Genomic DNA, 51,458 nt, shown 5'->3' with positions numbered 1-51,458 from the left:
TCATGAAGGCGAAGAAGAAGCCGCTGGACGAGAAATCGCCTGCCGATTTCGGCGCCGATATTGCGCCGCGCCTCAAGGTTCTGAAGACCGAAGAGCCGGGTGGCCGCAAGGCTGGCGTCAAGGTTGGTTCAGTCTCTGAACTGGTCGAGAAGCTCAAGGCTGACGGCATCATTTAAAGGCAAACCCGTGAGGCCCGTCTGCAAATGGCGTGTCGCTGCGCTTCCGGTGCTCACGTACCAAAAGTACGCTCCGCTCCGGTTCTCGTGCCCCACCATTTTCGCCAGAGCCTGACAGGTTTCCGACCGGATGAATTAAGGACAGAAACAATGGCTATTCTTCTTATTGCCGAACACGACAATGCAACCCTTTCGGACCAGACGGCAAAGGCGCTGTCCCGCTCGACGTCGTCCTCGCGCGAAACGAGCTTGTGAGCGATGGTCACGTCACCAAATAATGGCGCTCACCAAGGCGTCGTACCATCCGGTTCGGAAGCTGCCGCGGTTGTTTGGGAGGGGACGAGTTGCTCAAGAAAACCAGATTCTGACTCCCATTCAGATACCTGGAATCTGTGAGGCATTGAATCAGTTGAACCAATCCATGGCTTCATCACGCTCGTGAAGTGAGGCGGTGGAAACTTGGAGACGTGCCAATTATTCTCTTATATGCACGGCTGAAGGAGGCCTCGGAATCATAACCAAGTTTGTTGGCGATGGAGGCTACACGCTGTCCTTCACGTAGCCACTGATGGGCCTGCTGCATTCGCGTGCGTGCCACATAACGGGCTGGGGTTTCGCCTACGATATCGAGAAATCGCTGAGCAAAGCTTGATCGTGAAGCCCCCATAATGCGTGCCAATTCTTCTACCGACCATTGGCGAGCGGGGTCTAGATGAACAGCCGCAAGCACCCGACCAACTTCATGATTGCGTAACGCGGCCAGCCAGCCCGTTGCCTCACCGCATCCATGCTCGACCCAACTGCGTATCATCGTTGCGGTGAGAACGTCGGCCAACCGCGCTACGATCCCACACGCTCCAACGCGGTTCATTTCAGCCTCCCGCGCCATGCTTTCGAGTAGTGACGGAATAGAAGGTTCTTTGCTTGCAAAGTCGTTTGCGCGAATGAAGCCCGGCATTAGTTGAAGAAGCGGATGGAATCTGTTCAGATTGAATTTCATAACGGCAAAGAAAAGCAGATTCTGGCCGTCAGCGTTTGGGCATTCGACATTGACGATACCATCCACGCTTTTACTTGGGAAATCGCTGATAGGTACGGGTTTGATGCCGGGAGTACTGGCAATCACATGTGCATCTCCGCGCGGGAGGAGGACAGCGTCGCCAGGCTTCAGTTCATGCCAGTCTCCATCCGGCGATTGAATCCAGGCGGAACCCGATGCAAGAAAGTGAAATCGCGCCGGCTCTCCAGATGGAAACAGGGTAGCCCATGGAGCACATGGCTGGCAGCGGCCATATTCAACGCCGTCCAGTCTTATGCCACGCAAAATCTCCGTCAATGGATCCATCATAGCTCCGGCAGATTTGGACGAATTGTCATATAATTCGGATTTACTATCATAGAAACAACGAAGCGTCACTCCTATTTTCTGCCCAACATAGGAAATGGAGTTCGCCATGGACGTGAAGATCAACACGCGGGATGAATCCCAGGATGGGAGGAAGGAGGCGGCGTGGCCTGCTATTTTTTCGCTCTCTCTTGGCGTTTTCGGTCTCGTAACCGCCGAGTTCTTACCGGTTAGTCTGCTCACGCCGATCTCTGCCGATCTTGGTGTGAGTGTTGGAGCGGCGGGGCAGTCTATGACGATGACGGCGATTATCGCCGCATTTGCTGGGCCGGGCATCGTTATTGGGACGAAGCGCTTCGACAGACGCTATGTTCTTCTGAGCCTCACTTTCGCGCTGATCCTGTCCAGTCTTTTGTCGGCTTTCGCAAACAGTTTGACTGCACTTTATGTTGCAAGAATTCTGCTGGGCGTGGGGCTGGGTGGTTTCTGGGCAATGTCCCTTGCATTGGCGATGAGGCTAGCACCCAGTCAAATTCTGCCTCGAGCTATGGCTGTTATCATGACAGGCGTGTCTGTGGCTACGGTGTGCGCAGCGCCTTTGGGCGCTTGGATCGGAGCGACATTGGGGTGGCGCTATGCCTTTTTTGTTGCAGCAGCTATTGGCACGGTAACTTTCATCGTGCAGCTTTTGACAGTGCCGTCCCTGCCATCCTCCGGCAATGCCAGCATTCGTACACTCGTGGCGGTATTACGCCGTCCTATTATTCGGGTCGGCTTGATCACCATCCTTTTCGTCGTTGCCGGTCATTTTGCGAGTTTTACCTATATCCGGCCATTTTTGGAGAATGTGCCGCAATTCGGTATAGACTCCATTTCAGGGATATTGCTGGCATTTGGAATTGGTGGTTTCTTTGGAAATCTGCTGGGTGGTTTCATGTCTGAACGAAGCACCCGAATGTCTTTGGCTATTGCGGCTGCCAGCTTGTCACTGGCAACGATTGTGCTTTTCGTTTTTGGCTCCGTGCCCATTGTAGCCATTGTTGCAACGGTGATCTGGGGTATAGCATTTGGAGCGATACCGGTAAGTGCACAAAGTTTCACGACACGCGCCGCCGGTGATGAAGCGGAAAGCGCGGGCGCAATAATGCTGACGACATTTCAGATTGCGATATCGAGCGGTGCGGTTCTCGGCGGGTTGCTCGTCGATCTGCAAGGAGCCGCCGGAACTCTGCTATTCTCTGCTGTTGCAGCAATAGCTGGCGCAACTCTCATAGCCACAAGTGCCACCGCGAGGGTACAGATGGCCCGATAACTTTGTATACAAACAGGGTGGCTCATAAGTTTCGCAGCCACCCCTTCCATCTTGACCAACAATCTAATGGAAGGATTGGCAGTCAGCTGTAACCGCCTCCAACTCTTTCGACCTCGCCAAACCACCAGAATGCTCTATCCGAGAACGGAGTTGATGGCTGCTGCAATCGCAGAATCGCTTATGGGCTTTCGCACGATGGTTATGTCGCGGAGCTTTTCTGGAATGAGTACTCTGTCGCTATAGCCCGTGGTGAAAAGAAAAGGAATCTTCAGCTCGAGAAGTAATTCGGCGATATTCTCCGAAGTGCGGTCTCCCAGATTAAAATCAAGGATTGCAAGATTGGGCTTCGATCTTTCAATCATCGCCAAGGCCTCCGGAGCGCTAGAAGCAAGATTAATATGTTCTGCGCCGAATCTTCGTAAGGTGTTTTCCATATCAAGAGCGATCAGGCTCTGATCTTCGACAACCAAAATCTTAATTCCTTTTATTTGGACTTCCTCAACAAACCCTTTTTGAAGTTCGGGCTTTATCAACGCATCGTTCAATTGCGTCACATACACAGATGGAACAGAAAACTGTGCCTGAAGTCCATCCCGGTGGTACTCGATCTTGGCTTTCCCCCGGAGGTCGTACTCGAAAGAATTTCGAATTAGCTTGCTACCGAATCCCGTCTGTGAAGGCCAAGTAACGGATGGCCCTTCGGTCTCGCTCCAGAAAATCTCGCAGTCGCCGGAGGCTTGCAGTTTCCATTGGATCGTCAGGCGCCCCTCCGGAACTGAAAGCGCGCCATACTTCGCCGCATTTGTCATCATCTCGTGAAAGACCATGGCGATAACACCAAATGCGCGTTGATCGAGATGAATCGGTGGACCTTCTAGCGTTATGCGACCGGTAGCATCACCGTAAAGATTGACCTCCGTTTCGAGCAAATCTGCTAGCGAACCGCCATTTTTGCCGTCCAAAGACTGGTCGTGTGCCGATGCGAGCGCACGTAGCCGTCCTTCAAGTGTTTGAGCGTAGTCCGCAACATTTGCCGCGTTGGCCCCTGTCTGCAGCGCTATTGATTTCACAAGGGAAAGAATATTTTTCACACGGTGATTGAGTTCGGCGTTTAACACCCGGCGTCGTTGTTCGGTTTTCGCTCTTTCCTGTTCAGACAACTCATTTTGCCGAAGGATAACGTCGCGCAAATAGGTGCCAATCGACTGCGCTACCGAAAGGTCTGTCGCTGTCCAGGGTGTTGAACGTCCGCGAACTTCTTCTCGCCAGGTGTCGAAACTGCCTCGGGGAGTCAATCTTGGGCCGAAAGGCATTTCGACAGTGGTTTTCACCGGTTCGCCCGCCCATTCAATAGCGTGAGCCTCCTCGTTGCGGAACAAAACAAGATAATCATTAAACGCCATGGAAAGAGGTATTGCCAGCATGCCTGCAACGCTTCCGGCATAGTCGGTCAAATGGGCCCTGATTTCCTGGCTTGACCAAAGCTCGCGTGGCGATTCACGGCTCGCGATCTTGAGCAATTGGCGAGTTTGATGTTCGTTGAGTACGTCGCCACTTTGAAGCCACTGGCCATTCATCCATAATGCAGCACCGTTGCCCGCAACCAACTCGGAAAACCGGCTGAGTTGTTCCCCCAGACTGTCGCGAATTTCGTCACTGATGCTTAATTGGGATACGATCGCGTCGAGCTTTGTTCGTGCGTCCGCGGTGATCTGCAATGTTTTGCGTCTTTCACAATCGGCAATATGGAGCGAAAAATATTGTCCGAACAATTCGGCGCCTATTCGCAAGGGAAGTGGTGTGACTTTCGGACTGTCGTGATGGCAGGAAATCAGCCCCCATAATTCGCCATCGACGATAATCGAAATCGATAACGAAGCAGAGACGCCCATATTCCGCAGGTACTGGCAGTGGATTTGGGAAACGCTACGTAACTGTGCAAAGGACATATCGACCGCAGGTTCGTCCGCTTCGAGCGAAGGAATAAGCTCAATGGGCTGATAGGATGTGTCCGAAATCATCCTTATGGTGTTCATAACATAAAGACGGCGAGCCTGGACTGGTATATCCGACGCTGGAAAATGCTGCCCCATGAAGCTGCCAAGCGTAGGTGACTTTGCTTCTGCGATGACGCGACCAGCTCCGTTATGGAGAAATCGATACACCATCACGCGATCATAACCCAGCATGGCTCGCACGAGGCGCACGCCCGTTGCGGCAACTTTGTCGACCGTTTCCTCGCGACCAATGCGATGAATAACGCCGCGTGTGAGATCAAGCGCCTGACGAGCACTTTGCCCACGATCCGCGCAGGGCTCGATTTCGACGAAAGTTCTTCCCTTGTGCGTATGGATCACAGCGTCGAACAGCAGGGACTTGCCTGGAAAGCGCAGCCCAAGCACCACAGACGACAAGCCCGGTTCTTGAGCCTTGGCGGCTGCATTACGGAAATCATGGGCATTTTTCTCGCCAACAATAAAAGAAATGGCGGTACCAGGGATCAAATCTCCTCGATAGCCCGTTATGCTGGGAATATTAGCTGAAGCAAAAAGGAGTTTTTGGCCAGACTGATCCATGACAAGCATTGCGCCATGAGGCTGAATGGAACCCGGAATGTGAATTGGTTCGCGATCGCAATTGGTGAGATTGACGGGGTGGGACATATTCATTTCGGCAGAACTTTCCCGGACTTAACCGTTCGTGAGCGCACCTTCGGCAGGATTGCTCAATTACTTGAGAGCTGAAAACGGCAAGACGTAAAGACCGCTGACAAAAGAGAATATTTGTTGAGATGTAGTATCAACGATGAAGCATATAAACCAACCCATCATTTTCAATGGGTTACGTTAATTACGTCTAAAAGTAACATAGAGCGAAACGAACGTCCGTCCACTATTGGACACAACGGCCGGGAAAAGAGGAAATCGACTGTATGAATTTAACATCGACCCAAGAGATGTCGGGCAATTTACTGCTAATGATGCTCAGCGAGGAGGACCGACAAAAACTGCTGCCGCATACTGTCCTATATGAACTTGAAGCGGAGGCTGTTTTGCAGAAGGCGGGAGATGACGTTGTTCATACATGGTTTCCGTGCGGGTCTGCGCTGGCGAGTTTTCAGCGCTGGGTCGATGAAGACAATAGTGCCGTCGAAATCGCGCTGATCGGAAGGGAAGGGGCTGTGGGCGGTATTGTCTCGAACGGAAGTCTACCCGCCTATGCCACCGCCATCGTTCGTAACTCGGGAAGTTTTGTCAGGATCAAAACGGCTGCACTCGAACAGTTGAAGCTGGATTCCATTTCGCTTCGGCACTGGTTTGCGCGCTATTCTGATTGCCTGATGGCACAGGTATTTCAAACGGCTGCTTGTAACGCGACCCATACAATAACACAGCGAACTGCAAAATGGCTGCTAGCAGCAGCAGAACGGACCGGCACAGATCAATTTGAGATGACGCACGATCAGTTGTCAGAAATGCTAGGAGTTGGCAGGACTTTTGTAACGCGCATTATCGGTCAATTGCGTAATGAGGGCATTATTGCCACCAGACGCGGATTATTCATCATAAATGATAAGAGCGCTTTGAAGCGTAAATCCTGCAAATGTACGCAGGAAATCGAGGAGCATTACGACGCCGTCATGCACGGAATTTATTCATGACGATTTCCTCGTTCACCGCTTGAACTGCCCACCATCGAGAAAGCCCATCTGGCAATGTGAGCAAATCGATATTACGTAGTCTTTACGAGCGTAACGAACGATGGAAAACTTTTCTCATGACCCAGCACACTGTCCCGCAACGTCGTTGGGATTTGAAGGCCGCTACCGCTCCCCACCATGACCGAATTGACCGACTTGGTTCGTTATACGGCATGTTCGATTCATTGAACGCCTACAGGAAATATCTAAAAGCAACCTGGCACAGCAGGTTGATTCTTGAAACATCGCTGGATGACAGTGGATTGAAAGGAATATTCTCAGATTGGGATAAACATAAAATTCAATCTGAACTTCAACAGGATTATGCGGATCTGTCAGACGGGGAAGAACTGAAGAGACCGGAATTGAAGTGCGCCGCTGGAATGCCTGTTGATTTGCCTGCCGCGATTGGTACGCTGTACGTGCTCGAAGGTTCCGCATTGGGAGCCACACTTCTCATCCAAAAAGCTCGATTGCTTGGTCTTGGCGACGCGTATGGCGCGCGTCATTTAGCAAAACAGGTTGGAAATTTGGCTGGTTGGAAGAAGACGGTTTCTTTGCTGGAATCTGTGGCGCTCGACAATAAGGATGAAAAGCGGTGCATCGAGGCGGCGATTTACAGCTTTCGTACGTTTGAGATCAATTACGAGAAAGCGTTTGGTGAACGATAAGATTACCCTCAGGATTGGAGCGTTCATCGGCGTAGTGGATGCCTATTCGATTGCCAGAAACAATATTCTCACCACAATAGGGTCGCTACTGGTCACCACCCATTTGAAATCTGCGTGATCCAAACTAAATTTGTCTGCGTATAATGCTGCTGAAAACAGAAGTTTCTTTCCTCTCGCAACAGTGGCACATGAAAGCTCAGCATAATTTCCAGGTTCTGGCTTCGCTCCATCTGAGCGTACGAGGTTTAATGCGGATGAATGAACAGACGGCATCTGAAAATCAGCCCTCGATGGAGGAATTGATGCTGGCGGTCAGTTCCCGACGCGACGTAGACGCATTCGAGGTAATTTTCAAGCATTTCGCACCTCGGGTGAAGGCCTATATGGCCAAACTGTCTGCCGATACGCAAACAGCGGAAGAATTGATGCAAGAGACAATGATTGTGGTCTGGAACAAGGCAGATCAGTTCGATTTTTCCAAGGGTGCCTTGTCGACATGGATTTTTACCATCGCGCGTAACCAGCGCATTGATGCTGTGCGTCGGGCCCGTCGCCCGGAATTCGACCCAAACGATCCGGCGTTTGTGCCCGATGAGGAACAGCCAGCCGATGTCCGGATTGCCGAGCGGCAATCCGCCAGCCAGTTGCGCGCGGCAATGGCTGACTTACCGAAAGAACAATGCACCCTGCTTGAACTTGCTTATTTCGAGGAAAGCACCCATAGCGCCATTGCAAAGAAGCTTAATCTGCCGCTTGGCACGGTTAAATCCCGCCTGCGTCTGGCATTCAGCAAATTGCGCGCAGCGCTCGATAATGCGGGGGCGCACTGATGGAAATGGATATCAAACATCATCTGAGCGACGAACTCCTTTCGAACTATGCCGCTGGAGCACTGGCAGAAGGTTGGAGCATCGCTGTCGCCACGCATCTTGCGCTCTGCCCGGCCTGTCGTTCAAGGCTCAAACAGTTTGAACACATAGGCGGGCAGCTTCTTGAAATGGTTGAGCCGCAGAAGCTCGATGCAGGCACGTGGGACAGTTTCAAAGACAAGCTGCAGAAAGTGCCGCAATCTGGTGCACGTTCGGTACCGCACACCGAGGCAGAACTGCCTGTTGTGATACCGGAACCTCTGCGATCCTATGTCGGTGGAGACCTGCCGGATCTGAAATGGAAATCGCTTGGTCGGGGTGCCTATCAGGTGCCAATCGAAACGCGCGATAGCGAAACCCGAGTTCGTCTTTTGCGAATTCCAGCGGGTAAGCCAGTGCCCGAGCATGGGCACGGCGGTCGTGAACTGACATTGGTGTTGAGCGGCAGTTTCCATGATGGAACCGGGCTCTTTGCGCGCGGTGACATTGAGGAAGCGGATGCTGATCTCGTGCATCAGCCGATTGCCTCATCGGGTGGCGACTGCATCTGTCTTGCGGTGACTGACGCCCCGCTCAAATTCCAGAGCTGGCTTATGAGGCTCGTGCAACCATTGATTGGCATCTAAAGGAAAGGCGGCAAATATGCCGCCTTTCTAGTTCAAAACGACGATAGCCGCATTCAACGCGGTCGCAAGCGATAGCCATATCAGATAAGGCATAAATAGCAGTGCCGACATGCGATCTGGTTGCCATGCGCGAATGATAAACAGAAGCACGCAAAGCCAGACGCCGATGATGACGACTAGCCCCAATAGGGTCATGTGAGCGCCAAAGAAAATCGGCGTCCACATGAAATTCAATATCATCTGACCAAACCATGGTCCGCGCCGGTGCCACCCACTATCACTTACCCATGTGCGCCAGCCTGCGATAGCAATGAAGATATAAAGTATCGTCCAGATGGGGCCGAAGGCTGCATTCGGTGGGGTAAACCACGGCTTTTGAAGTGATGCATACCATTCGCCCGGCGGGAAACCGATACCGATTGCCATTCCTACAACAATGATGACGAGGACGAACACGGCCAGAAGACCCAGTTTTTGCATAGGTTTATTCCAGTCTATCCAGTAATCCGCGACGTAACCCAATAGCCAATATAGGCTGACACTGCAGACAGGACAGTGCCCCACATGAGGTCTGTAATCGTCAGCGTCCACGACCAGTTTTTCAACGTGGCCTGATTGGTCAGGTCATAAGTCGCATAGGCGACAAACCCCAGCAGCGCCCCGTGAATGAGCGTGACTGTGCCACTGCCAGCCAGAAGTGCTGGCTTGACCGCAAAGAAAACCAGCCCGAACACGAAGATCAAATAGAAAATTATAGCCGGTGCGAGTCGAAAATTCGGGGCAAGCATGTCGCCCATGACAGGACGGTAAAACCCGTTCGCCATATTGGATAGCCACACGGAGTCGATTGCCAGGAATGCAACCGCTGTCACCACATAGGCTATGAGATAATCTTTCATCGATAGCTCACTCTCTTATTTGATGCGGGTCCAGCCCACATTGCGACAAAGAAGGCCAGCCAGAACGCAGCCACTGCTCGACATAGTATCACCGTCGACTTTCACGCGGATCTTGTAGGTCAGGTTGCGTTGCGGGTCGAAAGCTGTGCCTGAATATTGTCCGTCCGCAGTTTCGTTGATGCTCATCACCAGCCGGTCGCCGGTTTTCTCTTTTGGTGTTCCGGGCTTGATCCAGATATTGGTGGCACAGATATCCTTGCCGCATTCGGCAATTTTTACACGCGCGTTGCCATCCCCACGCGCCCAGTTGCCATTGATCTCAGTCGACAGCGCCGAGAACGGAAACATCACCGTCATCATGCTGATTGTCAGTATCCATTTCATCGACGCCTCCTCGGTCCGTTGAGTCTAAGCGTGTTCAATCGTGTAAAGCCCGACATTGATCGCACCTTCGTCAAACCCACCTTCGCAATAGCAAAGGTAATATTCCCAAAGCCGCCGGAATTTATCGTCAAAGCCAAGCTGTTCGATCTCGGGCCAGTTGGAGATGAAGCGCTGACGCCATTCGGCAAGCGTGAGCGCGTAGGAATGGCCGAAATGCTCGGTTTCCTTTAAAACGAGACCGGCTTTTAAAACTTCGCGTTCCAGCACCTTGTCGGATGGCAAAAAGCCGCCTGGAAAGACGAACTTCTGAATGAAATCCGCTTTGCGGCGATAGTTTTCGTAGCGCGTTTCTTCTATCGAAATGACTTGTAGGACAGCTCGACCGCCGGGCTTGAGACAGCGCTTCAGGGTTGCGAAATAATCCGGCCAATAGGCTTCGCCGACTGCCTCAAACATTTCGATTGATACAATGCGGTCGAACTGGCCCTGAACATCGCGGTAGTCCTGCAAGTGGAGATCGACGACTCCGCTTTGGTCTGCGTTTTCAACGGCGGCTTTTGCCCAGGTCAGCTGCGACGGCGACAGGGTTATTCCTGTCACATGCGTGTCACGATATGCTGCAAGATAGCCCGCCAGAGCGCCCCAGCCGCAACCGATTTCGAGAATTTTTTCGCCGCCTTCAAGCGCCAGTTTTTCTGCAATCCACTGCAATTTCTGCTCCTGCGCACTCTCAAGGCTATGTGTCGTCTCATTCCAGAGCGCAGAGGAATAAAGCATCGAAGCGTCAAGCCACTGGGCATAGAAATCATTGCCGAGATCGTAATGGGCTTCGATGTTGCGCCGGCTGCCGCGGCGCGTATTCGCGTTGAGCAGATGGCTGATCCGGTTCAGCGTTCGCATCCAGCCCGACCCGCGCAATGTAGAGGTCAGCGTCTCGCGATTGCGCACCGCAAAACGGATGACCGATGTGAGATGGGGCGATGTCCATTCGCCTTCGATATAGGATTGCGCAAAGCCTATATCTCCGCCCGTCAGCAGGCGACGCAGGCTGTTCCACTTGGCAATCGTGACTCTGGCCTCCGGTCCAGGCAATGGACCATTAACAGCAATGACCTCACCGCCGGGCAGCGAAAGCACCAATCGCCCATGCTGAACCTGCTTCAGCAGTCGTTTCAACACGATAGCCGAAGGGCTGAAAGCTGGTCGTTCAGTCCGGCTTGATGCCGATAGTTGATGATATTCGTCGAGCTGGCTCATGCGGCCTTGTTCCTCTGCTGGGCGGTCTCGTTACGAACAGATGTGATGGAAATCTCTGGCGCTGCGGGTCGTTTGCGTAAACCAATGCCCTTCAACCAGATTTTCAGCGCCTCCCAGTGAATGCCGCCAATCACTTTCAAGGTGAGAAACGGAATCGAAAAAAAGGCGCGCAGCAAGGCGGCGTCGCTCAACTCGACCCGGCGCGCCAGATGGCGGGCCGTCATAAGCAGGCCTTCGTCATCAAAGCTCTTGATGCAGATGGAAAGCCTGTCCGCAGATGGCGTGACTTCAAACTCGTATCGCAACTTCATATCCATGAAGGGTGAAACGTAGAAAGCCTTGTCGCAGCTTTGCACGATGCGTCGGTTCTCGCAGTTCTCGACCGGGATCATGTAGCCATGGCGTTGGCGGAAAGTGTTATCAACTTCCCAGAGGATCGCCACAAGTTCGCCGTCGCGCTTATAGCAGAAGAAAACACTGAGCGGATTGAAAGCCCAGCCCAGAATACGCGGCATTGTGAGCATGCGGATCGCACCGCCATCAGGTACTATTCCGGCAGCCTCCATGGCACGTTCTAGCTGTTCGCGCAGCGGCACGGCCGATCCATCTCCTCTATCTTTCCTGTAGAAAGAAAACAGATTAAAACGGTCGATCGAAAACAGCTTCAGTTTGCGATCAAGCGCGTCCAGCTCGTCGAGATCGAGCAGGAGCGAGTAGATTCTATAGGCCAGCTTGTGCACCTTCGGTCGCAAACGCGCATGGGTAACATGACCGGGAAAAAGTGCCGAATGGAAGCTGTCTGTCATGCCAGCGCCCCTTCGCGGATGGGCAAAGTCTGGCGAACGATGCGACCACTTTCCTGCTCGACCTGCCATGGACGGCGCACACCACCCAGATCTTCTGCGACTGCGAGACCTGCCTGAAGCCCGTCCTCATGAAAGCCGGAGCCGAAATGCGCGCCACAAAACCATGTCCGGCGCTGCCCTTGCAGTGACCAGATTTCCTTCTGCGCACGTTCCGTTGCCATATCGAAGATCGGGTGTTCATAGATCTCGCGACGGATCACCAACTCCTCGCGCGGCGCGCGACACGGATTGAGCGTCACAAAAGTGTCAGGCGCGTGGCCCAACCGTTGCAGGCGGTTCATCCAATAAGTAATGGATGGCTGCGTCGGACCTGTGGTTGTATTGGTGAGGTAGTTCCAGCTCGACCACGCCGTACGGCGTTTGGGCATGAGCGACACATCGCCATGCAACACCGCTTCATTACGCGAATAGTGAAAAGCGCTGAGAATGCGGCTTTCATCCGCGCTTGGGTCGGCTAACATTCGCAAGGCCTGATCAGCATGAGTAGCGATCACAACATCGTCGAAGGTATGGGAAATGCCGTTGTTATCCGTCAACTCGACAGAATTTTTGGTGCGTTGCACGGATTTGATCGGAGTCGAAAGCCGGATACGGTCTGCATAATGTTTGGTAATACGTCTTATATATTCCCGACTACCGCCGGATACCGTACGCCAGATTGGTCTGTCACGAAGAGCCAAAAGGCCGTGATTACTGCAGAAGCGAACGAAGCTTGCAGCGGGATAGCGGCCCACTTCCAAGGCAGGTGTGGACCAGATCGCCGCCGCCATCGGATAAAGATGATCTTCCCGGAAGGCCTGACTATAACCATGGCGTGCAAGATAATCATCAAGCGAAATACCACCCATGATGCTCAAATCTCTCGGCGCATTACGATAAAAACGCAAGAGGTCGCGGATCATCGTCCAGAAACGCGGACTGACGAGATTGGAGCGCTGGGCAAACAGACCGAGACTGGTTCCGCCTGAATATTCATAAGCGCCGTTTCCGATTGAAACGGCAAACGACATGTTTGACGACACAGTCGGAACTTCAAGCGTACGAAACAACGCAGTCAGATTGGGGTAGGTCACTTCATTATAGACAATGAACCCGGTATCTACCGCCACTGGATCGCGGCTGCTCTCAAACTCCACGGTATTGCTATGCCCGCCGATGCGATCCGACGCTTCAAACACAGTTACATCATGGCGTTGCGAAAGCAGCCATGCGGCGGACAGTCCGGAAATGCCGCTACCGATAATCGCGATCCGTTTCGTTCTTCCCGGTTGGTTCGTGATATCCATAATCCCTCACTCTGCAGCTTCTATGCTGCATTTCAGTGTCTTACGTGGAGAAAGGGAAGTTGGATCTATACGCTTATGAACTTTTTACATTTTTTGATCTCTTACGAAACCAGACGGCAGGACCGAACGTATTGCTTGAAGAAAACGTGAACTTTCGGCTAAAGGTCCATTATGCAACCCGGTCTGTTTTTTATTGTTGCCGTCAGTCTGTCTGCCATCATGGCATTTGCCTGGGCGCTTGAACGAGGCACGGGCCGAAGCGGCTGGATCGACGCCATCTGGTCGTATTCGGTGGGCGTGGGCTCGGTCATAGCCGTGGTATTTGCAGACGCGACGTGGCAACGACGTTCAGCGATCCTGATCCTAATTCTGGTGTGGTCGCTGCGCCTTGGCTTTCACATCGCCAAGCGAAGCGCGAGACATGGTGAAGATCCGCGTTATGCAACGCTGATAAAAGAATGGGGTGAGAACGCTGCCTCGCGCCTTTTCTGGTTTTTGCAGATACAGGCGCTCGCTGCCTTCATTCTGGTTCTGGCAGTCTATCTCGCAACTGTAAGTCGCCCCGGTTTTCTATATTCGTGGGATATAATCGCGATTGGAGTCATCGTAATAGCGCTCGCAGGTGAAGCGTTGTCAGACGCCCAGCTTGCGCAGTTTCGTAAAAGGCCCGAAGCCAAAACTGAAATTTGCGAAACCGGCCTTTGGGCTTATTCCAGACATCCAAACTATTTCTTCGAGTGGCTGTTCTGGTGTGTGTGGCCCTTATTGGGGATCACCACATCGCCGTGGAGCTGGTTATCGCTGCTCGCTCCTATCCAGATGTACTGGCTGCTGGTTCACGTCTCCGGTATCCCGCCGCTTGAAGAACACATGCTGAAATCGCGCGGCGAAAAATTCCGCGCCCTGCAACGTCGCGTAAATGCATTTTTCCCTGGGGTGGGGAAAAGTCCCGGAAGATCAAGGGCCTCAACGTGATTAAGCCGGCATATGCAGGTCAATGTAGAAGAGATCGCTCCTCTGAGCGACACGTTCACGAAACATGTTGCATTTGAATGTCAAAGAATACGTCCTGCACCTGTTAGATAAGGATCACTGAATGACCGCGAAAGCGCTTGTCTGGTTACGTAACGATTTGCGCATTGCCGACAATCCCGCCCTTTATGCAGCCATTAGGCTCGGCGGCACGATCACGGCCCTTTTTGTGCATGAAACCAATCCGCATTTACGTGTTTCCGGCAGTGCTAGCCGTTGGTGGCTGGAACAGAGCCTGAACGTGCTCGAAAGAAGCTTGAATGATTGCAATGTGGAATTGATTGTTGCCGATGGCGAAGCGCACAGTATCATCGGACAACTTGTTGATGAGAACAGCTTTGATACCGTTTTCTGGAACCGGCGTTATGCTCCTCAGGAGCGGGAAGTCGATGCGCTCATCAAATCCTCCTTAAAGGACAAGGGACTGCACGTAGAGTCTTTTGCGGGCAATCTACTGGCGGAGCCATGGGAGATAAAAACTGGCAACGGTGGCCCCTATCAAGTTTTCACACCATATGCCAAATCTCTGCGCCAGCACGGGGTTAGCAGACCGCTACCGTCACCACAGGGAAGGGTCGAGACATCGACTGTCAAACACAAGCCCAAAAGGGAGGCTTACAAGGAAGCCTTGTGGGCAAGAAAGATGAACGGTCTTTGGAAGATAGGCGAAGCGGCTGCCATCGACCAGCTATATCATTTCCTGGATGTGACTATTCGCAACTATGCCGGGGATCGTGATCGTCCCGACGTTGAAGGCACATCAAAACTGTCGCCCCATTTTCGTTTTGGCGAAATCAGTCCAAGGCAAGCATGGCATACGACGCTATCGCGTATGGATCAAGATCAGACTGCCCGCGCTGGTGGTGAGAAATTTCTTTCTGAGCTAATCTGGCGCGATTTCCATTATCATCAGCTTTATTATCGTCCGGATATTGCAGAAAACGACATGCGCGACACGCTGGCCGATATCCGATGGCATTGCGATCCCGAAGCGATTGACTCTTGGAAGAAAGGCAAAACCGGTATTCCGTTGATTGATGCCGGTATGCGCCAGCTTTGGGCGACGGGTTGGATGCACAATCGCGTAAGAATGCTGGTGGCATCGGTCTTAAGCAAGAACATGCAGATCAATTGGCGTGTAGGCGAGAAATGGTTCTGGGATACGTTGGTGGACGCAGATATAGCCAGCAATCCGGGGAGCTGGCAGTGGGTGGCTGGTTGTGGCATGGATGCCGCGCCTTACTTTCGTGTGTTTAACCCTGTCTTGCAAGGCGACAAGTTCGATACGAATGGCGCCTATGTACGCAAATGGGTGCCCGAGATTGCAGCACTACCGGATCGTTGGATCCATAAACCGTTTGCAGCTCCAGAGGCGGTTCTGCGAGAGGCAGGGATTGTTCTTGGGAAAACCTATCCGCTCCCCATCTTCTCCGCACCTAAAGCTTGCTAGCACTTTAACTTCTGCCCAAAATTGACGATACTTTGAACTGTACAATACGTATCGCTTCGTTGCCCAAGTCTGCTACGGAGCGACGAAAAGCTTTAACCAAAAGCAGTTTGTCCGGGCATGACTGCCGCATAAATACGACACCTGCCGTATATCATTCTGTTTTAGCAATGACTAATCCTCTCTGCGATTGGAACATGGGGAGGAACCGTCATGTTGTCGCTGGAATTATTGGTACCGTTCGCTGTCGCGACGCTGACATTTGCTTGTATACCGGGACCCGCAATACTCTATATGACCGCCCAAACCCTTGCACACGGTCGCAATGCCGGTCTGATGGCTGCCCTCGGCGTTCACCTCGGGTGCTATGTGCATATCGTAGCAGCCACGATCGGGCTTGCCTCATTGATAGTGCATGCGCCTGGGGTTTACATGATTATAAGATTTGCAGGTGCCACTTATCTCATCTGGCTGGGGCTTGCCATATTCTTTGATTGGAACAAGGCAAATGATCAAACCCGCAATCCAGCGACGAAGACGTTTCGTGACAGTATTGTGGTTGAGGTTCTCAATCCCAAGACAGCGCTATTCTTCGTGACCTTTCTGCCGCAATTTGTACAACCTGATGCCGAATTCCCGCTCTGGCTCCAGTTTCTGGTTCTGGGCATTGGGGTGAACCTGATTTTCTCGATAGCTGATGTTGCGGCGGTCGCTTTAGCCTCATTCGCTTTTGGGCGGTTCAGCACTGGAGAGCCGAATTGGCTGGTGCCAAAGACTTGCGGTACAATCCTTGTCGGGTTGGGTGCAGCCCTTCTCAGCTATCACTTCTGACGGGGTTGCGTCGCGACACAAGAAGGTCCGGGGCACCCGATATGCGAAATTTTCTGACTGACAGTCTGGAACGAGGATGGTGGTTATTGAGCAATCGCTGTAAGGCAGCAAGTGGCATTGACTCCTCTTCAAAATCAGCTATAAGCACAAATGCAGACTGAAGATTTAAGACCATCTGCAAGGGTGGTCTTATTGCGTCTGGAATCCGGATAAGTCCTCTTGCAGATGTCATAACGACGTTGGGAGGACGCCGTAATGCACGGAAGCAAAATAGCCCTTAGGGGCGTACCGGATATCATTTCCTACATAGATGCGAATGACGGCATTCGAGGCCGCGCCGGTGTCATCTGGTGGCTTGCCCTCGGTGGCCTGTTCCTGGATGCCTTCGCCAATTCGGCGCTGAGTGCAGGCCTTGGGCCGATGACCCGTGATCTGGGATTGGATGCGGCGCAGGTCGCACTGATGACCTCTTTTGCCGCATGGGTGTCCATCGCGTTCAATCCGATCGGTGGCTGGATCGCCGACCGCTGGGGTCGTATGCGCCCGCTCATCTTCGCAAAGCTCATCGCGCTTATCGGCGCAGTGCTGGTGATGACCGCGCATTCCTATGAAGTCATTCTGTTGGGTCGCTTCTTCGTTGGCGCCGCCTACGGCATCGACTTTGCCATCGCCATGGCCGTACTCGCCGAGTTCACGCCTGCGCGCCTGCGCAGCCGTCTCAATACCTGGCAGGGCATCTGGTACACCGCAGTATGTACTAATGTGCTTCTGGCGATGCTGTTCTACAGCTTTGACGTGGGTGACTCGATCTGGCGTTATTCCGTCGCTGCCACCGGTGTCTTTGCCTTTGCCATCATGGTGCTTCAGGCGATGTTCATGGTTGAAAGCCCTATCTGGCTTGCTCGCAAGGAGCGCTTGGAGGAAGCTGCGCGCGCGATGACCCGCATTTATCATCGCGATTTCGTTGCTGCTCGGCCTGAAGATCGCTTGCCGGTTCTCAATCAAGCGCGTCGCGGCATAGCGAATGTCGCGCTGATTTTCCGTGGTATCTATCTGCCGCGCACCATTCTGGCGGCGACTGTTCAGATCGGGCAATCCATCCAGTATTTTGCTGTGGGCTGGTATCTGCCGCTCATCAGTGCGGCGCTGTTCGGCAAAGATTTCCTCTATGCCATGCTGGGCACACTGGTGTTCAACGTATTCGGTATCATCGGCGGCTTTTCTTCGCCGGTTATCGGACGCGTGCTTGGCTTGCGCAAGGCTTCCGCCATTGGCTTCGGTGCAGTTTTCGTCATGCTGGTCATCATGGGCCTCTACCATGACACCATGCCGACCTGGCTCGCGGTGATCGTTCCTTCGCTCTTCATCCTGTTCCACTCTGGTGGTCCGGGCGCAAACGGTAAGAGCTTATCGTCACTCTCGTTCCGTAGCGAATTACGTGCCGGCGCCAACGGCATCATTGGTGCGCTCGGCGCCATGGGAGCGGCCCTTGGCCTGCTGGTTTTCCCGATCTTCCGCGAGAACTACGGCCTTGGCCCGACATTCCTGATCCTGTCGGTGGTTCCACTGATCGCTTGCATCATCTGCTCGATCATCCAGTGGGATCCCACCCGTACCAAGATCAGCCCGGATGACGAGCCAAATGCGCCGCAGTTCGAAGGCGACCGGTAACAACGGAGGATAATGTGAACGGACGCAAACAGGCCATTCTGGCCATTGATGAAGGAACGTCCGGAACCAGGGCCGCGCTTGTCGCGGCCGACGGTTCGGTCTCCGCGGTCAATTATACGACGCTTGCCGTCTCCTCACCACGGCACAATGTGGTGGAACAGGACGCCGATGTTCTTTTGCAGACGACCATCGAAGTGTGCGGCAAGACGATTGCTGCTGCAGGCGATGCGGGCGTGGAGATCGTCGCAATGGCAATCGCCACCCAGCGCGCAACCGGTGTCCTTTGGGATACGCAAACGGGCCGGGCGCTGGTTCCGGCTATGGTCTGGCAGGATTCGCGCTATGCCGAAGAACTGAAACCACTCGGAGCTATCTGGGACGAGAAACTCGTGTCGCTTGCCGGACGACCGGTTGGCGGACGCGCGATCTATCTATGGGCGGCGCGCCACATGCAGGAAACGCCCGCCGTGCGCGAGGCATGGAAGACGAAGCGGCTTGCCTTCGGTACGGTCGACACGTGGTTGCTGTGGAATCTGTCTGAAGAACGCAAGGCCGTCACCACGCCGACGAATGCCACTTCTGCCGGTGCTTATATTCTCGCTGAGAACCGCTACTTTACCGAATGGGTGGAGGCGCAGGATTTTCCGCTGGAACTTTTGCCCGAGCTGAAACAGGATGCCGATGATTTCGGTTATACGCGGCAGGATATTCTGGGTATCCGCGTGCCGATCAAGGCATCATGCGGCGATCAGCTGGGCGGTCTTGTCGGTCTTGGCTGCCACGATGCGGGGCAGGCCATGTGCGTGCATGGTACGGGCAGCTTTGTCGATCTTGTGATCGGAAAGCAGACGCCGAAAAACCCCGGCCTTTATGAAGCAACTTTCACCATGACGGCCTGGCGGAGCGAAAATATCTCGCATTTCGCGGTCGAAACCTACGCCGCTACAACAGGCTCAGCGCTCAACTGGCTCTGCAATGAAATGCGCTGGTTCGACAATGCAAAAGAGATTAGCGAACTGGCTGCAACAGTGCCGTCTTCCGATGGTCTTTTCTTCATGCCGACGCTCACGGGATTGCGCCAGCCGAACATCGTTCCGGATGGCCGCGCATCACTGACCGGGCTTTCGATGGCACACAGCCGGGCGCATCTTGCCCATGCCGTTCTGGAAGGCATCGCCCATTCGGTCGTTTCCTGTGCGGAGGCGAGTGCGGAAGTGGCTGGTGTTCCGGTAAGGGAAGTAGTGGCGGGTGGAGGGCTTTCCTCCAGCGACGCACTGCTTCAGCTTCAGGCTGATCTCAGCGGTGTGCCGGTGCGACGCATGGCGGATCAGGATCGCGCCAGTCTGCGCGGCACCGCGTTTCTGGCAGGCAGTGATGGCTTGCTCTGGAGCGACCTTGCAGACGCGCGCGCGATGCTGCCCGAAGGCAATCTTTTTATCCCCAAGACCAGCGAAGCGGAACGGCAGGACCGCAGAGCGCGGTGGCGCTCCCTTACGGATGAGGAAGTCGCACGCGTTCGATCCGGTCACTATCATTAAACAGGAGTTGAAATGCTGAATCTGCGCTCCCGGCGCGCGGACAAGGATCGCGCCCGGATGATCCGCACCGAACCGTTGCGGCTGAACCGTTCGGAACAGGAAGACCGTCTTGCCACCGAAACCTACGATATTCTGATCGTTGGCGGCGGTGTGACCGGGGCTTACTGCGCCTTCGACGCAAGTCTGCGCGGCTTTCGTGTTGCGCTGGTCGAGAAGGATGATTTTGCATCCGGTACGTCATCAAAATCCTCGAAGATGGTGCATGGCGGCTTGCGTTATATCGAACAGGGCAATCTTGGACTGGTTCGTCATTCCCTGCTGGAGCGCCAGCGCCTACGGCGCAATGCTAGCCATCTGGTGCAGCGTCTGCCTTTCCTATTCCCCATTCTTGAAAGGGATGGTGTGTTCGACGCGCGCTTTGCCAAGGCGTTTGAAGGCTTGCTTTGGACCTATGATCTGGCTGGCGGCTGGCGCGAAGGCATCCTGCATCAGAAGCTGACTGCGGCGGAAGTGCTGGCGCACTGCCCGACCTTCAAGGACGAATATCTGCGCGGCGGCCTCATGTATTTTGATGCCCGCGTTGACGATGCACGCCTTACATTGGCGCTTGCCCGCTCGGCCGGTTTTTATGGGGCGACGGTTCTCAACCACTCGAAAGTGGCCGAAATCACCCGCAGTTCGGGCCGGGTCGATGGCGCTATCGTTCATACCGTCGAGGGCAAGGAAATTCGGGTGCGCGCCAAGACCGTCATCATGGCGACGGGCGTATGGCTGAGGGACTGGATGGGGCTTGGCAAGGATGGCGAAAAGCCGTTGCATGTGCGCCCCGCAAAGGGGGTTCACGTGGCGATCCCCTGGCTGAAAATCCGCAATGACTGCACGGTGACGGTACCCGTGCCGGGCCGCAGCCGCCGGGCGACCATCACACGCTGGGGGAATGTCTCCTACCTTGGCACGACCGATGAGGATTATCAGGGCGATCTCGATGATGTGCATTGCACGCGTCGCGAGCTGGATTTTCTGATCGAGGGCGCGTGCAGCGCGCTCAATATCGATCTGACGCCGGATGATGTCGTCGGCAGCATTGCCGGTTGCCGTCCGCTGGTCGCCGCTTCATCGGGCGGCAGCACCATGGACGTCAAACGCGACCATTCGGTGCATGTTGCGCCTGATGGCCTTGTCACGATTGTGGGCGGCAAGCTGACGACTTCGCGCCATATGGCCGAACAGACGGTGGACGCCGCCGCGAAAGTTCTGGGTGATCGCCGTCGTTGCACCACAAAGAAGGCCTTTCTGCTGGGTGCCGCCGGTTATGACGCGCAGGCAATCGTCGCGTCGGGCGGCATGGAGGCGCATCTGGGCGAACGTTACGGCACGGAATCGCGCTTCGTCAGCGATCTGATGGCCTCTCGTACCGAACTTGCCCAACCGGTGGTGGAAGGGTTGCCCTATACCGGCGGCGAAGTTGTCTACGCGGCCCGGCATGAACTTGCCCGGACGATCGATGACGTGCTGTCGCGTCGTATGCGTGCCCGCCTGATGGCACGCGATGCTTCCGCCCGTGCCGCCGCGAAGGTCGGTGCTTTGCTGGGTGAGGAGCTTGGTCTCCCCCAACCTGAAATCGATCGTCAGGTCGCCGCCTATGTGGCTGCGACTGAAAAAGAAAAATCCATTCTCATAGGAGCGAACTGAATATGATCAGCAAGGAAGCCATCAAGCGCGGTTATAATCGTGGAAATTATGTCGTTGGCGCACCGACCCAGCCGCATTATGCTGGCAGCATCAAGGAAATCGGCACCGAGGCCGATCTGGCTCAGAATGCCGTTGCCGTAGACGCTGTTCTCGTTGAAAAGCTGCGGGGCGTTGCAGACGAAGTTTTAACCGCGCGCGAAGATGTCGTCGTGAACACCCGCGACTGGTGGGCGCGCACCATGGTGGCGGAAACAGGCGGAAAGCCCGCAACGATTGACGGCGTATTCGTCCGCGTTTCGACGGTGGAGCAGGTTCAGGCCGTCATGCGCCTTGCGCATGAAGCAAAAGTTCCGGTTACGGTTTCTGCCGGGCGCTCCAACGTTACGGGCGCGGCGCTCCCGTTGCGCGGCGGTATCGTGCTTGATGTCTGCAATCTCAACCGTTTTGTCAGCTTCGATGCGGATAGCCAGATCGTTGAAGTTGAAGCTGGCATGTTCGGCGACATTTTCGAGGAAATGATCCAGCGTGACTTTGGTATGACCATGGGGCATTGGCCGTCTTCGTTCGGTATCAGCACCGTCGGCGGCTGGATCGCCTGCCGCGGAGCGGGTCAGCTTTCGACGCGCTATGGCAAGATCGAGGATATGGTCTACGGCATGGAAGTCGTGCTGGCGGATGGTTCGCTGGTAACGGTTGGAAACTATGCCCGCGCAGCTATCGGTCCCGATCTGCAGCAGATCTTCATCGGTTCGGAAGGCACGCTCGGCATCATCGTTAAGGCGCGCTTTAAACTGCACCGTCTGCCGGATTATGCCCGCGCGATTGCCTATGGTTTCAAGAGCTTCGGCATCGGTCTGGAAGCCTGCCGCCGCATTATGCAGGGCGGTGCCAATCCGGCAGCGCTGCGTCTCTACGACGAGCTGGAAAGCGGTGTGCAGTTTGGCCTGCCGGAAAGCAACGTGCTTTTGATCGCCGATGAAGGCGCGCAGGAAATGGTCGATGCCGTGATGGCGATCAGTGAGAAGGTTTGCGCCGAACTCGGTGACAAGCTTGATGGTGACACGATCTTCGAGAAATGGCTCGATACGCGCTATCTGACCGGCAAGAGCGCCGAAGGCTTCAAACGCAGCCCGGGCTTTGTTGCCGATACGCTGGAAATGACGGGATGCTGGCGCGACCTGCCTGCGATTTACGATGAAGTCGTGGCTGCCATCAATGCCGTGCCGGGCACGCTGGCCGGTTCGGCGCACCAGTCGCATGCCTATGTTGACGGCGCCTGCCTTTATTTCTCGCTGCGTGGCGATGTAGAAGTCGAAAAGCGCGCCGAATGGTATCGTGCTGCTTGGGATGCTGCCAATGCCGTTCTAATCAAGTATGGTGCAGCCTTGAGCCATCACCACGGCGTCGGACTTCTCCGCGCGCCTTACATGAAGGACGCTCTGGGTTCTGCGTTTCCTCTCCTTGAAACGGTCAAGAAGGCGCTCGACCCGGACAATCTGCTTAACCCCGGCAAGCTCGGACTTTCGCTCGACATGCCAAGAGACGGAAAATGACGGAATGACATTGGACAGAACGATCGGCGAGCGGCTTTTGCGGGCGCCAGTCATGGCAACGCTCTACGGCGTGGATAATCTTCAGGCTTTCTTGGACAGCAAGGCGGAAGTGGGCATCGTCGCCAACATTGCCCTGCGCCATGTGGCTGAAGTGCTCAATGCGCTGAAGAAAAGCAATAAGCTGATCGTTCTGAACATCGACAGTTGCGAAGGCCTGTCGCAGGACAAGGGAGCTATCGAATTCCTTGCCGAGATTGGCATTTCGGTTCTGCTGTCGACCCGTGTTCCAACAATCCAGAAGGCCGCGCAATGCGGCCTTCTGACCATGCAGAAGGTTTTTGTGACCGACCGGTCCACCTGGCCTCGCAGCCTGAAGGCGATTTCGCAAAGTGCACCCAATCTGGTGCAGATTATGCCATCCCCGATGCTTGGCTACCTGTCTGCCGAGGACAAGCGCCGTCTGCCGCCTGTCGTGGCCTCTGGCTTCATCTGCAATGAGGCTGACGTTGCTACGGCCATGAAACAGGGTGCCATTGCCGTTTCTTCAAGCAATAAATCCCTTTGGGACTATAGGCGCAAGCCATAATGAATGAATGGATTGATTGACTGAGAGCATTGAGGCGGGAGTTTCAGTGCTGTCGGTGCCGCTTGTGTCGTCTTATATTCGATAAACATTCCACCATCATTCTATTCTCTTTGATAGTTCTGTCACATATTCCAATACGCTTGTCAGTCCCAAACTCAGCGCCAGCAATAACATGGATGACTTTGCCAGCGTAGGACCACCTATTTCTGGTCGATCGTTCTCGGATGGGCATGAAATATATTTCATTATGTGAATTATATTGACACAATAAATTTCTTCCGATTATCTGCGTGTACCGGATTTCGAGGAGGAGGTTCGGTCTTCATGGTTCATCAGCCGCTCGACAGGGCGACTTCGGATATTGGGAGGGGCTTCGGCTCCAAGGAGGGAACTTGCGCAATTTTCTAAGCACGTCCGCAGCGGCGATCCTTGCAACCACATTGTTCGCTGGCGTGGCTAGCGCGGAAACGGAGAACCCGTTTCGCTGCAAGCCCGGCGAAAAATATGTCATGAACGTCATGGTTTCGGGCGTCGAATACTGGTTCCCGGTTTACGAGATGTTCAAACAAGCTGGCCAACAGTTCGGTTGCGAGACAGCCTATACCGGCACGCCCGAATATGACGTCAATAAACAGATCGCTACCTTCGATCAGGCACTGGCACAGAACCCGGCGGGCATTCTTGTCCATCCGATGAACTCGGATCCGTTCGTTGAGCCGATCAACCGCGCGATTGATCAGGGCACCGCCGTCGTCACTTTCGCTGCTGACTCACCACTCTCGAAACGTATTTCATTTATCACTTCGGACAATACCCGCGAAGGCACCTATGCCGCCGACGCGATTGCAAAGAAGATGGGCGGAAAGGGCGAATATGCCGTTCTCGAAAATCCGGGTCAGGACAACCATGACAAGCGCATAGCGGCTTTCATCGCCCGGATGGAGGAAAAATATCCGGATATGAAGCTCGTCGGTCGCGCAGCTTCCAACCAGGACCCCAACAAGGCCTATCAGGGGCTTATGAGTCTGGTTCAGGCGCACCCCAATCTCGGCGCCGTTTTCATGCCGGAAGCCAACTCGGCGATCGGTGCCTCCCAGGCCAATCAGGAGAGCGGCGGCAAGATTCTCGTCATGTGTGCCGACGTGAATGCCAACATCCTCGATATGATCAAGGCTGGACAAGTGTTCGGCTCCATCAACCCTAATCAGGGCATGCAAGGCTATATGGGCTTTATGATGCTGTGGCTGGCCAAGCATCCTGAACTCATTGATCCGATGAACGACTCCAAGCGTTCCGGCTTCAATCCGATGAGCATTCCATTCGTGGACAACGGGTTGTCGATTGTGACCGCGGAGAATGCGGACGACTTTTATTGGGACAAGTACCTGAAACGGCGGGGAACCAAGGGGATCGACGAGTAACCTTTGTGTCGGCCATCCGGGGTGATTAAGTCCCGTATGGCTACCGCAAGCTTGGGGAGGAGCAAGTCATGGTGTCTGCGCCCGTTCTGGAAATCCGCAACGTAAGCAAACATTTCGGTGCGGTGAAAGCGTTAACGGATGTGAACTTCAGCCTCGCGAAGGGCGAAGTTCATGCACTCTGCGGCGAAAATGGCGCGGGGAAATCGACGCTCATGAACATCATCGCCGGTGTGGTGCAGCCGACTGAAGGCGAAATCAGCGTAGAGGGTTCGCCGGTCCGGGTAACGTCGCCCACCATTGCGCAGGCTCTTGGGCTTGGTCTTGTCCATCAGGAAATTGCGCTCTGCCCCGATGTGACTGTGGCGGAAAATATGTTCATGGCGGCAACAGACCGCCGCCGTTCGCCCTTCATGAACTACGACGATTTACAGCGGAACGCGCAGGCGGTGATGGACAGGCTGGCGCCGATTGATGTGCGCCGCAAGGTCTCTGAACTGTCGATCTCCAACCAGCAACTGGTCGAAATTGCCAAAGCGTTGACGCTCGATTGCAAAGTTCTGATCTTCGATGAACCAACGGCGGCGCTGACGGAAGCCGAGACAAAGGTTTTGTTCGATATTATCCGAAATCTGAAATCACAGGGAATATCGATCATCTATATCAGCCACCGCATGGCCGAAATCTTCAGCCTGTGCGATCGGGTCACCGTGCTGCGCGATGGACGCTATGTTTCGACAGAGAACGTCGCGGACCTGACGCCGGATGATATCGTGCGTCGTATGGTCGGTCGCGAGATTACACAGCTCTATCCTGAAAAACAGGCTTTGGAAGAGCGGACGGAAGAAACCATTCTGAGTGTTCGTGGACTTGGGGACAACAGCCGTTTCAAGGACGTCAGTTTCGACTTACGACAAGGCGAAATTCTGGGTGTTGGTGGGCTGATTGGATCAGGACGTACCGAAATCGCCGAAGGCATCTGCGGATTGCGCCCTGTTCAGGAGGGCGAGGTGTTTCTTTATGGGCAGAAGCTTCGGGCGAAGTCCTATGCCGACGCTGTGCAGGCGGGTGTCGTTTATCTTTCGGAAGACCGGAAGGGTTCCGGGGTCTTTCTCGATCTTTCTATTGCCCAAAACATTGCTGTCCTGGACCTGAAATCGCTGACCGGACCGCTGGGTCTATTGAACTCCAAGGCTGAAGCCGAACGCGCACAAGAACTCACCCGACGGCTCGGCGTGCGAATGGGCGGGATCGGCATGCCTGTCTCGTCCCTTTCGGGCGGCAATCAGCAGAAGGTGGCGATAGCCAAGCAACTGGCGGTCAATCCGAAGGTCATCGTGATGGACGAACCGACGCGAGGCATCGATGTTGGTGCGAAATCGGAAATCCACCGCCTGCTGCGTGATCTCGCGCGCTCAGGAATTGGCATCATTGTGATTTCATCGGAACTCCCGGAGCTTCTCGGCCTTTGCGACAGGGTGCTGGTCATCCGGGAGGGCAGGGTTATGGGTGAAGTCGAGGGCGAAGCGATGACGGAAGAAGCGATCATGCGGCTTGCGTCGGGCGTTGATGGACACAAGCATTCGAAGGCATCACAGCATGTCGCATGAACAGGAAACAGGGGTGGGGAAGACGGTCATGACGAGCGCAACAGTGACTACAACCTATGGAAAAGGCGCCTCAGGCTGGAAACGGCTGGGTACGATGCGTGAAGCGGGGCTGATTGCGATCATTCTGGTGCTCTGCATTGCCATGAGCTTCGCTTCGCCGCACTTCCTGACACTCGGTAATTTCCGGGCCATGCTGATGTCGTTTTCGGTAGAAGGCATTGTCGTTGTCGGTATGACGATCTTGTTGATCGTCGGCGGCATCGACCTGTCGGTGGGTTCGGTCGTCTGCTTCTCGATGGTTCTTTCGGGGACATTGTTTCTGATGGGGCTCGATCCCTGGAGCGCATCGCTGATCGGCATTATCGCCAGTGGATTGATCGGCTGTGTCATGGGTTTCTTCGTTACGGTCGTGGGCTTGAACCATTTCATCACATCGCTGGCAGCGATGGTGATCGTACGCGGTGTCTGCCTGATCATAACCAAGGGCACCCCACTGTCGCTCTTCACATTGCCGCCGTCGTTCAAGGCGATTGGGCAGGGAACGTTTCAGGGGGTCCCGATTGTCATCCTGATCTTCGTCTTCGTGGTCGTGCTATTCGATTTCCTGCTGCGTCGTGCAACGGCCTTCCGCAAGGTTTTCTACACTGGCAGCAACGAGAAGGCGGCACTCTATTCCGGCATCAAGACCAATCAGGTGAAATTCTGGGTGACAGTACTTTGCGCCACGCTGTCGGGTGTGGCAGGCGTTATCTACATGTCCCGCTTCGGTGCTGCGACCCCCACCTTCGGTGTTGGTATGGAGCTCAACATCATCGCCGCTGCCGTGATCGGGGGCGCGTCGTTGAGTGGGGGCTCAGGCACGATCCTGGGGGCGATTCTCGGTATTGCCCTGCTTTCGGTGGTAACAAGTTCGCTGATCTTGCTAAACGTCTCGGTCTATTGGCAAGACATGATCAAGGGTTGCATTCTGCTTGCGGCCGTATCGATTGACCATTTCCTTCATAAGCGGAAGGCTGCCTGACATGCCGATTGCCAAACGGAAACCCGCTAACGCGCCGCGCGAGGAAATTGTCGTCGCAAGGCAGATGCATCAGGCCCTGGTCCTGCATTTTCTCGAAGGATTGACACAGGCGCAGATTGCCGACCAGCTTGGCATCTCTCATGCGACGGTGAACCGCCTCATCAAGCGTGGTCGCCAGCTCGGCCTCGTCGAAATCAAGATCAAATCGCCCGTCGAACCACTGGTCGATATGGAAGAACAGCTTCTGGCGCTCGGCGGTATCGGTCGCGCCGTGATCGTGCCGACCGTGTCTGACAACCCGCAAACAGCCCTTCAGGCTGTCGGCGAAGCGGCAGCCCGCTTGCTGCTTGAGGAGATTACCGACGGAGATACGATTTGCATCACCGGTGGGAAGGGCGTCAGTGCCGTGGTGGCCGGGCTTCAGGCGCAGCGACCCTTCGCTGTGGAGGTGATCCCGGCGACCGGCTGCGTCCAAGGCAAACATTATACCGACGTCAATCACGTCTCGACACTGATGGCGGACCGCCTGGGCGGTCACTCCTATCAAATCCATGCGCCGCTTTTTGCCGATAGTGCGACCGAGCGTGACATGCTGATGAATATGCGCTCCGTCGCCGACGTATTCGAACGAGCGCGCGAGGCCAAGATCGCAGTGGTCGGCATCGGTTCGATCCTGACAGATGATTCAAGCTATTACGACCTGCACCCATCTTCCAGCACGGATCGCGCTGCAATCGAGCGCTCCGGCGCGGCCTGCGAACTTCTTGCGCATCTGCTCGATGACCGGGGACAGGTTTGCGACTACAGCCTCAACCGTTCGCTAGTGTCGCTGACGCTAACTGAATTCGCTTCGATCCCGACCAAGATCGGTGTGGCGAGCGGGCCGAACAAGGCAGCGCCGATCCTCAGCGTGCTGCGCGGCAACCATCTGGATACGCTGGTGACTGACGAGGCCACGGGTGCCCGGGTACTCGAACTGGCGAATGGCGAGGGGAAATGGATATGAGCGGACAACAGTTGATAAGAGAGATCGGCAAGTCCGGCGTCTCCGCTTCCGCGGTCGGACTGGGGACCTGGGCGATCGGCGGCTGGATGTGGGGCGGCACCGACGAAAAAGAGTCTATCGCTGCGATACAGGCTTCACTTGACGCTGGTGTCACACTGATTGACACCGCGCCTGCCTACGGCCTTGGGCGCTCCGAACAGATTGTCGGCAAGGCATTGGCCGGACGCCGCGAGAAGGCTGTGATAGCCACCAAATGCGGCCTTGTCTGGCATACGCGAAAGGGGCGGCACTTTTTCGATCAGGACGGCAAGCCGGTACATCGATACCTCGGTCGCGATGCAATCCAGCACGAGGTTGAAGAAAGCCTGAGAAGGCTTGGGACCGACTATATCGACCTCTACATCACCCATTGGCAGGATCCGACGACACCGGTTGAGGAGACCATGCGGGCGCTGGAGGATCTTCGAATCTCCGGCAAGATCCGGGCGATTGGAGCAAGCAATGTCAGCCTCCATGATCTTGAAGCCTATATTGCGATTGGGGGTCTCGACGCCATTCAAGAACGATACAGCATGATTGATCGTGAAATCGAGGCAGACCTTCTGCCGCTGACCCGGGACAAAGGCATCGCGACATTGAGCTATTCATCGTTGGCGCTGGGGCTCTTGTCCGGCACCATAGATCCTGACCGGGTGTTTTCCGGCGACGACCAGCGCAAGGACAATCCGCGCTTCTCCGTCGGCAATCGACAGAAGGCGACGGCGTTTGCCGAAACGATCCGACCGGTTGCTGAAAAGCACAGTGCCAGTATCGCTCAAACGGTGATCGCCTGGACGCTTGCGCAGCCCGGTGTGACCTTTGCGCTCTGTGGAGCGCGTAACCCGGCACAGGCAATTGACAATGCGCGGGCTGGAACAATCCGGCTGGACGCTGCCGATCTTGCCGCCATCGATACGGCCATAGCGGTGAAACTGACTGACATGGACAGGTAACGGATCGCCATCATGAAGCGTGAAGAGATATTGGACGGGATCCGCCAGATCCCGAAGGTGGACGTGTGTGTTGTTGGCGGCGGCATCAACGGCATCAGCGTCTTCCGGGAACTCGCGTTGCAAGGGCTGAATGTGTTGCTGGTGGAGAAGCACGACTATTGCTCAGGCGCCAGTTCGGCCCTGTCACGCATGGTCCATGGCGGGCTTCGCTATCTGGAAAATGGTGAGTTCAAGCTTGTGAAGGAATCCCTGGCCGAGCGTGATCGTCTGCTGCGCAATGCGCCGCATTATGTTGCGCCGCTGCCGACGACAGTACCAGTGTTCGATATCTTCTCCGGTCTTGGCAACGGCATTGTCCGATTCCTGGGGTTAAGCCGACGGCCCAGTCGCCGCGGCGCCCTCGCAATCAAAGCAGGTCTCAGCATCTATGATTTCCTGACGCGAAAGCGGGCGCTGATGCCGCGCCACCAGTTTCGCGGTCGTCGCACGACGCTCAAAAAATGGCCCGCGCTCAACCGCAATATCAAAAGTTCCGCGACCTATTTTGACGCCTGGGTGAGCCATCCAGAGCGATTGGGGATCGAACTGTTGAAGGACGGTCTGGAGGCGGGCGGTCATGTATGGGCGCTGAATTACGCAGACCTGCGCCACAAGGAGAATGGGCATTATTACGTCTTTGACAAGCTTAGCGGCACCTCTGTTACCGTCGATCCGGCGTTGATCATCAACGCCACCGGCGGTTGGATCGACATCGCCAATAAAGCACTTTTTCCACCGCGAGCGCGCCCGGCGCCACTGATGGGTGGCACCAAGGGCTCGCATCTGATCATCGACAATGCGGAACTACGTGACGCACTTGCCGATCACATGCTCTATTACGAAAACGAGGACGGACGAATCTGCATCCTTTTTCCCTATCTCGGCAAGGTCCTTGTCGGCTCCACGGATATCCGCGTGGACAATCCCGAAGCGGTGCGTTGTGAGACGGATGAGCGGGACTATATCCTGCAATCACTCGCCTTCGTGTTGCCAGACATCAAGGTCAAACCCGACGAGATTGTCTTCCAGTTTTCCGGCGTAAGGCCACTGCCCACCAGCAATGACAGCTTTACCGGACGCATTCCACGGGACCATTTCTGTACGGTCATCGAACAGGGTGACGACGGCCCTCCGGTGCTGTGCATGATCGGTGGGAAATGGACGACATTCCGCTCCTTCGGCGAAATGGCGGCGGACATGGTGCTGGGAAAGCTTAGTCGGCAACGGCTTGTTTCCACAACTGATCGCGCAATCGGCGGCGGTCGCGCATTTCCCGCCAATACGCCGGTTTGGTTGGCTGGGCTGGCGACAGCCAGGCGTATGTCCGGGGTGCGTATGGCTCAATTGTTCGAGCGTTATGGCACGCACGCCGATACAGTCGCCGAATTCATCATCGCAGGACCGGAAAGGCCACTGCCACACCCCGGTTATTCCGAGCGTGAAATCCTGTTCCTGATCCGCGACGAGGCGGTCGAACATCTCGATGATCTGCTTTTGCGACGAACGACGCTAGCCGTTTCGGGTGAGCTTTCGCTCGACATGATGGATGCTGTTCTCGACCTGCTTTCGCAGGAAAAGCGCTGGACCACCACACAGCGTGCCATTGAGCGCGCACGTTTTCTCAACCTTCTCAGTGAGCGCCACGGCGTTAGCGAAATCATGCTTTCCGCAAGGAACGAACAAAGGAGTAAAGAATGCGACACAATAGCAAAGTCCGGATGAACAGGCTGTTTGGCGGCGGGCGCTGCCTTGACGTAGCTATCGATCACGGGGTCTGCAACGAGCCGTCCTTTTTGGATGGGCTGGAAGATATTCAGTCTGTCGTCAAGGCGTTGGTCGAGGCGGCACCGGATGCGATCCAGATGAACTACGGCCAGTCAGACCTTCTGCAGGAGATTCCGGGGAAGGACAAACCGGCTTTGGTCATGCGTATCGATATGGGCAACCCCTATAATCGCATCCGCCACCGTGACATGTGGGCGGTGTTGCAGAACGAGGCAGAGCCGTTGATCGGTGCAATCGAGATGGATGCGGCTTGCGTCGTCGTCAACCTCTTCATGCTGCCGGACGAGCCTGAGTTGTTCCGTCAATGCGTGCAGAACATTTCCCGCGTGCGAGCCGATTGCGACAAATACGGAATGCCGCTTATGATCGAGCCATTGGTCATGCAGCCGGTCACCGAAAAGGGCGGCTATATGGTTGACGGTGATGCCGAAAAAATTGTGACACTGACGCGGCTTGCGCGCGAAATGGGCGCGGATATCATCAAGGCGGACCCGACGAACAATGTGGAAGATTTCCACCGCGTGGTCGAAGCCGCACGATGCCCGGTTCTGGTGCGCGGTGGCGGCAAGGAAGATCTTCGCGCAGTGTTCGAAAAATCTGCGAACCTGATGCGGCAAGGTGCGTTGGGCATGGTCTATGGGCGCAACATTTATCAGCATGCTAATCCCAATGCGGTGGTGCGAGGGTTGATGGCCATTATCCATGGGAACGCGAGCGGGGAAGAGGCTTTCGAACTTTATCTGAAGGGCTAAAGCAGAGATTTCGGACCTTGGGAGGGGTTCTGTATGGGAGAATATCTTTTAGGACTCGACGCTGGAAACACCGTTATCAAGGCGGTGATCTTCGACCGAACAGGTAATGAAATTGCGACTGCTTCCGAGGAGGGAAGCAGCCGCATGCCATGCCCGGGCCATGTAGAGCGTGGTCTGGATGAGCTATGGACGAACGCGCAGCACGTGATCCGAAACTGCATAAAGCGTGCAGGGATATCGTCGGCTGAAATTATCGCAATCGGTTGCGCAGGCCATGGCAACGGACTTTATGCGCTGGACCGGGACGGCGCGCCGCTCATCGGCATCCAGTCGATCGATACGCGTGCGACTGGGCTGGTCGAGCAATGGGCGGCTCAGGGTGTGGGCGAGCGCACCCAGCCGATCGCGCGCCAGCGGCCCTGGCCATCGCAGACGCCAACCCTGCTCGCATGGTTGAAACGAAACCGACCGGAGCTTTTCAGCAATATTGGCACGGTGTTTTTCTCGAAGGATTTTGTCGTCAATCGCCTGACCGGCCAACGCGTCAGCGAGGTTTCGGACATGTCCGGCGCGGGTCTGCTCGATCTGGCGACGCGCCGCTATGATAAGACGCTGATGGAAGCCTATGGCCTTGAGGACTGTATAGATCTCCTTCCTCCGCTGATCGAAAGCGCTGATATCGCGGGTACTGTCACGCAAGAAGTTGCGGCGCAGACGGGGCTCGCCGCGGGAACCCCGGTCGTCGGCGGTTTATTCGACGTTGCCGCTTCGGCGCTCGGCTCGGGCGTTTCGCGCACCGGGAGCGCGTCCATCATCGCAGGCACCTGGAGCATCAATCAGGTCATTATCGACGGTCCGGACCTCAACGAACCGGTATTCATGTCTTCGACATTTGATCGCAGCCGCTACCTGGCGATGGAGAACAGCGCCACTTCAGCTGCCAATCTGGAATGGCTGGTCAAGGAGTTTTTCGAGGGAGAGAATGCGGAAGGTGGTTCACCCTTTGATGCGTGCTGCGCATTGGCTGGGGCGGTGACGCCGACGACGGACGATCCGCTTTATCATCCTTATCTCTATGGCGCTCAGCAAGATGGTCACGCCCGCGCTGGTTTCTACGGTATCGCGGGCTGGCACACCAAAGGGCATCTTGTTCGCGCTCTTCTCGAAGGCGTCGCTTTTGGTCATCGTAAGCATGTGGAAAGAATCCGCAGTGCTGGTGCTGTGTTCAACGAAGCTGTGCTTTCAGGCGGTGGGTCGCGCAGTTTGATCTGGCCGCAGATATTTGCGGACGTACTCGGCCTTCCTGTATCTGTCAGCCGTTCGCGTGAAACTGGCGCGCTCGGAGCGGCGATTGCCGCTGGAACCGGTGTTGGGCTTTTTACCGATTTCTGCGAAGGCGCTGCCGCCATGGTCAAGACCGAGCGGCAGTATCATCCAAACGCTTCGCTCAATGCACATTATGCCCGGCGCTATGCCCTTTTTAACGATATTGGGCAGGCGATGGGGCCGCTCTGGCGGCGTTTGACGGCGGTGCAAGCTGTTACCGATGGAGTGGCGGCATAAGTGCAAGTTAATTCTCATTGGAAAAAGCCAGCTGAGGTAATGGCACGCTTTAGACCGTGCCATTCTCAAGGTTTCAATCAATTTCAGATGTTTTGGGATGAGTGCGAGCCGGTGGTTGAAGGGAATTCAGCTTACGCACAGTCGGCGACTGATTGACAAAACGAGATAATGACATCATGATGTCATTATGAAGATAGAGACGCACTCCGTTCCCCTTTACGCCCGGGTCGAAGCCAGTTTGGCCTCAGAAATAGCTTCCGCTGTACTGCCTTCCGGCTCACAGCTCCCCACGGAAGACGATTTGACGGAAAGGTTTGGTGTCAGCCGGACGACCGTTCGGAAAGCCGTTGAAAACTTGGTTGCGCGTGGGCTGCTCGAGATTCGGCGCGGAAAGGGAACTTTCGTTACCGAGCCGAAGATTAGGCAGGAATTGACCGAATTGAGCGGATTTGTGGAGGATATGGTCGCGCTGGGTCGCAATCCGACTGCAAAGCTTCTCGACAAGCGGCTCGTCCCCGCCAGCGATACGGTCGCCAGACACTTGGATCTTCCACTCGGTGCGCAGGTCTATCGCATAGAGCGGGTGCGCTTGGCCGATGGTATCGCTATGTCATTCGACGAAACCTATTTGCCTTTGGATATTGGTGAAAAGATCGTGGGTAACGATCTGGAAGCAGAACCGATCTTTTCCTTGCTTGAAAACAAATACGATCTGCCGCTTATCGAAGCGGAATACCAGCTTGAGGCCACCACCGCGGATGATCGTATCGCACAGGCGCTTGGTATAGCACCTGCAAGTCCGATATTTCTGATCGAGCGAACTTCTTATTGTGAAGGGCCAAAGCCGATTGACTATGAGAAGCTCTACTATCGGGGCGATCTCATCAAGTTTGGTACGCGTTTGTCCCGCCGTTCAAGGCAGTCCCGGTGACAAACGCATTTGATGTAGGAGCATTCAGCGAATTATGGCTGTTCGTTGCCGCTTTCGGAGCAAGCGCACTCGGCGGCGTGCTGGGCATGGCAAGCGGTATCTTCATCGTTCCGATCCTCACCTTTATGTTCGGGATCGATATCCACGCGGCGATCGCTACCAGTTTGGTGTCCGTGATCGCTTGTTCCTGCAGTGGTGCGGCACCTTTGCTTAAAAGTCGGCTGACGAACATCAGACTTGCCATCGTTCTTGAGATGGCAACGACATTGGGTGCGCTCACAGGGGTACTTCTGATCGGGATTGTTCCAACCGCCTATCTTTACCTGCTGTTTGCCGCGATCCTTACCGCATCGGCGCATCAAATGCTCGCACGCCGACGTGAAGCGGCACCTACAGCAATACCTGCCTCGAGAGACTGGGCGACGATACTGCAGCTGCATTCGACGGTTCCTGATGCAACGGGTCATGCGGCTACGCCGTATTACGTGGGGTCGGTGCCGCTCGGCCTGTCACTCATGTATGGGGCAGGTGTCGTTTCGGCACTGCTGGGGATCGGCAGCGGCGTTCTGAAAATCCCGGCGATGGATACCGCACTTCGACTTCCGCTCAAGGTTTCTTCAGCAACATCAAACTTCATGATCGGGGTAACTGCTGCTGCGAGTGCTGGTGCCTACTTCGTGCGTGGTGATATAGATTCCGTCATCGCCGGTCCTGTCGCGCTTGGCTCCGTCGTTGGCTCAATTGCGGGTGCCCGAATGCTGGTGGGTTTACCCAGCGACAAGCTTCGCATCTTTTTTGTAACCATACTTGTGCTGCTTGCTGTCGTGATGGCGATGAGCGGTTTCAATTTGTACCTCAAAGCGTGATCGGAACAGCCGACGTGAGAGAATGCAATAAGTCGACCGATAGGCTGGAACAGGCGATTGCAAGAATGTTCCGCTATGGCACGGTGCTCGCTTCATTCCTTATTGCCATGGGATTGATCGCCCAGTGGTTGTACCCATTGAACAACGCAGCTGAGAGTCTCGGTGGACGCAATTTGATAAAAGGCGGCGTTGTACTGTTCATTTTTCTGCCTGTCATGCGCGTGGCTTTTATGCTCATCCAGTTCGCCAAGATGCGGGACATGGTCTATGCAGCGATATCGGGCGTTGTCCTTGTAATAATTGGTGTAGGCTTTGTAGTGGGATTGTGAGGGCTAACGCTCGGCGGGAAATATAGACACCGGCCAAGAACTGTTGTTTTTCAAACCCAACGGAGGCCACCGGTTCTTTGATTGCCCGTTTTGCGCCGCGGTTGCCATTCGCTGATCTGATCTAAGTGGACCGCAGCTTTTAAAGCGTTTCGGTGTCCGGCTACTGATGTTTTTGTCCTATGTTTGGAGCCCGCTGATTGCGACGGCTTATAAAAGCAGCGACGGCATCAATCTTCCGCGAACTCGTTCGGCTATCTCACCCTCCAAATGAAATCGGCGTCGCTTCCACTCACCACCCTTTCTAAAGTTCCGCTTGGCTGAAAAACATTGCTGTTGCGCTTTGCATTTCTGTATGCAAGTATCCTCGCACACAGTCAGGAGGGCGGGCCGTTGACTTTTTTGGTGGAATTGAATGTCGAGCCGCAGGCACAACCGGGCATTGCGTTTCTGAATTTTACTGAATTGGTTGCAACCGAAAATCAGCCCGGCAGGGCTCAGAGAAGACCTTCCAAGGCGATCTAAGACCGTTCGGACCCGGCGGGGTCCAGGCGCGACTACTCTTTTCAAGAGACATCGATCTACGATCAGCGGGCTGCAATTTTTTGGACAAAGCCTTCAGGTCAATGAGTCCGCTTCATCTCCACAGGCGACGGTTGAGCCACCGCCACAAGTTGAGCTTGAAGATAGTCTTTCCTTAAACTCAGGAGAAGTAACCGTGAACATCAAGTCTTTGCTTCTATCGTGCGGAATGCTCTTCGCAGCCAACTCTGCATTTGCTCAATCAAATGAGATTACCATTCAGATTTGGGGCTCGACATGGGAAAATGGTCTGAAAGCCATTTCCCAGCAGTTCGAGGCCGAAACGGGTATAAAGGTCAATGCCGTAACGCAGTCATCTTCCGGTGAGGGTCTCGTCAAGCTTCAGGTCGATCGTGAAAAGCCGGTCGTGGATGTCTGGTTCGCGACCAATACCATCGCAAGCGAGGCGGCTCAGGATCAGAAGCTCTTCGTCAAGATTCCGCGCGAAAAGCTGAGCAACCGCGACCAACTGATCAAGGGCGCGATTGCCGACGATTGGGTCGGTATCTACTACTACCCTATGGGTATCGTTTACAACGTGGACGCAGTGCCGGTGCCGCCGACCTCTTGGGAAGATCTCTGGAAGCCAGAGTACAAGGGCCAGATCATCGCGCCTGCCATGTCCATTTATTCCGGCTCGCTTCTCACAGTTGCGAACACTATCAACGGCGGAACCTCGGAGAATTTCGATCCCGGCTTCAAGGCTCTTGAGCGTCTCAACAAAAATGTCGCGCTCTACTACACTTCGGACTCTCAGGCACGACAGTCCATCGTACAAGGTGAGGGGTCCATCCTCATCGGCCAAAGTTCACACATGCATGCCGTCGCGAGCGAAGGCGTCAAGATGAAGATGATCGCCCCCCGTCCGGCGCCAATGTATTTCGATGTCATGATGATGACGAACGGATCGCATCAGGAAGAGGCGGCTAAGTTTATCAACTATATCATTTCTGAGGCTGCTCAGAAAGAGATGCTCGCTCGGGAGAATATGGCTCCGGTTAACCGAAACGTGGAATTGCCCAAGGAACTCGCGGAATCATTGCCTGCTGATGGCGAAGGTATCGTGATGGACGGTAGCGTAGTTCAGAAGAATATCAGCGACTGGTCTGTCCGGTTTGACCAGATCACCACCCGCTGAGCTCCTCAGATGGAATTACGTTATGGATCAGGTGGCGAAAGCCACCTGATCCTCTTTCTTACATCACCCCAATCATGACAGTTGATGGCAGGTCGTTTGGCTCGCCAGTCCAGCACTCCTACCCTTCGAGCACCCATGGCACCCGCAGCCCCGATCATCGCCAGCAGATTGACCGAACTTATTGCAAAGCCGTTGCCAGAGATCGCAAAAGCAATTGCGACCGGTAACATAAGCTCTGTTTTGCTTACACAATATTATCTTGAGCGGATCGACCGGTTGAACCCGTCGCTTCAGGCATACATCACTGTCACAGCCGAAACAGCCCTTGCGCAAGCGAGTACAGCCGACAGAGCTCTCGCTGAGGGGAGGCTGCTTGGGCCGTTGCATGGTGTGCCTATTGCACTCAAGGACTTATGTGAAACTGATTTCGCACCGACTTCCAATGGTATGGCTATTTTTCGTGATCGAACGACTGGCCGCAATGCAAAGGTCGTCTCCAATCTTCTGGCTGCTGGCGCTGTGATCCTTGGCAAACTGGCAATGGCGGAAGGAGCTTGTTCCACCCACCATCCGCAAATGCCGGTTCCGGTAAACCCATGGGGAGCCTCGTTCCGTGTCGGTTCTTCCTCTTCCGGATCAGGTGTCGCGGTCGCGGCCGGTCTTGCCGCGGCGGCCGTCGGCAGCGACACCGGCGGATCAATCCGGTTTCCTGCGGCCTATTGTGGCGTAACCGGTCTCAAGCCCAGTCGTGGCCTCGTCAGTACCGACGGCGTCTGCGCCATGGCGCCCAGTCTTGACCATATCGGGCCTATGGCATCGGATGCAGATGGATGCGCTCTTTTGTTGGAAGCGATGAGGGGCGTGGGTAATACGCAGCCAGCTGCCCAAACACCGGCTCGCCGCTTTGGTTATCTTCCAAACCTGCTCAACTCAGGACTAGACCCGGAGGTTCGGGCAGCCTATCGCCGTGTGCTTGACGCAGCCGAACGCATGGGGCTTAACCTCATCGCTTGCGCTTTGCCTGATATCTCCAATCTGCAGGAGACGTGGGACTGCATCTGCGCCAAGGAAACCGCCCGCAGCCACGCTACAAGCTATCCCGCACAAAAACATTCTTATGGCACGGCGCTCGCCGCGTTGATCGAAAAGGGTTTAGGTGTGTCCGATGAGGACTATGCCGAGGCTCTCAAGCGGCATGCGGAGATTACTGTTCTGTGGAACAAGCTGTTCGATGAAATCGACTGGCTGGCAATACCTGTTCATGCAGCTATTCCGCCTCTACTCGATAATGCGCTTGGTGCGCCCAATAAGGGTCTCGGCAATCCATTAGAATTTACCGCGGCGGCCAATCTTACTGGTCTGCCAGCGTTTGCGTTCTCTGCGGGTTGCGATTCTCGAGGCTGCCCGATTGGCATGCAGATCATGGCTCCAATGCATGCCGACTCGGCGCTGCTCGCGCTGGGCAGTCGTCTTCAGGAGAACGGCCTTCGCCCACTCTCACTTTTCGATCAGGCAGAGGCAGGCGAATTCGATGCACTGGAAGAGAGGACTATTTCGACCCGTTAATTTTCTCCAGTGGGCTGCACAGTTTCCCTCTTGTCAAATGCATACTTGTATGCTTGTATACAGAAATACAACATGGGAGGCTCTCTTGAAACTGGCCAATAGATTTCGCGATGTTTTTGCGGACCGACTCGACGCAATGGTTGCAGATATCGCCGAGCTCGTCGGTATTGAAGCAGGTTCCTATGATGTGGAAGGTGTGACCCGCACATCGCGCTGGATCGGCGAACGGCTGCAAGCGCAGGGGTTTGAACTGCATTATGAAGAGGTTCCCGAACGCGGTAATCGCTTGTTGGCGGTGCGAAAGGGGCAGGGCAAGGGTCGGTTGATGATCCTCGGCCATGCCGATACCGTTTGGCCGCGCGGCACGCTGAAGAATTGGCCTTTTGAGATCAAGGGCGAGCTGGCCACAGGCCCCGGCGTGGGTGATATGCGCGGCGGACTTGTGCTGGCTATCAACGCTATTGACGTTGCTTCAAAAGCGGGGTTGGCGGAATTTGAAGAGATCAAGTTCCTCGTGGTCAGCGATGAAGAGCTGGGAAGCCCCCTCTCGCGCGGCTGGATTGAGGGGCATGCAAAAACTTCGGATTGGGTGCTGACCCTCGAACCCGGTCGTCCAGGCGGTGGCTATTTCACCTCCCGCGGTGCTGTGGGTGCCTTCTTCATCGAAGCCACCGGACAAACAGCTCACGCCGCCGCCAACTATCTGAAGGGCGCTTCTGCAGTTCGTCCGCTGGCGATCCTCGTGCCACAGATCGAGGCTCTTACGGATCTCGAAAATGGCGTCATCGTGAATGTTGGCGTGTTCCAAGGTGGTGATGCAAGGCAGGTCATTCCCGGTCACGCCAAACTCCACGTCGACATGCGCGCCCGTACGCCCGAAGCAGCTGAAAAACTGCAAGGTCAAGTTGAGCAGTTGATTGCCGAGGTTTCGACGGATCGCGTTTCGGTGGTTCTAAAAGGTGGTTGGACGCGGCCCGCATGGGCGAAGACGCCTGAAACGCAAGCGCTTTACGGGATCGTTGCCGAGGCTTCCGAAGAAATCGGCGCGCCCTGTTTTGAATTGACCAATGTTTCAGGCGGGTCCGACGCGAGCTTCTGCGGCGCGCTCGGGGTGCCGACGATCGACGGTCTGGGTCCTATCTGCAATGACATCTGCTCGCGAGACGAAACGATTGTCGTTGATAGTCTTGTGGCCCGGGGAGCGGTCTTCTCGACGCTGATCGCCACCCTCTCACAGAAAGGCAACGTCGAGAATAAGGGATAAGACGCAAATAGGCCATCTGGGGGGCTGGCAGCCGGTAGCTGATCGCGGCATAACTAGAGCATGTCAATGAGTAAATGGAGACGAGAAATCATGGATGCCAATGGGATTGACGATCTGGGAGGTCGTCGGCTGGCTGCAGTGAGCTCGGCAGATGCCGTCTACGAACTGTTGCGGTCGCTCATCCTTGATGGACGCATCGACGCGGGCCAGCGTCTGAGAGAGGTGGAGCTTGCTCAGAAGCTCGGCGTAAGCCGTACGCCGCTGCGCGAGGCCTTTACGCGTCTCATCTCCAACCGGCTTCTTGAGCGCACGTCTTCCGGCGTGGTTGTAGCGGACGTGCTGTCCGCCCTCAAGGGTATCCGCGCTATCCGGATCGCGCTTGAAGGCTACGCAACGAAGCTCGCCGTGCCTCATCTGAACGAGGACGACTTCCAGGTTCTCGAAGCTTCAATCGAATTGGCGCTGACGCTTCCCGAGGAGGCGCGGACTGAACGCGTGCGCAACAACAACGTATTTCATTGGAGGATCTACAACGCTTGCGGCGTACCGGAACTCCAGAATGCGATCGAAAACTACGCCGGCTTTTTCATGAGCGAAGCCAGTCTGGCGGCTCTCAGTCAGGCGCAGTCGCAAGAAGTAATTCAAGACCACGTCAAGCTTCTCGAGGCGATCAAAGCGCGGGAAGCAGACAAGGCCGAGCAATTGATGAGAGCTCATCTGATCCGCGGTTTCAACCAGCTAACGGAATAACCATGAAGGACAGTACTTATCCTCCGATAACATCTGCTGTAGCTGACAGATTGTCGGACAGTTCAGCACCCGGTATGTCCGGTGAACAGCGCCTCGGCGAAAATTAACACGGCTCCAATCCGTAAATTCAAACCAAAACGACTATTCAGGCGTTCGGCCCAGCCGAGCGGCCCCCCACTATTATCTGACGGAGCGGCGACCATGGAACATCTGCAGAGCAGCAGCACGTTGCAACTCAGGAATCTGACCAAACGGTACAGTTCCTTCGAGGCAGTAAGCAACCTTGATCTGGAGGTGCCGCGTGGGTCGCTCTTGACGCTTCTGGGGCCTTCAGGTTGCGGCAAAAGCACCGTTCTTCGGATGATTGCCGGCTTTCTCAACGTGACCTCCGGTGAAATTGTCGTTGATAGTAAGGACATCAGCAGGGTAGAGCCAAATTTTCGCGATATAGGCATGGTTTTCCAGAACTATGCCCTCTTTCCTCATATGACGGTCGAATCCAATATTGCGTTCGGTCTTAAGATGCGCGGTGTTTCAAAAGAAGAGCAGGCTACGCGCGTGCGTGAGGCACTTGACATGGTCCAGATGTCCCACCTCGCTGATCGATATCCGAGCCAATTGTCCGGCGGCCAGCAGCAGCGGGTCGCGCTTGCACGTGCCGTCGTCATCAGGCCCAAGCTTTTGCTCCTGGACGAGCCGCTTGGTGCTCTCGATCGGCATCTCCGCGAAGGGCTACAGTCCGAGTTGCGCGAGCTTCAGAAAAAGTTGGGCATTACATCGATCCTGGTGACGCACGATCAGGATGAAGCCCTTTATCTCTCCGATTTTATTGCAGTCATGAACCAAGGCCGTATCGAGCAGCTCGATACTCCGATTGCGCTCTATGACAGACCCAAAAGCGAATTCGTCGCACGGTTTCTCGGTGTGCCCAATATCTTCGATGCGAAAATCGTCGCGGTCAACGGCAGTGAGGCGACTGTGGTGCTTGCGGGACAGCAGGTCGTTGTCAAGGAAGCTGGCGGTCAATTCGCTGGCAGTGATTGCAAGGTTTCCATCCGTCCTTCCCATATTGAAGTTGTCAGCTGTGAAGATCCTCGAGAAGGGCTCGCCGGGACAGTCAAGGCCACCCACGAACTTGGCGAGCGGGTCGTTTATCGCGTTGAGGTCAACGGCCTCGGTATTGATGCGAACGCGCCCCGAAACTCCAATCGCGCCAGATATGCCGCCGGTCAGACGGTCAAGCTGATACTCGACCCGGCCCACACGATTGTGTTGAGGGCATGATGGAGGCAAGTAACAAACGCATCAAATATCTGATCTCGCCCGCGCTGGTCATCGGTCTGGTTATCGTGGCTGCCTACAGCTATTTTGGTCTCTCAAGCTTCTTCGTAAAGGGGCCCCCGGGAACGCAATTTGCCGGAGAGGTTACGCTCGCCAACTACTGGCGCGTCCTATTCACTGGGTCCAATCAGTCCATCCTCTTCAACACGCTCTGGGCGTCTTTTGTGATGTCGGTCATTACCGTCGCAATAGCCGTACCGATGGCCATGGTCATCGTGCGTTCCAAGCGGGAATGGGTTGGAACGCTGATTATGCTCGCCATCGCTGTTACCTTCCTTTCCGGTGGTGTGACGCGCGCATATTCCTGGCTTGTCCTGCTTGGGAATCGGGGGTTGCTGAACCTGAGCCTGATCGAGCTTGGTCTTGTCGATAAGCCGATCCAGTTCCTTTACAACTGGTCAGGTGTTGGCATCGCCATCACCCACTACCTCTTGCCGTTCGCGGTCTTTACGCTCATAGGCGTCGTCCAGAACCTGAACGTTTCGTTCGAGGAAGCGGCGCGCAGTCTCGGAGCCAGCCGCACGACCACATTCTGGCGCATAACCATGCCGATCCTCTTGCCGGGGCTCATGGTCACGCTGGTCCTCGTCTATTCGATTGCGCTGGCCTCGTTCCTTTTTCCAATGGTTTTGGGTGGCGGGAAAGTCAGGATGGTCGCAAATCAGATCTATGACCGCATGTTTACCGAATATGACGTTCCCTATGCTGCTGCAACGGCCGTTGTATTCCTCATCAGCGCATTCGCTTCGATCTGGTTGATCAACTTCATCGCCAAGAAAATTAAGAAGGCCGTTTCGTGATGTTTAGGCGTGATCTTGAAGCGAAGTTTGGCGTTGTTATAATCGCTCTGGCGTCAATTGCAGTGGTTTTTCTACTGCTGCCGGTGGTGTTTGTGGTGCTGCATTCGTTCAGCCCAACGCGCTATTTCCAATGGCCACCCACCGGTTTCACACTCCAGTGGCACAAGAATTTCTACAATTCGTCGGTGTTCATGGATGCCGCGAAGAACTCGTTCACGATGGCCCTGATCGTGATGCCCTTGAGCCTGCTGATTGGAATCCCCGCGAGCTACGCTCTGGTTCGTGCTGACTTCAAAGGCAAAGGGCTGATCCAGCAAATCATCCTGTCGCCGCTTATTATCCCGGGTGTGGTCACGGGTGTCTCGCTCCTCTCACTATTGTCGGCTGGTGGCATCCGTATTGGTCTTTTTGGTCTGTGCCTCGGCATATTGGTGTTCGCGCTGCCCTTTGCCATTCGCGCACTTTCAGCCAATCTCCTTGGTCTTGACCCACGGATCGAAGAGGCAGCTCGTAATCTTGGTGCCGGTCCCTTTCGCACCTTCTTTGTCATTGTCCTTCCACAGTTGAAGTCGGGGATTTTGGCAGCGTCGGTATTCATCTTCGTTGAGGCGCTCGACAATTTTTCGATCGCCGTTTTCCTCACCAATGATCGTACCAAGGTACTTCCTGTGGCGGCCTATCAATACATCAAGGATTTTGACGATCCGACTGTCGCTGCCATGGCAACAGCGCTGATCGTCGTCTCGGTGATTGCGGTCGCGCTGCTTGAAAAGCTCATGGGATTCCAAAAGAGCCTGAGACTGTAGGTTACGATTCTTTTGATAAGTTCTTGAAAATCAATGGCCCCAACGGGTCGGAAAGCTGGTGAAATAGTATGGCCGATATAGTCCGCATTGAACGATTGAAGCGCACCTCAATGGTCTCCATCCACAACGGCATCGCCTATGTGGCTGGCATGTGCGGCAATCAGGGCGAAACTATTCAGGACCAGACCCGTGTGGCGCTTGAAAAGGTTGACCGCTGGCTCAAGGAAGCCGGAACCGATCGGTCCAAGATTCTGCGCGCCACGGTGTGGATTTCAGACCAGAAACACTTCGACGCTATGAATGAAGTGTGGGAGCAGTGGGTCGATCCAGAAAATCAGCCATCCCGCGCTGCGGGCGTCGTGCCGCCTGCGGCTCAAGGTTACGATGTCGAGATCATTGTAACAGCAGCAATCTGAGGGAACTTCCTCCAATGCAGACCAACAACAGCGGCAAGCTTACAGTTGCGGTGATTGGAGCTGGCGTCGTGGGGCTTTCCACAGCACGCTGGCTGCAGAAAAAGGGTTTAGATGTCGTTCTCGTTGACCCAACACCACCCTTGCCGGGCGTATCGTTCCGCAACGCCGCATCGTTTGGCAATGCTGCAACGATTGCGCCGTCGGGGATTTTTCCGACTGCCGCTCCGGGAATTCTCTGGAAAGTCCCAGGCATGTTGTTGCGTCGTGATGGGCCGCTTGCGCTTTATTGGCGTGATCTTCTCGATCTCGCTCCCTGGCTTGCGGCATTCATTTCTGCGTCGTTGCGTAGTCGCCAGGACGGAACCATATCGGCGCTCGCTTCGCTGATGAAGGTGATTGAACAGGGCCATGCCTCCCTGATGGAGGAAGTCGGCGGCATTCGCCTGACGCGCGGCAGGGGTTCGATCCACCTTTATCGTACGGAAGAAGAAGCGCAGAATGCCAAGAAATCCAATTTTCGGCGGCGTGCTGAGGGGATCGAGGCGAAGTACCTTTCGCAGGGCGAAATCGCTGCCCTGGAACCCAATCTTGCGCCGGGCTATGTCGGCGGAACGTTATTCCCAGGTTGTTTTGTCGTAGACAGTCCTGAAGCCTATTGCAGAGGGCTTGCCGAGATAATCCAAAAGCACGGTGGCCGTTTCGTCACGGCGAAGGTCGAACGGATTGAAAGCAGTACCGATGGCGTGCAGCTTCATACCGGAGGAGGCCAAACCCTCCTAGCAGACCGCATCGTAATTTCGGCTGGGGCGTGGTCGCGTGGTCTGTCCAACCAGCTTGGCGACCGCCTCACTATGAATACCGAGCGCGGTTATCATGTCGCATTCGCACACAACGAGCCGCTATTGACGCACCCGGTCATGTATCCTTCCGATGGGTTCTTCCTCACCCCGCTGTCGCATCAAATCCGTGCTGCGGGAACTGTGGACTTGGGCGGGCTCGACAAGCCCGCAGGTCATTCGCGCCTGGATGTCCTTGAGCGTAAAGCGAGACAAATGGTGCCTGCATTGGGTGACAGGGAGGATAGCTGGATGGGTTTCCGTCCCTCCACGCCCGACAGCTTGCCCTTTATCGGACCCTCCCACAAGGATCCCCGTATCATATATGCATGTGGTCACGGCCATCTGGGGCTGACGCTCGGCGGTATTACCGGCAAATTCGTGTCCGAGCTTATCACAGGCGATAAACCGAGTGTCGATCTCTCGCCGTTCTCCCCTGCCAGGTCCATGTTGAGGTTGAACTGATGACCTTCTCGATAGCTCTTCGCTGTCCGCAAACTGGACAATTCGGTATAGCCGGCGCGACGTCTTCAATAGCGATGGGCGCGCGGTGTCTGTTCGTCAATCATGACGCGGGCGCCGTCATTACCCAGCATCGTACCGATCCGCGCCTTGGCGTAGCGGCGCTTCGTCATTTGAGGAAGGGGCTTTCAGCCGAGGAAACACTCGACAAGATATCAGAGGCACCCGGCATTGAGTGGCGCGAACTTGCAATCGTCGATCGCAACGGCGCCACAGCTTTACGTCAGGGCGCCCATCAGGAGCCGATCTACGCAAGCGCATCTGCGCCGGGTATCGTGGCGGTAGGCAATATTTTGAGGAGTGATCAAGTTCCGGCAGCGATGGTAGCAGCGGCGCTTGAAACAAGCGACAGACCGATAGCCGAGAGGCTGCTCGCAGCGCTTGATGCTGCACTGGAAGTAGGAGGCGAAATCTTCGCATTGACCTCAGCGGCGCTCAAGATTGCTGAATATCCGGATTTTTGTTCGGTAGACCTGCGCATTGATAAGGCAGCCGAGCCGTTGAGAGAGCTGCGCAATCTCTGGAAAGCTTATGAGCCGCAAGTGGCAACGTTCGTGGAACGCGTTCTCAACCCGGATTCAGGGGGGCGAGCAACCAACTCGCTGGAAATTCTTTCATCCAAGGAGCCTAGACAATGAGAGTCACAGCGGTTCAAACGTTGATGGGGTTGTCGCCAGACGTTACGGTGCCTGCTGCCGAAGCAGCGATGGTAACGGCGATGCAAGCGAAAGATCGGCCAGACTTTCTCATCCTTCCCGAATATTTCAGCTATTATGGCCCCGACCAGAAACGTTCGGTCGAACTTGCCCAGCCCTTGCGCGAAACGCCTGCATTCCGGATGGCGCAGGCATTTGCCAAGCGCCATGAGGTTGCGGTGCAGGCAGGCACGATCCTCGCCAGGGTTCCCGGCGACGCGCGCGTCGAAAACGTCTCGGTTGTCTTTGATCGGCAGGGTGAGGTCGTTGCCGAATATCGCAAGATGCACCTTTTCGATATGGGTGATTTGGGCAGCGGTGCGTTCCGCGAATCCGATTATATCAAGCCGGGCGAGGAAATTGTCACCTGGGAATTAGAGGGTGTTACTTTCGGCACCGCGATCTGCTTCGACGTTCGTTTTCCCGAACTCTTCCGCGCGCTGCGGCTGAAGGGTGCTGAGATCATCACGCTTCCCGCCGCCTACACTATGGTCACTGGTGAGGCGCACTGGGAGTTGTTGGCTCGCGCTCGTGCCGCCGAAACTCAATGCCATTTCATTGCCTGCGGCCTTGGCGGCAGTGTGGTGGTTGATGGACAGGTGAAGCGCTGCTACGGCCATTCCATCATTGTCGATGCCTGGGGGCAAGTCGTGGTGAGAGCTGGGCAGGGCGCAGATATTATCACCGCTAAATTGGATATGGAGAACCTCCAGTCAATTCGCAACAACATGCCGGTCATGAAACAACGTCGTCTCGCGAGTGAAGTGCTAACCGGGTTTTAGAACTCAACGCAAAAACACAAGGATTTACCTGCCGCGCTTTTCCCCGGCGCGGCGGCAACGGATTTATGCGCGCTTTCTACACCCGACGGAAAACAAGTTTGGGCCGCGCATTTAAAGAAAGGTTTGAAGACTATGGAGAAGGTTAACACGGTAGTCGTGGGGGCGGGCCAAGCTGGTCTGTCGATGAGCGAACACCTGAGCAAGGCCGATATCAGCCACGTTGTTCTCGAAAAGGGGCGAATTGCCGAGAGCTGGCGTTCCGCACGTTGGGATTCGCTGCGCGCCAACGGTCCAGCTTGGCATGATCGGCTGCCGAGCATGAGAATTCCTGATATCGAACAGGACATCTTTACGCCAAAGGAAAAGCTGGTCGACTATCTTTCAAGCTTTGCCGAGAATAACAAAGCCCCTGTTCGAACGGGCGTCACCGTGCTTTCGGTCAAGAAGCTGCCCAAGAAGCAAGGCTTCCTTGTATCGACGACGGCCGGTGATTTCGAAGCGATAAATGTAGTCGCGGCAACGGGTCCGTTCCAAGTTCCGGTAACGCCCGAAATCGTCCCTGAAACTGCCGACGTTGTTCAGATGCATTCGGTCGCCTACAAGAATCCAGACCAATTGCCCGACGGCGCAGTGCTTGTTGTCGGCGCTGGAGCCTCGGGCGGCCAGATTGCTGAAGAACTGGTCGATACCGGCCGCAAGGTTTATTTGTCATTGGGTCGTCACATCCGTCCGCCGCGCTTTTATCGGGATCGTGAAGGCGCCTACTGGACCGGCGTGTTGGGTCGGTGGGACACCGTCAACCGCGACAAGAATGTCCAGAATATTGCGCTCGCTATCAGCGGCGTCCACACCAAGATGCCGATCGATTATCGTTTGTTGGCTTCCAAGGGAGCCATTCTGGTGGGGCGCACGGAAGGTTATAGCGATGGCAAGCTCACCTTCGCGGATGATCTGGCCAAGAACATCGAGGAAGGCAACAAGAGCTACCTCAATACGCTCGACGTGATCGATCAATATATTGAGTATAACGGACTAGAGCTGCCGGAATATCCCGATGCGCGCAACCTTCTTCCAGCTACTGAATACGAGAAGAACGCTATTCTCGAGTTGGATCTGGCCGAGGCTGGCATCACCTCGATCATATGGGCGGCAGGTTTCAAGCGTGATTATAGCTGGCTTGAATTAGACATCTTCGATGAGGAGGGCAATCCTGTTCATGAACTTGGCGTTTCCAAGGAGCCGGGTATCTATTTTCTGGGACTGCCGTTCCAGTCGCGGCGCCGGTCCAGCTTTTTGTTCGGCGTTTGGTATGACGCAAAATACATCGCCGACTACATTGCCATGATGCAGATGTATCACGACAAGTATAATACCTGACACGCGATCTATGGTTAGCGTTCTCTTGCGGTGTTCGACTTCAAGGGAGCGCTCATTTAATTCAGGGTCGAGTGCGTGAATGCGACACATCCTTGACGAGGGCTTGGAAAGTGATGTGAGTAGTCGATCTCAGGACGAACTCTTGTCTGTAGCGGTAGAGAACGCTGAAAAATTACTAATCGCAAATAGCTTTAGCTCTGTGTTCAAGCGGATGCTAATATCATTGCTATCGCCGAGAAATTGCCATTGTCAATATCGATTCCGCCATTCCGGCAAAGTGCAATAGACGCGAACCGATTCCGCGTAACAATCCAAACACTGCTGGCGCAATCTGATCGAAACGCTCCTCAAAGAACTCAAGAATTGGCGGCGGGTCGCAACCCGATACGGCAAGACCAAGGCGTCCTATTCCGGCTTCATCGTGGTCTCCGTAGTTAAACTATGGATACCGTCTGTCCGCAAGCGGGAATCGGCGAAAACAATCTTCTAAGTATCTGAATTTCTTTTCTTTTAGAAAAGAATGTGTGATTTATGCAACGCTAATAAAGCAAAGCATGGGAGATGTATTTCATTTACTTGTAAAATAAAGCGACTGAAGACAAAATCCTCACCATGGTTGAAGTAGAAGGGGCATTGAGCGATTCAGGCTTATTCTTGTGCCGATTTCTGCAGATGCTTGAGTCTTTTTGGACTTAAATTAAGCCGCATAGTTCCATCTTCGCATAGTCGCGTTTTGTTTTGAGCGTTCCGAGGCCGGCATTTCCGGCGAAATGGCGTTCGGAAAGAGGGTTTTGGGTCACGAAGGGTGCACCGAATGGCGGTGAAACAACCGCCTTTCTGAAACAGTGAGCGGGGTTATTTATCATGACACGTAGAACTGAACTGACCGGCGCGCCACTGCGCCTCAAGCGATTGCAACAAGTGCTTTTGTCAAGTATTTCGGTGTCGGTGGTCATGCTTGTCAGCCACCAACCGGCTCGCGCTCAAGAGGCGCCGCTCGAAGAAGGGCTATTAGCGCCAGTGGTAACGACGGTCAATGGCGGTGTTCCTCCGACAGAACTGGCCACCGGCACGGTCGTCACTGTTACCGGCAACTCCGTGCCGGCATTACGTTCCGATGGCGTTACCGGCGGTATTGCAAATGGCATCATTGTGACTGGAGGAGGTGGCGTCACCGCGACCAATCTTGCCGGGACGGGTCTCGGCGTGATCACCGCGATGAATGGTGGTTCGATCGACTTGGGCAACGGAACCAGAGTAGAAGCGCAAGGCAGTGGATCGGCATCGGGTATTATCGGTGCGACCGGTCTCTATACGCGCTACCTCGGGACAGGGGGCCTCGTTTCGACCATAACCGCAAATAATCTCACTGTCAGTGCAAGCTCCGACAAGCCATATGGTGTCTATGCTCACACCGACAGCAAGATAACGCTCACGGGGACAACGACCGTTTCGACTTTCAGCAACGGCTCGCAGGGTTTTGGGATTGTCACGAACGCTTCCGGACAGATTACCGCTGAGAACGTGAACCTTACGATGGGAGGCATCGCCGGAACCTTCGGTAATTATCAAACCGGGATCTCCGCCTATGCTGGTGGTTCAACGGTGATAACCGGCAATACAGTCGTCAACATGACCGGTGTGGAAAGTGAAGTGGCGTTTGCTAGAGGCCCGAGTAGCGTTTCGCTGAACAACATCTCGGGCACAGCCACATCTGTCAGCGATATGGCCGCAGCCTTTTCAGCGGATGCGGGAGGATCCGTCACGGCGACAGGGCAGACCCAATTGACGATCGATGGCGCGACAACCGGTTTTGGAGCCGTGATTGTTAATGATGGGATTATTCGGCTGTTGGGCACGAACAATCTTGTTGTGACAGGCGCGGTCGATGCTTCTGGGCTTGCAATATTCGACGGCGGCGCAATCGAGATGAACAATGGCACGCTGGCCGTTACCGCGCCCGATGCAAAGGCGATCCAATCAGAAGCAGTGGACGCCGCCACAGTCTCGCGCTTTGCTGTCAGCAATTCAACGCTGACATCGAGTGGTGACGGTATCTCGGTCGTTGGCGGCGTGGCTACCGTAGATTTCGCCAATGTTACGCTCAACAACGCTTCCGGATTGGCTATCACTGTAGAATCCAATGGAACGGCTGCCGGCTCTCTCGATCTTAAGGCCAATGCTTCTACGCTGACCGGCACGGCGACCACCGACGCGGCGAGTAGTTCGGATGTGTCATTGCTCGCGGGTTCCTTATGGACAATGACCGGCAATTCCAACCTGACCAATCTCGTCAATGGTGCGAGCACAATCAATTACACAGCGCCAACAGGCGATCCCGCGCTGCTTTCAAGCTATAAGACGCTGACTGTCACGAATTATGTGGGGCAGGGTGGTGCGATTGGTCTCAATACCTATCTTGGCGGGGACGGTTCTCCCTCCGACCGGTTGATCGTTGACGGTGGAACCGTCACCGGAAATTCTACCCTGATCGTCAAGAATACGACCGGCCCCGGCGTTTTAACGACAGCCA

45 protein-coding genes and 2 pseudogenes are annotated in these 51,458 nt (G+C 55.0%); 39 read left to right on the top strand and 8 right to left on the bottom strand.

All coding sequences use genetic code 11. The annotated features are described in order from the left end of the window. Window positions 1-176: pseudogene (locus JAU75_RS22430) on the top strand (electron transfer flavoprotein subunit beta/FixA family protein); the annotation flags it as partial. A gap of 430 nt (window positions 177-606) precedes the next feature. Here JAU75_RS22430 and JAU75_RS22425 read toward each other — a convergent pair. Continuing rightward, window positions 607-1,524, bottom strand: coding sequence for an AraC family transcriptional regulator (locus JAU75_RS22425; RefSeq protein WP_199058711.1), 918 nt, complete (start codon window positions 1,522-1,524; stop codon window positions 607-609). Window positions 1,525-1,630: 106 nt separating this feature from the next. Here JAU75_RS22425 and JAU75_RS22420 point away from each other — a divergent pair, with 106 nt between their 5' ends. Further along, on the top strand, window positions 1,631-2,833 hold the full coding sequence (locus JAU75_RS22420; RefSeq protein WP_199058707.1) for an MFS transporter: 1,203 nt from the start codon (window positions 1,631-1,633) through the stop codon (window positions 2,831-2,833). Window positions 2,834-2,967: 134 nt separating this feature from the next. On the opposite strand, the gene JAU75_RS22415 is transcribed toward JAU75_RS22420, so the two are convergent. Continuing rightward, window positions 2,968-5,502, bottom strand: coding sequence for an HWE histidine kinase domain-containing protein (locus JAU75_RS22415; protein ID WP_199058706.1), 2,535 nt, complete (start codon window positions 5,500-5,502; stop codon window positions 2,968-2,970). 263 nt (window positions 5,503-5,765) lie between these two features. Here JAU75_RS22415 and JAU75_RS22410 point away from each other — a divergent pair, with 263 nt between their 5' ends. The 5 genes from JAU75_RS22410 (at window position 5,766) to JAU75_RS22395 (ending at window position 8,699) form a co-directional block, all read left to right on the top strand. Beyond that, window positions 5,766-6,494, top strand: coding sequence for a Crp/Fnr family transcriptional regulator (locus JAU75_RS22410; protein WP_199058705.1), 729 nt, complete (start codon window positions 5,766-5,768; stop codon window positions 6,492-6,494). Window positions 6,495-6,610: 116 nt separating this feature from the next. Further along, the gene (locus JAU75_RS22405; protein ID WP_199058704.1) at window positions 6,611-7,204 is read left to right on the top strand and encodes a biliverdin-producing heme oxygenase; all 594 of its coding nucleotides are present in this window, start codon (window positions 6,611-6,613) and stop codon (window positions 7,202-7,204) included. Continuing rightward, window positions 7,194-7,322 (top strand): hypothetical protein, encoded by a 129-nt coding sequence (locus JAU75_RS24320; RefSeq protein WP_371836233.1) that lies wholly within the window; start codon window positions 7,194-7,196, stop codon window positions 7,320-7,322. Before JAU75_RS22405 ends, JAU75_RS24320 begins: the two co-directional genes overlap by 11 nt. 172 nt (window positions 7,323-7,494) lie before the next feature. Continuing rightward, window positions 7,495-8,034, top strand: a complete 540-nt coding sequence (locus JAU75_RS22400) for a sigma-70 family RNA polymerase sigma factor (RefSeq protein WP_199058710.1) — start codon at window positions 7,495-7,497, stop codon at window positions 8,032-8,034. A gap of 5 nt (window positions 8,035-8,039) precedes the next feature. Then, window positions 8,040-8,699, top strand: coding sequence for a ChrR family anti-sigma-E factor (locus JAU75_RS22395; RefSeq protein ID WP_199058709.1), 660 nt, complete (start codon window positions 8,040-8,042; stop codon window positions 8,697-8,699). A gap of 27 nt (window positions 8,700-8,726) precedes the next feature. On the opposite strand, the gene JAU75_RS22390 is transcribed toward JAU75_RS22395, so the two are convergent. The 6 genes from JAU75_RS22390 to JAU75_RS22365 are packed head-to-tail and all read right to left on the bottom strand — an operon-like array spanning window position 8,727 to window position 13,391. Next, window positions 8,727-9,179, bottom strand: a complete 453-nt coding sequence (locus JAU75_RS22390) for a TspO/MBR family protein (RefSeq protein ID WP_199058703.1) — start codon at window positions 9,177-9,179, stop codon at window positions 8,727-8,729. A 14-nt stretch (window positions 9,180-9,193) separates the two neighbouring features. After that, window positions 9,194-9,598: a DUF2177 family protein gene (locus JAU75_RS22385; RefSeq protein WP_199058702.1), complete on the bottom strand. Its 405-nt coding sequence runs from the start codon at window positions 9,596-9,598 to the stop codon at window positions 9,194-9,196. Between the two features lie 15 nt (window positions 9,599-9,613). Beyond that, window positions 9,614-9,982 (bottom strand): DUF2147 domain-containing protein, encoded by a 369-nt coding sequence (locus tag JAU75_RS22380; protein WP_199058701.1) that lies wholly within the window; start codon window positions 9,980-9,982, stop codon window positions 9,614-9,616. A gap of 24 nt (window positions 9,983-10,006) precedes the next feature. Continuing rightward, window positions 10,007-11,239, bottom strand: coding sequence for a cyclopropane-fatty-acyl-phospholipid synthase family protein (locus JAU75_RS22375; protein WP_199058700.1), 1,233 nt, complete (start codon window positions 11,237-11,239; stop codon window positions 10,007-10,009). Further along, window positions 11,236-12,045, bottom strand: a complete 810-nt coding sequence (locus tag JAU75_RS22370; protein WP_199058699.1) for a DUF1365 family protein — start codon at window positions 12,043-12,045, stop codon at window positions 11,236-11,238. Before JAU75_RS22370 ends, JAU75_RS22375 begins: the two co-directional genes overlap by 4 nt. Continuing rightward, complete coding sequence (locus JAU75_RS22365) at window positions 12,042-13,391, bottom strand: NAD(P)/FAD-dependent oxidoreductase (RefSeq protein WP_199058698.1); 1,350 nt, start codon at window positions 13,389-13,391, stop codon at window positions 12,042-12,044. Before JAU75_RS22365 ends, JAU75_RS22370 begins: the two co-directional genes overlap by 4 nt. 171 nt (window positions 13,392-13,562) lie before the next feature. On the opposite strand from JAU75_RS22365, the gene JAU75_RS22360 reads away from it, so the two are divergent. The 32 genes and pseudogenes from JAU75_RS22360 to JAU75_RS22205 form a co-directional block, all read left to right on the top strand. Beyond that, complete coding sequence (locus JAU75_RS22360; protein WP_199058697.1) at window positions 13,563-14,366, top strand: DUF1295 domain-containing protein; 804 nt, start codon at window positions 13,563-13,565, stop codon at window positions 14,364-14,366. A gap of 121 nt (window positions 14,367-14,487) precedes the next feature. Next, window positions 14,488-15,873 carry a deoxyribodipyrimidine photo-lyase gene (locus tag JAU75_RS22355; RefSeq protein WP_199058696.1) on the top strand — a complete coding sequence of 462 codons (1,386 nt, stop codon included), beginning with the start codon at window positions 14,488-14,490 and terminating at the stop codon, window positions 15,871-15,873. Window positions 15,874-16,083: 210 nt separating this feature from the next. Beyond that, on the top strand, window positions 16,084-16,701 hold the full coding sequence (locus tag JAU75_RS22350; protein WP_199058695.1) for a LysE family translocator: 618 nt from the start codon (window positions 16,084-16,086) through the stop codon (window positions 16,699-16,701). 255 nt (window positions 16,702-16,956) lie between these two features. Continuing rightward, complete coding sequence (locus tag JAU75_RS22345) at window positions 16,957-18,372, top strand: MFS transporter (RefSeq protein WP_199058694.1); 1,416 nt, start codon at window positions 16,957-16,959, stop codon at window positions 18,370-18,372. Window positions 18,373-18,386: 14 nt separating this feature from the next. Next, a complete protein-coding gene (locus JAU75_RS22340; protein WP_199058693.1) occupies window positions 18,387-19,910 on the top strand; it encodes an FGGY family carbohydrate kinase in 1,524 nt (507 codons plus the stop codon). A gap of 12 nt (window positions 19,911-19,922) precedes the next feature. After that, a complete protein-coding gene (locus tag JAU75_RS22335; protein WP_199058692.1) occupies window positions 19,923-21,602 on the top strand; it encodes a glycerol-3-phosphate dehydrogenase/oxidase in 1,680 nt (559 codons plus the stop codon). A 2-nt stretch (window positions 21,603-21,604) separates the two neighbouring features. Further along, window positions 21,605-23,155: an FAD-binding oxidoreductase gene (locus tag JAU75_RS22330; RefSeq protein WP_199058691.1), complete on the top strand. Its 1,551-nt coding sequence runs from the start codon at window positions 21,605-21,607 to the stop codon at window positions 23,153-23,155. A gap of 4 nt (window positions 23,156-23,159) precedes the next feature. Further along, a complete protein-coding gene (locus JAU75_RS22325) occupies window positions 23,160-23,741 on the top strand; it encodes a glycerol-3-phosphate responsive antiterminator (RefSeq protein WP_199058690.1) in 582 nt (193 codons plus the stop codon). 392 nt (window positions 23,742-24,133) lie between these two features. After that, window positions 24,134-25,162, top strand: coding sequence for a substrate-binding domain-containing protein (locus tag JAU75_RS22320; RefSeq protein ID WP_199058689.1), 1,029 nt, complete (start codon window positions 24,134-24,136; stop codon window positions 25,160-25,162). 68 nt (window positions 25,163-25,230) lie between these two features. Continuing rightward, the gene (locus JAU75_RS22315; RefSeq protein WP_199058688.1) at window positions 25,231-26,769 is read left to right on the top strand and encodes a sugar ABC transporter ATP-binding protein; all 1,539 of its coding nucleotides are present in this window, start codon (window positions 25,231-25,233) and stop codon (window positions 26,767-26,769) included. Between the two features lie 28 nt (window positions 26,770-26,797). Further along, entirely contained in the window at window positions 26,798-27,790 is a 993-nt protein-coding gene (locus tag JAU75_RS22310; RefSeq protein WP_199058687.1) for an ABC transporter permease, read from the top strand. A 1-nt stretch (window position 27,791) separates the two neighbouring features. Further along, window positions 27,792-28,796, top strand: coding sequence for a sugar-binding transcriptional regulator (locus JAU75_RS22305; RefSeq protein ID WP_199058686.1), 1,005 nt, complete (start codon window positions 27,792-27,794; stop codon window positions 28,794-28,796). Beyond that, the gene (locus tag JAU75_RS22300; protein ID WP_199058685.1) at window positions 28,793-29,788 is read left to right on the top strand and encodes an aldo/keto reductase; all 996 of its coding nucleotides are present in this window, start codon (window positions 28,793-28,795) and stop codon (window positions 29,786-29,788) included. Before JAU75_RS22305 ends, JAU75_RS22300 begins: the two co-directional genes overlap by 4 nt. Before the next feature lie 12 nt (window positions 29,789-29,800). Next, a complete protein-coding gene (locus JAU75_RS22295) occupies window positions 29,801-31,549 on the top strand; it encodes a glycerol-3-phosphate dehydrogenase/oxidase (protein WP_199058684.1) in 1,749 nt (582 codons plus the stop codon). Next, window positions 31,522-32,364 carry a class I fructose-bisphosphate aldolase gene (locus tag JAU75_RS22290; RefSeq protein WP_247880587.1) on the top strand — a complete coding sequence of 281 codons (843 nt, stop codon included), beginning with the start codon at window positions 31,522-31,524 and terminating at the stop codon, window positions 32,362-32,364. Before JAU75_RS22295 ends, JAU75_RS22290 begins: the two co-directional genes overlap by 28 nt. Window positions 32,365-32,397: 33 nt before the next feature. Further along, complete coding sequence (locus JAU75_RS22285; protein WP_199058683.1) at window positions 32,398-33,927, top strand: FGGY-family carbohydrate kinase; 1,530 nt, start codon at window positions 32,398-32,400, stop codon at window positions 33,925-33,927. Between the two features lie 187 nt (window positions 33,928-34,114). Further along, window positions 34,115-34,858, top strand: a complete 744-nt coding sequence (locus JAU75_RS22280; RefSeq protein WP_199058682.1) for a GntR family transcriptional regulator — start codon at window positions 34,115-34,117, stop codon at window positions 34,856-34,858. After that, the gene (locus JAU75_RS22275; RefSeq protein ID WP_199058681.1) at window positions 34,855-35,724 is read left to right on the top strand and encodes a sulfite exporter TauE/SafE family protein; all 870 of its coding nucleotides are present in this window, start codon (window positions 34,855-34,857) and stop codon (window positions 35,722-35,724) included. The genes JAU75_RS22280 and JAU75_RS22275 overlap by 4 nt, the downstream gene beginning before the upstream one ends. A 65-nt stretch (window positions 35,725-35,789) precedes the next feature. Beyond that, on the top strand, window positions 35,790-36,053 hold the full coding sequence (locus tag JAU75_RS22270) for a DUF1634 domain-containing protein (protein ID WP_199058680.1): 264 nt from the start codon (window positions 35,790-35,792) through the stop codon (window positions 36,051-36,053). Between the two features lie 715 nt (window positions 36,054-36,768). Then, on the top strand, window positions 36,769-37,770 hold the full coding sequence (locus tag JAU75_RS22265) for an extracellular solute-binding protein (protein ID WP_199058679.1): 1,002 nt from the start codon (window positions 36,769-36,771) through the stop codon (window positions 37,768-37,770). Between the two features lie 135 nt (window positions 37,771-37,905). Further along, the gene (locus JAU75_RS22260) at window positions 37,906-39,336 is read left to right on the top strand and encodes an amidase (RefSeq protein ID WP_199058678.1); all 1,431 of its coding nucleotides are present in this window, start codon (window positions 37,906-37,908) and stop codon (window positions 39,334-39,336) included. Window positions 39,337-39,421: 85 nt separating this feature from the next. Then, the gene (locus tag JAU75_RS22255; RefSeq protein WP_199058677.1) at window positions 39,422-40,600 is read left to right on the top strand and encodes a M20 family metallopeptidase; all 1,179 of its coding nucleotides are present in this window, start codon (window positions 39,422-39,424) and stop codon (window positions 40,598-40,600) included. A gap of 90 nt (window positions 40,601-40,690) precedes the next feature. Continuing rightward, window positions 40,691-41,350 (top strand): GntR family transcriptional regulator, encoded by a 660-nt coding sequence (locus JAU75_RS22250; RefSeq protein WP_199058676.1) that lies wholly within the window; start codon window positions 40,691-40,693, stop codon window positions 41,348-41,350. A 201-nt stretch (window positions 41,351-41,551) separates the two neighbouring features. Further along, a complete protein-coding gene (locus JAU75_RS22245) occupies window positions 41,552-42,634 on the top strand; it encodes an ABC transporter ATP-binding protein (RefSeq protein WP_199058675.1) in 1,083 nt (360 codons plus the stop codon). Continuing rightward, a complete protein-coding gene (locus JAU75_RS22240) occupies window positions 42,634-43,491 on the top strand; it encodes an ABC transporter permease (protein ID WP_199058674.1) in 858 nt (285 codons plus the stop codon). Before JAU75_RS22245 ends, JAU75_RS22240 begins: the two co-directional genes overlap by 1 nt. After that, window positions 43,491-44,297: an ABC transporter permease gene (locus tag JAU75_RS22235; protein ID WP_247880588.1), complete on the top strand. Its 807-nt coding sequence runs from the start codon at window positions 43,491-43,493 to the stop codon at window positions 44,295-44,297. Before JAU75_RS22240 ends, JAU75_RS22235 begins: the two co-directional genes overlap by 1 nt. Window positions 44,298-44,365: 68 nt before the next feature. Further along, window positions 44,366-44,713 carry a RidA family protein gene (locus JAU75_RS22230; protein ID WP_199058672.1) on the top strand — a complete coding sequence of 116 codons (348 nt, stop codon included), beginning with the start codon at window positions 44,366-44,368 and terminating at the stop codon, window positions 44,711-44,713. A gap of 14 nt (window positions 44,714-44,727) precedes the next feature. Beyond that, window positions 44,728-46,014 carry an FAD-dependent oxidoreductase gene (locus JAU75_RS22225; protein WP_199058671.1) on the top strand — a complete coding sequence of 429 codons (1,287 nt, stop codon included), beginning with the start codon at window positions 44,728-44,730 and terminating at the stop codon, window positions 46,012-46,014. Continuing rightward, the gene (locus JAU75_RS22220; protein WP_199058670.1) at window positions 46,014-46,709 is read left to right on the top strand and encodes a DUF1028 domain-containing protein; all 696 of its coding nucleotides are present in this window, start codon (window positions 46,014-46,016) and stop codon (window positions 46,707-46,709) included. The genes JAU75_RS22225 and JAU75_RS22220 overlap by 1 nt, the downstream gene beginning before the upstream one ends. Further along, on the top strand, window positions 46,706-47,548 hold the full coding sequence (locus JAU75_RS22215; protein WP_371836232.1) for a carbon-nitrogen hydrolase family protein: 843 nt from the start codon (window positions 46,706-46,708) through the stop codon (window positions 47,546-47,548). The genes JAU75_RS22220 and JAU75_RS22215 overlap by 4 nt, the downstream gene beginning before the upstream one ends. Window positions 47,549-47,680: 132 nt before the next feature. Next, window positions 47,681-48,925, top strand: a complete 1,245-nt coding sequence (locus JAU75_RS22210; protein ID WP_199058668.1) for an NAD(P)/FAD-dependent oxidoreductase — start codon at window positions 47,681-47,683, stop codon at window positions 48,923-48,925. Between the two features lie 864 nt (window positions 48,926-49,789). Beyond that, window positions 49,790-51,458, top strand: a pseudogene (locus tag JAU75_RS22205) (hypothetical protein); the annotation flags it as partial.

It is taken from the genome of Ochrobactrum sp. Q0168 (genome assembly GCF_016427605.1).
GTDB lineage: Bacteria > Pseudomonadota > Alphaproteobacteria > Rhizobiales > Rhizobiaceae > Brucella.
Note: the sequence above shows the minus strand (reverse complement) of the source record. Positions and strands in the feature narration are given on the sequence as shown.

Coding starts and splice junctions, on each gene's coding strand:
- JAU75_RS22425 (WP_199058711.1), bottom strand. CDS start 1,524: ATGATGGATCCATTGACGGAGATTTTGCGTGGCATAAGACTGGACGGC.
- JAU75_RS22420 (WP_199058707.1), top strand. CDS start 1,631: ATGGACGTGAAGATCAACACGCGGGATGAATCCCAGGATGGGAGGAAG.
- JAU75_RS22415 (WP_199058706.1), bottom strand. CDS start 5,502: ATGAATATGTCCCACCCCGTCAATCTCACCAATTGCGATCGCGAACCA.
- JAU75_RS22410 (WP_199058705.1), top strand. CDS start 5,766: ATGAATTTAACATCGACCCAAGAGATGTCGGGCAATTTACTGCTAATG.
- JAU75_RS22405 (WP_199058704.1), top strand. CDS start 6,611: ATGACCCAGCACACTGTCCCGCAACGTCGTTGGGATTTGAAGGCCGCT.
- JAU75_RS22400 (WP_199058710.1), top strand. CDS start 7,495: ATGGAGGAATTGATGCTGGCGGTCAGTTCCCGACGCGACGTAGACGCA.
- JAU75_RS22395 (WP_199058709.1), top strand. CDS start 8,040: ATGGATATCAAACATCATCTGAGCGACGAACTCCTTTCGAACTATGCC.
- JAU75_RS22390 (WP_199058703.1), bottom strand. CDS start 9,179: ATGCAAAAACTGGGTCTTCTGGCCGTGTTCGTCCTCGTCATCATTGTT.
- JAU75_RS22385 (WP_199058702.1), bottom strand. CDS start 9,598: ATGAAAGATTATCTCATAGCCTATGTGGTGACAGCGGTTGCATTCCTG.
- JAU75_RS22380 (WP_199058701.1), bottom strand. CDS start 9,982: ATGAAATGGATACTGACAATCAGCATGATGACGGTGATGTTTCCGTTC.
- JAU75_RS22375 (WP_199058700.1), bottom strand. CDS start 11,239: ATGAGCCAGCTCGACGAATATCATCAACTATCGGCATCAAGCCGGACT.
- JAU75_RS22370 (WP_199058699.1), bottom strand. CDS start 12,045: ATGACAGACAGCTTCCATTCGGCACTTTTTCCCGGTCATGTTACCCAT.
- JAU75_RS22365 (WP_199058698.1), bottom strand. CDS start 13,391: ATGGATATCACGAACCAACCGGGAAGAACGAAACGGATCGCGATTATC.
- JAU75_RS22360 (WP_199058697.1), top strand. CDS start 13,563: ATGCAACCCGGTCTGTTTTTTATTGTTGCCGTCAGTCTGTCTGCCATC.
- JAU75_RS22355 (WP_199058696.1), top strand. CDS start 14,488: ATGACCGCGAAAGCGCTTGTCTGGTTACGTAACGATTTGCGCATTGCC.
- JAU75_RS22350 (WP_199058695.1), top strand. CDS start 16,084: ATGTTGTCGCTGGAATTATTGGTACCGTTCGCTGTCGCGACGCTGACA.
- JAU75_RS22345 (WP_199058694.1), top strand. CDS start 16,957: ATGCACGGAAGCAAAATAGCCCTTAGGGGCGTACCGGATATCATTTCC.
- JAU75_RS22335 (WP_199058692.1), top strand. CDS start 19,923: ATGCTGAATCTGCGCTCCCGGCGCGCGGACAAGGATCGCGCCCGGATG.
- JAU75_RS22330 (WP_199058691.1), top strand. CDS start 21,605: ATGATCAGCAAGGAAGCCATCAAGCGCGGTTATAATCGTGGAAATTAT.
- JAU75_RS22325 (WP_199058690.1), top strand. CDS start 23,160: ATGACATTGGACAGAACGATCGGCGAGCGGCTTTTGCGGGCGCCAGTC.
- JAU75_RS22315 (WP_199058688.1), top strand. CDS start 25,231: ATGGTGTCTGCGCCCGTTCTGGAAATCCGCAACGTAAGCAAACATTTC.
- JAU75_RS22310 (WP_199058687.1), top strand. CDS start 26,798: ATGACGAGCGCAACAGTGACTACAACCTATGGAAAAGGCGCCTCAGGC.
- JAU75_RS22305 (WP_199058686.1), top strand. CDS start 27,792: ATGCCGATTGCCAAACGGAAACCCGCTAACGCGCCGCGCGAGGAAATT.
- JAU75_RS22300 (WP_199058685.1), top strand. CDS start 28,793: ATGAGCGGACAACAGTTGATAAGAGAGATCGGCAAGTCCGGCGTCTCC.
- JAU75_RS22295 (WP_199058684.1), top strand. CDS start 29,801: ATGAAGCGTGAAGAGATATTGGACGGGATCCGCCAGATCCCGAAGGTG.
- JAU75_RS22290 (WP_247880587.1), top strand. CDS start 31,522: ATGCGACACAATAGCAAAGTCCGGATGAACAGGCTGTTTGGCGGCGGG.
- JAU75_RS22285 (WP_199058683.1), top strand. CDS start 32,398: ATGGGAGAATATCTTTTAGGACTCGACGCTGGAAACACCGTTATCAAG.
- JAU75_RS22280 (WP_199058682.1), top strand. CDS start 34,115: ATGAAGATAGAGACGCACTCCGTTCCCCTTTACGCCCGGGTCGAAGCC.
- JAU75_RS22270 (WP_199058680.1), top strand. CDS start 35,790: ATGTTCCGCTATGGCACGGTGCTCGCTTCATTCCTTATTGCCATGGGA.
- JAU75_RS22260 (WP_199058678.1), top strand. CDS start 37,906: ATGGCACCCGCAGCCCCGATCATCGCCAGCAGATTGACCGAACTTATT.
- JAU75_RS22250 (WP_199058676.1), top strand. CDS start 40,691: ATGGATGCCAATGGGATTGACGATCTGGGAGGTCGTCGGCTGGCTGCA.
- JAU75_RS22245 (WP_199058675.1), top strand. CDS start 41,552: ATGGAACATCTGCAGAGCAGCAGCACGTTGCAACTCAGGAATCTGACC.
- JAU75_RS22240 (WP_199058674.1), top strand. CDS start 42,634: ATGGAGGCAAGTAACAAACGCATCAAATATCTGATCTCGCCCGCGCTG.
- JAU75_RS22235 (WP_247880588.1), top strand. CDS start 43,491: ATGTTTAGGCGTGATCTTGAAGCGAAGTTTGGCGTTGTTATAATCGCT.
- JAU75_RS22230 (WP_199058672.1), top strand. CDS start 44,366: ATGGCCGATATAGTCCGCATTGAACGATTGAAGCGCACCTCAATGGTC.
- JAU75_RS22225 (WP_199058671.1), top strand. CDS start 44,728: ATGCAGACCAACAACAGCGGCAAGCTTACAGTTGCGGTGATTGGAGCT.
- JAU75_RS22220 (WP_199058670.1), top strand. CDS start 46,014: ATGACCTTCTCGATAGCTCTTCGCTGTCCGCAAACTGGACAATTCGGT.
- JAU75_RS22215 (WP_371836232.1), top strand. CDS start 46,706: ATGAGAGTCACAGCGGTTCAAACGTTGATGGGGTTGTCGCCAGACGTT.
- JAU75_RS22210 (WP_199058668.1), top strand. CDS start 47,681: ATGGAGAAGGTTAACACGGTAGTCGTGGGGGCGGGCCAAGCTGGTCTG.